Consider the following 57,671-nt stretch of genomic DNA (forward strand, 5'->3'; position numbering starts at 1 on the left):
AAATTAATCTGTCGAGACAGGGTGCGCGGGCCCACGATTAACGCCGCGTTGTCACACAGTCCCCACTCAGGACGCATTTGCGCCCAGTCTTTGGCCCGTGTACCAAAGAAGCGTTTGAGTTTGGATGGCTGGGTAGGCGCCTGATCAAACTGACTGGCGCGGGTAGCACGTGCTTGCTCGCTTGCGTTGACCAGCCAAGTTTGCCATTGCGCATGCTCGGGAGCGTGAAAGACATCCAGTGCGTCGGTGGTAGTGTTGTGCATGGCGGCATAAAAACGGGTGCTGGCGGGAATCGTCACGCCTTGCTGTGCCATGGCATCACGTACGTCGGCATCGTTAAGAAGCTGTGCAAGTACGCGGACATTTACCTCGCCGGTTTGTCCGCCGCAGGCACCACAGTCAAGCCCTGCTGCATGAGGGTTGTTACAGGTTTCACTGCCATGACCTACCAACAGGACGGCATCGGCCAGTTGATCAGCAATGCCCATTGCGCGCAAGATACCAGCGCCTAGCTCGGCCTTTTCTGCTGCGGTTAACGGTGTATTGTCACGGGTGAGCGCCCAATCACTGTCAGTATGGCTGAGTCGATTTAGCGGGTTCTCGGTGCCAGAAATGCGCAATGCGCGTTTTAGCAAGCTCACTAGCTTCAGCATGCCACCGGCTTCGACCATGCCTAAATTGGCGGCGGGCGCATCAAGACTGCGTTGCCAGCCGAGCTTGGTCATTCGCAACCAGCGTTCGGGGGTAGCATGAGTTTGTGAGGCGGTGACCGCTGGCGCCAGTAAGCCGGGCAGTTGTGGGCGATGAATATGGCTATCAGTGGGCTGATAGGCAATCGGCAAGCCAAAAAAGCCAGCAAAGCCAAGGGTTTGAATTCGTTCGGATTGCGCTTCTAATGCACGACGCATTGGCTCAGAGCGCACATCGATACAAAATACAGCCTGAAGCGTGGGGGAGGTATCGAGCGTGTCGACACTGGCCTGCGAGGATAGGGCGTGTGCCCAAGGGCGCTGCTGACTGATTTCCAGCGCTTGTTGCCAAATCCACAGGGGCGCGAGCTGTTGTTGTGCTTGGTGATACCAATGGCGTACATTCACCGCTTGATGGTGCATGGACTGACGAATGCTTGCCCACGCTGCGTCACGATGTTTAGCAAGCCAGCGTGCCAGCACTGTATCCCACGCGAGTAAAATCGCGAATAGGCCCATGCCATGATCTTGTTGTTCGCTGTCACTGAGCTGTTGCTGCCAATCTAACCAAGCCTGCCAGCTTGCCCAACCCGATAAACCGTGCATAAGCGCGTGGCAATAGGCCAAGCTACCGTCTTGGTCGTGAAGAGTCGGTTGCCAAAAGTCGGCCGCTTCAGCGATCAGTGCATCGATTTGAGTGGGTAGTGCGGCGAAATCGGCAAGCAAATCCACTCCTGTGAGGGTTTTAATGCCTTTATCTTGGCTCACTACATCCAACCAGCATCGATAAAGGTGCTCACCGCCTTGGCCTTGAGCATCAAAACGCTGTGGGTATTGGTGATAGAGCGCGAGAAACTGGCTCACTTGCTGCTGGATTTCTTGCTGCCACGATAAGCCTTCTTGCGCTTCTCGAGTGCGGTCACACAACTCAGCTAATGGCTTCCAACGCGGGAGATCACTGCTATGACTACGCAGCGCACGCAGGCAATCACTTACCGTCAATGCGCTGCCAGAGGTTGAAATGGCCTCGGCAAGGTGTGCCTCACTAATCGGCGATTGCCAATGCGACAGATAGTACGCCGACGACATTAACGGACAATGGCCGCTTAACACCGCTTGTTCGGCAAAAACTTGCTCAATGGGGGTAAAGCGTTGCGGCCACCATGGGTTCACCGCAATCATTTGATCCAATGGCCAGCTTGGCGCAATCGCGGCGACTGCTTGCTGTGTGGCATCGCGAAAATCGCTCACATCGAGGGACTCAGGGTATGCAGATACATTGGGCGTTTTCGCAATCATTAACGCGTCTCCTTATGCGGTTGCCAGTGGGTCGTTTGTAGTTGGATTAAAGAAGCACTTGGCCACCATTTGAGTGTTAGGCGCGTCGCCCATTCATCAAGGTAAGCGCCGGCGTTCAGCCAAATAAATAGGCGATTCACCCACGCTTTGTGAGGCCAGTACTGGACCGCCAGTGACAGAGCAAACAGCGCGATAAACAGCACCAGCGTAAAGGCATCGGCAAATAAATAGGTGGCATTACCGCCCGCGACAAACACAATCAAGCTATGTTTAATGGCGGCGTAGAGTCCGAGCAGGCCAAGTGCAAACACGCTACTGAACAGCACGCGTGTCGGGCGGGCAGCGCCTGGGCGCGTAAAGGCTGGTAATAGCAGCATGGTCATCGCCATCCACAGCAACCAGCTGGCGGCCAAGCTATTTAAAATACCGACACTCAGATGCACGGCGACAATCAAACCGGCGGCGGTGGCCATCGCGGCAAGCCAATGGCTACGACGCGGAACTGAGGCGTCAGCCAGTTGGGTGGCGAGCCAATGATTCACGCCATTGCCGCTGTTGAGGAAAGAGAACGCCTTGTAGAAAGAGTGCGCCAGCAAGTGCAGCAGTGCCAACTCGTAAAGACCTAGGGCGATTTCGACCAACATCAGCCCCATTTGGGCGACGGTCGACCACGCCAGTTTTACCTTGATGCTCACGCGTGTCAGGCTCACCAGCCCAGCAACCAGTGTACTGACGCCCGCGATAACCAGCAGTGCCAAGCTGGCACTGGGGCTCGCCGCGAGCACTGGCGCGAACAGCATCAATAAGATCCCGCCAAGGTTCACAATGCCAGCATGCAACAAGGCAGAGACAGGTGTTGGCGCTTCCACCACTTGAATGAGCCAGCCGTGCAAGGGTAGTTGAGCGCACTTGATAATCGCCACGCCCACCAACATAAAGGCGGCAATGCTTACAGTCAGCGTATGAGGTTGCTGGCTGACTTGAAACATCAATTGGTCAATCTGCGCGGTTTGGTAGTGGAAAAACAACAGTAAAAATGCGCCACCGAGTAGCAATTCGCTAAAGCGGGCGAGCAGCATTTTTTTGTGAGCCGCGAGTTGGGCGCGAGGCCGATGCGGATAGAAAAGAATTAAGCGACCCAATGAGAGGCTAACCGCCACCCAGGCGAGCCAAAACAGCAACAGGTGATTGCTGACTAAAACCAACAAGACTGCCGACAAGGTGAGCAGTAAAGAGGAAAGAAAACGGTGTTTGTCGGCTTCACCTGCAAACGCAGTGGCACTGTATCGCCAGATAACACCGCCAAGAAGAGCAACCAGTGCTAGCAGCACCAGTTTGAGCGGGGTGACGAGAAATAGGGATAACATGACTTACCTCACAGCAATAGTTATGAGATACATTGTGAAAACTTACTACATTTAAGTAAAATACATAATAAATCATTTTTCATTCTGTTTTAAAGAACGATGAGCCGACTCAACTACCATCATTTATATTATTTCTGGCAGGTGGCGCGTCACGGGAACCTGACCCAGACCGCCCGTCAGCTGCATATTTCGCAGTCGGCGCTGTCGTCACAAATCAAGCAGCTTGAACAGGCGATGCAGGTGCAATTGTTTGAGCGGCAAGGTCGTACATTGACGTTGACCGAAAGTGGCTATCAAGCGATGAACTATGCCGAAGAGATATTCCGCCAAGGGGAAGAGCTCGAGCAGTTGCTATCCAGCGGCRGGGCCCTGTCCAGTGCCACGATTCGCATTGGCACCTTATCCACCATGTCGCGGAATTTTATCGAGCAGTTTATTCAGCCATTGGTGAATCAACGAGAGTGCCGCTACGTGTTGCAGTCGATGGATCAAACCGGCTTGCTCCATGCGCTGTCTGATCACCAGTTGGATCTGGCGCTAACCAATATTGCGGTGCGGGGCACCAATAAACAGATTTGGCAGTATCAGCAATTGGCACGCCAGCCGGTAGCCGTGATTGGCTGGCCGGGTAAAGCCTTGTCGCCGACCTTAGACGCTAGCTACCAGCACCAAGCGTGGGTGTTACCTTATGGCGATAACCCGATTCGCTCGGGGTTTGATGCCATCTCTGCGCAGTATCAACTCAAGCCTTACATCATGGCAGAAGCCAATGATATGGCGATGCTACGCCTGTTAACCCGAGACAATGACGCGTTGGCGGTAATGCCCGAAGTGGTGGTTCGCGATGAGCTAGATAGCGGCATGCTTACCCGCTATGCTTTACTGCCGAGTGTGTATGAGCCGTTTTATGCGGTATCGATTAAACGTCAGTGGGTGCATCCGCAACTTAGCTCGCTGCTAGAAGCGTTTAGATCTTCGCCGCTCGCGCATGGCGACGACCTTCGCGACGGCAACGATCAGAGCAATACCTAACCTCGTCCCAACAGCGCGCCCACTTTTTACGCCACGTAAACGGGCGTTCGCACGTCAAACATACCTTGCTGGGGAGATGTGGCTTTTTATGCGCCATCTTGGTTGCCTCCAGTCGACTGAGTGGCAGGTGAACGTGATTTTTGAGTGCGCTTGTCCGCGTTCTCAGGGCTGTTTGTTGGTTCAGGGCTATTTGTTGGCTCAGGACTGTTCGGACGCACATGGGTGGCGAGGATCCGTGCTTTCTCGATACGAACGGCGTCTTGTTGACGAAACGACCATAAAATATCTCGCGCGCGCTTGCCGGTTTGTTCGATATCGACAATGGGTTTTGGGTAGTCTTCGTCAAGCACCACACCGTACATCATCGCTTCCATATCGGTCATTTGCCACGGGGTGTGGATCAAACTGTCGGGCAAGGGAGAAAGCTCGGGTAACCATTCACGAATAAATGCCCCCTCGGGATCTTGCTCCTGCGATTGTTTCACTGGGTTATAAATACGCAAGGTATTGGCGCCTGTCACGCCAGCTTGCATTTGAAATTGGGGGTAATGAATACCGGGCTCAAAATCGAGAAATAACTGCGCGAGGTGATGCACACCGCGGCGCCAATCAATAAATGGTGGGTTAAAAAGCTGACCAGCATCGCCCGCATACGAAAGTTGATATAGCCAGTGACGTGTAGGCAACGCATACAAGCATCGACGAGCGGATAACCGGTATTACCTTGTTGCCATGCGCGCAGGTGCGCATCACTCTGCGGACCGTTTGCGTACTCAAAATGTAAGTAGCCTCGATTGACGGGCCGATGCTCCATGTGGTGCTCGCTTTCAAATTTCTGCATAAAGTGACAGTGCCAATGCAAACGCGACACCATAGCTACCAGCGCTCGCCGCCAGCCCTTTTTCTGCCAATGGAGGAGGGTGATTTGATACATCTCGCGCAAGCTGATGTTACCCCATGCAAGATAGGGCGACAGTCGCGTACAGCTTTTGCGGCTGGCGAGCGGTTTAGAGATGTGGCGCTGATAGGTTTGCCCACGCTCGCGGAAAAAAGACTGCAAGGTTTTATACGCCCAACTCGGGCCGCCGGACTGAAAGCGTGGCGCGGGCGAGTCCCAGTTATGGTGACCGAGCGAAGGTAGCGTGAGTGATGCGTTTAGCCAGCGCGCTTGTTGCCAATCAGGATCGGCAAGGGGAGCGCGCATCACTTTTTGCCATTCAGCGTCCCAATCAACCCGATTTTTAGCGCCGCGGATCACTGCGCCAGTGGGGGATTCATGCCACGGGATCTGATGGCTCTCCAGCCATTTCGCCACCGCTTTATCACGAGAAAACGTCGCGTCGACGCCAATTTCTTGATGGCTGTACACCGCACCAATGGCCTGTTGCCGGTGGATAGCGTCGAAAACGGCGAGTGCGTCACCTTGGCAAATGGTGACCTGCCCGCCAAGCGGCGCCAGCTGCTGATTAAGATCGCACAGCGACTGCCAGACAAATCGCCAATGGCGCTTACTATGGTGCGGATCGTTAAGCAGCAGTGGCTCAAACAGGTACAAAATCACCAAGGGGCGCCCAGCGGCAATGGCGGCTTGTAATGGGGCATGATCCCGCAGGCGTAAATCGCGTTTTAGCCATACAAGGCTGATGGGCGCGGACATAGGGCTCTCGTCAGTCGTAACAACAATCTTCTATTCACCCTTGGCGATACGAGGCTGAATGGTGCTTGGATCCCTTATAGTGACTTGGTTGAGGTCTAATTTCTCTCATTAACAAGCGCTAAGCGTACAAAGCGAAATCAAAATGGTTTGCATTTGCCTTTTAAGCATCGGAAAATTACCGCTCTCAGAGATAACGGGCAAGTGCCACGCGCTTGTGTTTGCAGAAGTAGGATCGGGATATGTTAGAGGCAAAGGACGTTGCGTTTGCCGTCAACGGAAAAGTGTTACTCGATAAGGTGAGCTTGTCGTTTACGCCGGGAAAAATTTGTGCGTTAGTCGGACACAATGGGTCGGGCAAGTCAACATTGATAAAGCTGTTAGCGCAGCAACAGGCAAGCAGCAGCGGGCAGATCGCATTAGACCAAAAGCCCTTGTTGAAATGGTCAGAAAAAGCCTTTGCGCGCGAGGTGGCGTATTTGCCACAGCATTTACCGGCAACAGACAACTTGACCGGGTATGAGTTGGTCAGTTTTGGTCGCTATCCTTGGCATGGCTTGCTGGGGCGGTTGACCAAAGCCGATCACCAAGCGATTAACGAGGCAATGGCGCTCACTGGTACCCAAGATTATGCTGAGCGCTTGGTCGATACCTTATCGGGCGGCGAGCGCCAACGGCTGTGGATTGCGATGCTGCTGGCACAGCAAACGCGTTACTTGCTGCTCGATGAGCCGCTATCTGCACTGGATGTGGCCCACCAAGTTGAAGTGATGACCTTGGTGCGCAAACTCAGCCGAGAGCTGGATAAGTCCATTATTATCGTGGTGCACGACATTAATATGGCTGCACGTTTTTGTGATGAAATTGTCGCGCTGCACAGCGGACAAGTCCTGACTCAAGGCGCGGTCAGCGATGTGTTTCAAGAGTCGGCCCTTAAATCGATTTATGGTATTGAGATGCCGATTGCCGACCATACCGCCGGTTATGCGGTTGCTATGCCGGGGGAGTTATCGCCGGTATGATCAAGTCCTCTTTTTTGACGCTTGTGGTCTGGCTGACCGCGGCCATGATGTCAGCGAGCGTCAGCGCGTCGCCTCGTATTCTCTCGCTGGATTGGACTCAAACTGAAACCTTGTTGGCGCTAGGCATTACTCCAGTCGCGGTCGCGCAAAAGGCGGATTACAACTCGTGGGTGAAAGCCCCGTCCATTCCAGACAAAACCGTTGATATTGGTCTCCGTACCCAGCCGAATATGGAGCGTTTGGCCGAGCTTCACCCTGATAAGATTCTAATTTCGCCCATTTTTAAAGCGATGAAGCCCAAGCTAAGCACCATTGCGCCGGTCAGCTCAATTCCTCTGTATGAAAGTGGCTTAAGCTGGACGTCGCTCAAAACCGTGACGCGGCAAATTGCGCGCGAGGCTAACCGTCCGGAGGCTGGTGAAACCTTGATTGCCAATGCGAAACAGCAATTAGCGAGCCTGCGCGATACCATTCCCGGCGAACAACCACCGCTGCTGATGATCCAGTTTCTCGACGCCAACCATGTGCGGGTGTTTGGGACGAACAGCTTGTATCACGCCACCATCAGTGAATTGGGGCTCAACAACGCGTGGCAAAACACCACTAACAGTTGGGGGTTTAGCATGGTCTCCACCCGCGAGCTGCTTGACCTTGATGCGCAGCTGGTGATTGTGCGCCCGCTCCCCGCGGGCGTCGAGCAAACTCTTCAGACCAATATGTTTTGGCAATATTTGGTTAAACGCACGGGGCATACGCCATTGATGATTGATCCGGTATGGAGCTTTGGCGCGATTCCATCAGCGTTACGTTTTGCCCGCCTTGTGACCGCGGCATTGACCGAGCAAGGAGGGCAGGCATGAAACTGAACCTATTATGGGTGCCCTTGGCATTACTGGCAGCATTGTTGAGCCTCGCCTCCACTCAGTTGGGGCAGTGGAATGTGAATGCATCCATGCTCTGGCAGTCTCTGTGGTCGCTAGATGATAGCGCGTCGATTGGCGTTGTGATGCATTTAACCTGGTGGCCGCGCTTGGTCACCGCATTGTTGGCAGGGGCGTGTTTGGGGCTGGCCGGTACCTTGATGCAACAGGTGTTGCGCAACCCCTTGGCCTCGCCTTCAACGTTGGGGGTGGCGAATGGTGCCAGCTTGGCGCTGATGCTTGCGACGCTTTATGCCCCTTGGCTACTGACTTGGTCAAGCGCGATGGTGGCGATGTCTGGCGGGGTGCTGACCATGTTGGTGGTATTTGCGCTAGCGTGGCGACGCGGCCTATCGCCCACCGTAGTGGTGATCGCGGGTTTGATTTTAAACCTTTACTGCGGCGCGCTCAGCACCGTGCTGCTGCTGATGAATCAAGAAGCGCTACATGGCATGATGGTGTGGGGCGCGGGCTCGATGGTGCAAACCGACTGGCACAGTGTGCAAGCCTTACTGCCGCGTATTGGATTGGCGGTCGTGTTGATCCTTGCCTTATTAAAGCCGCTCAACGTCTTGAGTCTTTCGGATGAAGGGGCGAAAAGCTTGGGCGTATCACTGGCGAAAATCCGTGTGATTGCTCTAGGGCTATCGGTGCTGCTGACCGCGTGGGTAGTTAGCTTAATTGGCGTGATTGGCTTTGTCGGTCTCGCCGCGCCCGCGATTGCGCGCTTATGTGGCGCACGCAAGCTCATCACCCGATTGAGCCTAGCGATGATTTTAGGTGCCTTGATGTTGGCAGCTACTGATTTGGCTGTCCAGCTGTTACCCGGCCGCCGGGCTATGATGGTGCCCACGGGAGCGGCGACGGCAGCCTTGGGAGCGCCTCTTCTTTTGTGGTTGTTACCACGGGTGTCACTGGGCAATCGTCAACGCCAACAGATGCAATCGGGATCGCCCGCACCGCGTCAGGATTGGCCACTAGGCCGAACGTTGATGTTACTGGTGTTGGGTGTGGTGATTTTTGCCACTGTATCGCGTCAAAGTGAGGGCTGGCAGTGGCTGGCGCTCAGCGGCGATTGGTCCTTGTTGGAATGGCGCTTGCCACGCTTGCTGGCCGCGGCATTGGCGGGTGGTGTGCTTGCTGTTGCGGGTGCCGTGCTTCAGCGTTTGAGTGCTAACCCGATGGCGAGCCCTGAAGTGATGGGGATCAGTGCCGGTACGGCGCTGGGACTAATTGTCACCATTTTTGCTGGCATGGGCGCATCTATGCTGAGCTTATATGTCGGCGGTCTAGTCGGTGCGGGGGCGACCTTGGCGTTGATTGTGCTGCTTAATCGCAAAACCGGCTTCCAGCCAGAAAAGGTGTTGCTCACAGGGGTGGCCATAGCCGCTCTGATGCAAGCGGTACAAAGCTTTTTGATGGCGGGTGGCGACCCTCGCGCGTATCAAGTGCTCGCGTGGATTTCGGGCTCAACCTACTATGTGACTGACAGTACGGTGACCACATTGGTCCTGGTCGCCGCGGTGCTGGTGGCGCTGGGATTAATGTGCCAGCGTTGGCTCGATATTTTGCCGCTCGGTGGCGAAACTGCTCAATCACTGGGGGTTAAGGTAGGGCGTGCCCGCATGCTGTTGCTGGCCCTCGTCGCGGTCATGACCGTCAGTGCCACCTTGGTGGTGGGGCCGCTCAGCTTTGTCGGCTTGATGGCGCCACATATTGCGCGCAGTTGGGGAGCGAAAAATGCTCGGGCGCATATGATCACCGCCGGATTGATTGGCATGGGATTGATGCTGTTTGCCGATTGGCTCGGACGACAATGGTTATATCCGCAAGAAATGCCAGCTGGGATCATTGCTTCCTTGATTGGCGGGCTCTACCTAATGGTTGTGCTACGTAAGCTATAGTTTTAACACACGGTGATCGACAGGATCGCCTCATCCCTAACTAAAGAGATGCAGTTTGCATCTCTTTTTGTTTGAGGAGCCAAGAGAATGAACAGTGATTCCATGCAGCGAGTGGCGGTTGTCGGCGCAGGTGGCGCGATTGGTGAAGCTTTTTGCCGCGCGTTGCTCGATAAGCCATCCATTCAGCACGTCTTCGCCCTAGGGCGTCACCCCGCGCCACTTGCTGAGATAAGTGAAAAGGTGGTGCCTGTGGCGGTTAACATTCGCGATGAAGCATCAATCCAAGCGGCGGCCGAGCACATCGACGACAACAGCTTAGATGCGGTGATCATTGCCTCGGGAATGTTGCATGATGATGCGCTCAGCCCAGAAAAGCGGCTCGCGGCGTGCAGTAGTGAGGCCATGCATCAGCTCTTTGACGTCAACGCCGTCGCGCCGCTGCTATTGAGCAAGCACCTCGCGCCCAAATTGAAACGCAACGCCGAGGCGAAGCTTGCCATTTTGTCGGCGCGCGTGGGCAGTATCAGTGATAACCGTGCGGGCGGTTGGTACGCCTATCGTGCAAGTAAAGCGGCGGTGAACATGCTGATCAAATGCATGAGCATTGAGCTTGGCCGTCAAGACAAGTCATTAACCGTGGTCGGTCTGCATCCGGGGACGGTCGATAGCCATTTATCCGCGCCATTCCAAGCCAATGTTAAGCTCGGTAAGTTATTCAGCCCAGCCCAATCGGCTGGCTATTTGTTGTCGGTGTTGGATGGCCTCGACAGTCGTCATACGGGTCGATTGTTTGCGTGGGACGGGGAAGAAATTGCCCCGTAGGTTGGGGGCATTGTTGGGTTATTTCCAATGCAATGGCTGCTCTAGAGTCGACAAAGGCTTTTCCGTGCTAAGCCCTATCATTTCATCGTATGCCGTGTCAGTGACTAGCACGTACTGCGCGGCGTTAACCCATTCAAAATCATCTTTCACCGCCAGCAAGCTGCGAGATAAATAGGGTTTATCGCCTTGATAAATCAGCTTTTGCTCTACCGTATCGCCGTGACGCAAAAACGCAATGGCTTGATATAACATGCCATCAATGCCACGGATCTGAATCTTGTCAATGTTGTCGTAATTTATCAGTTCGCTCAGTTGTAAATTCATCACTCGTCCCTGCAGTTAGGCCTTTTCAACCACTACGGACCACGCAAGCGCGCGGATCCCTCAAGGTTGATGCATTGCCCGTAGCGACAGCCTTTTGGATGCGCGATGTAAAATAAATGTTACGCAAAGGTGAAATTAAAACCGTGGTGAGGAGATGATTTTCTCTGCAAAGTCGACGTAACCTGTGAGTAACGGAGACATTGCGTAAGGCTAAGGGCCGCTGTTTACGCGCGATTTTTACGCCAGACAACGACACAAGGCGGTGAACGTGAAACAGAGTAAATACGAATCCAAACCAGTTGATGAGCTGGGTCGTGTAGCCTGGTCGGCACAAGAAAACGATGTATGGCGCCAGCTAGTTACACGGCAGCTTGCATGTATCAAAGATAAAGCGTGTCAGGAATATCTCGACGGGTTGCGAATGCTGGATTTGCCGCATGACACGGTACCACAGATCCCAGATGTGAATGCCGTGTTAATGCGAGAAACGGGCTGGCAAGTGGCCCCTGTGCCTGCATTGATTGATTTCGACCATTTTTTCGCCTTGCTGGCGGATAAGAAATTCCCTGCGGCGACCTTTTTGCGCACCAAAGACGATTTCGATTACTTGCAAGAGCCGGATTACTTTCACGAGATTTTTGGTCACTGTGCGATGCTGACTCACCCAGCGTTTGCGGAGTTTACCCATATGTACGGCCAGCTCGGTAAGCAAGCCACGCCCAAAGAGCGCGTTTATCTTGCACGCTTATATTGGTTTACGGTCGAGTTTGGTTTGCTCAGTGACTCGCAAGGCAATCGCAGTATTTATGGCGGCGGGATCTTGTCTTCGCCGGCGGAGACTGAGTACGCCTTTAATAGCGACAAAGCGGTGCGTAAGCCTTTAGAAGTGATAGATGTCATGCGCACGCCATACCGGATTGACATCATGCAACCCATTTACTTTACCATTGAGTCGATTGACGATTTATTTGCCATCAGTCAACGTGATTTGATTGCTGATGTGCATCAAGCGATGGAACTGGGCCTTCATGCGCCTTTATTCCCGCCCAAACCGAAAAAGACAGAACAGCAAAAGGAAACGCAACATGTCTGAACTAACTGAGTTGAAATGTGAAGCCTGTAATATTGATGCCCCTTTGGTCAGCGCTGAGGAAATGCCAGCGCTGCTTAAAGATATTCCGCAGTGGCGCAAAGTAACACGAGACGGAATTGATCAGCTCGAACGTGAGTTCACCTTCCGCAACTTTAAGTTGGCGTGGGCATTTGCCAACCAAGTGGCTGAACTGGCTGAGCAAGAAGGACACCATCCCGCTATCTTACTGGAGTGGGGTAAAGTGACCGTGACGTGGTGGTCGCATAAGATTAAAGGCCTGCACAAAAATGATTTTATTTGTGCGGCGAAAACCGACGGCATTGCTCCTGAGTAAACCAGAAAAACGCCCCGAGCTTGAGCTCGGGGCGGATCTGTGTCGATAATCTTCTGTCTATCCCAGCCACGCAAGTGTCAACCCTGCGCCGCTAATGCCTTTCATTATCATCTCTCGGCATCTCTACGTAGAATAAGATAGATTTAAAAGGTGACGCGGTCACGTTTTCGTGTTGTTCTTACTCTTCTTCGTCGCTTGTGTCTTTTTGCTTAACGGCAAAATACTGCGCTAGGATTTCGTCAGTGAGCTCACCTTTCTCCTCAAGGGCTTTGAGTTTTGCCACAATCGCTTTTTGTTCGTCGAGTGATGGCAAGGTGTCCGGCTCATGCTCGGGCGCGTCATCGGCAAGTTGATTCAAAACATCCATAAATATACCTCGTGATATGCTTAGCGCAGAGCCTAGCAAAAATCGTGATTTTGCCCAAGCAAAAGACGAGCACGTCCCAAGTAGTTGGACTTAACACACTCAGTTATATCAAAAAAAAGGCGCCATAAGTCATACCTTTGGTCTACGTTTGTAGTAAGGGATTGTTTTAAGGAGAGTGAGTTGTGAGTGAAATTTTTTTTTCGTGCCAGCCCATCTTTGACGAAGCGCAGAACCAATGGGGCAATGAGCTTCTGTTCAGGGAAGGTCAAGAAAACAAGTTTCCTTCAATTGATGAAGATACGGCGACATCGCGCATTCTCAGCGCCAATTTTCTATCAGGGAAAGAACTCGATGATAGCTTGCGATACGTGGTGAGCTTTTCGGAGGCGGCACTGCTTGATGAGATCCCCTTTTCTATTCCAGTAAAATCTTTGGTGATCTGTGTCACTGCAAAGTGCAATGCAACGCCAATGCTAGTGAAGCAACTGGAGTCTTACCGGAAAGCAGGCTTTACCATTTTAGGAGAGAGTGATGTCTTCTCGAGCCGCTGGCAAAGGCATCTGGACTTATTCGATGTGGTGCGGGTCAGTATGGCAACAGAAAGCTTGAACGAGTGGACCGCAGCGATTTCGGACTATGCCCAGACGCGTTTTATGGCAAGTAAAGTGGAGAGCAACGAAGAGTTTGTTTTGGCTAAACAGCTTGGGTTTAGCTTGTTTCAAGGATACTTTTTCGAACAACCTCAAATTAAAAGTCATAGCGATGTGGCACCCTCAGTAATCAGTCTACTGGATGCGTGTATCGTGATTAATCGCAGCCCTCATGATATAGATGAAATCACAGAGGTTATCTCTCGCGATGTCTCGTTGCTCTACAAAGTCGTCACAAGTGCCAATATCTTAGCGAAGTCAAAAAAGAAAGCGATCACTAATCCCAAACAAGCGGTGGTGTACTTGGGGTTAGAGTCATTGCGGCGACTGATTTCTCTGCTGATTATGTCTAACATGAATCATCAAGAATGCTCACACTTGCAGAATGCGGCCATTCTTCGGGCCATTTTTATGCAGCAAGCAGGCCCATTGATGAACGACTTGGACCCTGATGAAGCTTTCTTGGTGGGCGCTTTTTCACTCCTGGACGCGATGTTAGGTGTCCCAATGGAGGATGTCGTAGAGCAACTTGCCTTAAACCAACAGGCAAAACAAGCATTACTATCACGTGCAGGTCCTTATGGTGACCTTTTGGAACTATGTAAACATATTGAGCATGCGAATTGGGATTGGGTTGGGTCACTGTGTGAAAAGATGTCGCTAAGAGAGCGCGCGGTTTTAAAAGCGTTTGATAAAGCCCGATACCAAACCCAAACCCTGGCGGCGWCAATGCAGGTGTGATCATGATGAATAAAGTAGGTATGCGGCTCGCTGTCATTTTAATTGTACTAGCAACCTTACTGTTGGGTGTGTTTGGTTATTACAATTATCATGTTGCTAAAGGTCGGCTTGAGTCTGATATGAACCAAGACATTAATTCTATCACTCAACGCCTAAAGCAACGACTTCCTACTTTGATGTGGAATTATGATTTTAATAATGTTCAAAATGACTTAGACAGTGAAATGGGCTCTCGTTATGTCCACCGCCTTGAGCTGACGGATACCAATGAGCAATTTCGTTATGTGACTGACTATAAAGGCATGCGGTCAAGTGATGAGCTAAAAGAAATCAACGTTCCCTTGGTCTATGATCAGGGAGAGCAATCTGTGGATGTGGGTCGACTGATCATTTATCAAGACAGTCGATATATCGATAAAGAGCTTAACACAGAAATACTTCGCACTGCGACGCAAATCATTCTACTGAACTTGTTGGTTGGTTTTTTTATTTGGAAATACGCCAAGCAAATTAATCGAGCGGAACAAAGCCGTGCGTATTTAAATACGGTAATTCATAGTTATACTGACGCGTTATTAGTGCTCGGTGATAAACACAGTATTATTACCATTAATGATTCGGCTAAGAAACTATTCGAATTAGAATCTGTTCCCGATGAAGCGATCAGCCTATCGACGATTATCTCTCGCGTAAGCCCTAATTCGCGCGGCTATTTTTCACAAGCGCTTTATGGCCTCGGTGGGCAGTTACAGCGGTCGTACGAGATAGATACGGATCAAGGTGTCCGTATTGTGCAGGTCAAATCAACCCCCATTAAAGATGAAGATCCTAGAGCGCTGAACGTAGCGATTATTCGCGATATCACAGAACAACACCTGGATAAACAGAAGGTATCTAAAGGGGCCGAGCTTTTTTCTGCAATGAAAAGCTTACAAGATAAGTTTCTTATCAGGGAAGACTTTGGTAAGAGCTTTCAGGATGTCTTGCAGATACTGCTAAGGATAGGCGAAAGCAATCATGGCATTATTGTTGAGGTAGGCCATAACGACGAAGAAGCAATAAAGAACAACTTGCCTTATAAAGTGCTGGCACAAACGCGATTGGTGAAAAATGAGTTTATTGGTGAAGAGTTTGTGCGAGGACTCATTGAGGAAATTATCGAGACCAAGCAAAGCAAACGTAGTCTGCAAATGGCGAGTGTGGCTGGGAATAATCAGAAAATGATTATTAACGTCTACGGTACGCCCCTATATATGTCTAGCCAGATGGTAGGGGTGGTGTGCTTGTTTGACGAGTCGACCACCTATAATGAAGAGCTTCAGGGGTGGATTGAGCCGATACTATCAAGTTTGAGCTCCATGGTGCACTTTGTGCAGCAGAAGGCGCTTAATGACATGATTTCACGGGAAATGGCACGGGCTAAAGAACAAGCCGAGCGAGCAAATGAATCGAAGACCAATTTCCTGGCGATGATGAGCCATGAGATCCGTACACCGATGAATGGCATTGTTGGCATGTCTAATCTTTTGATGGAGACCTCGCTCAATCAGCAGCAACGCTATTTTGTTGATACCTTACAGCACTCTTCGACTGCACTGTTGAATATCATTAACGATGTACTCGACTTAACCAAGATTGAAGCCGGCAAGATGACGCTCACCAAACAGTCATTAGATCTGGCGGAGCTTGTTCACGAATCCTTAAGTATTTTTACCGCAAAAGCGGCCGAAAAACAGTTGCGCTTACATTGTTATATCGATCCTGATATGCCCTGTGATATTGAATTAGATGCCATGCGCTATAAGCAGGTGATCATAAACTTGGTCGGCAACGCCGTTAAGTTTACAAAGCAGGGGCACATTGCCGTGCGCTTATTCCAACGGCAAGCAGGCGATGGTGGCGATGGTTCGGTCACATTGGTCATGGAAGTAGAAGATACAGGGATTGGGATCCCGGAAGACCGCCACGAAGCTATTTTTGAGAACTTTACGCAAGTCGATAATTCGTATTCACGCTCTTATCAAGGCACAGGGCTGGGCTTGCCAGTCTGTCGTAAGCTTTTACGCCTAATGGATGGTGATATCTCTATCCGCAGTCGAGAAAACCAAGGCACGACTTTCACTGCAGAAGTACCCGTGACGGTGGCGAATACTGACTCGACATTGATGTCAAGCTACGAGCCTGACGAGAGCATGACAGATAGCAAGGTTTACCTCGTGTCTGAAGACGCCATTTTGATAGAAATACTATCGACCTATTTAGAGCGTCTAAAGTTGGATTTAATCAACTATTCGGATGGCAGTGAGATAGCTTTTGATAACTCGAGCCAATCAGTGTTGATGATCGATCAGGACAAAATGCAAAGCTGTCAGCGTTTGATCGGTCAAGCACATAAATCGATTGCTATCAGCCATGATGGCCATCATGACACTGGCATGGCGACGCTGACCTGTCCGATTTATCACGTTGAATTGTATCGTGTATTGAGCGAGGATGAGAATGCATTGACAGAGCCTGGGCCCGTGGCTGGGCAGTATGATGATATTCAATTCAATCTCAACGTTCTAGTGGCCGAAGATCACTTGGTTAACCAAGAATTGATTGACATTATTTTGTCCAAACTGGGCTGTCAGCGCGCGCTTGCCGTCAATGGTAAAGAAGCGTTAGAACTGCACAAGTCTTCGCCATTCGACATCATTTTAATGGATTGTCAGATGCCAGAAATGGATGGTTTTGAGGCAACACGAGAGATCCGAAAATTCGACAAAACCACGCCCATTTTGGCTGTGACAGCTAACGCGCTCTCAGGCGATGCAGAGCGTTGTGTGGAGGCGGGAATGAATGGGCATCTCGCTAAGCCATTCAGTAAAGATCAACTCATTGAATTGTTGCTCCTATATGCGAATCCAGATGCGGTCAGTTATGGTGATAAGAATACTGACGAAGAGGAAACAAGGTTGGATGATTTGGCCAGTAAGCACTTTACAGATGCATCCATAGATACAAACTCCTTACCAGAACCAGAACCAGAACCAGAACCAGAACCAGAACCAGAACCAGAACCAGAACCAGAACCAGAACCAGAGCAGTCATCCGGAGGGAGCACAATGAGCGATACCTCATCCCCAATTGATATCCAGCATGTCAAAGACCAGATCGGTGATAGCATGGACTTGGTAAAAATGCTGCTTGATAAGTATGTAAAAAACCAAACTAATGATTTAGAGGCGTTGAAGGCCGCGTTTGCAGAGCAAGATATCGGCAAGATCAAAAAGCTTGCCCACAAAATGAAGGGGGCAGCGGCAATGATTGGAGCCAAAGAGCTATCACAAACATGTCTTGAGTTGGAGAAATCACCGCATGATGAGTTGGAGGCGCTACACCCCTACCTCCAGCCGATAGAGGATCAGACAACACGCGTGATTCAACAGGCAGAGCATCTATCTGAAACATCTTGATACATTATTCGGCACTGGTTAGCATAGCGGTTAGCGCGGAATAAGATAAAAACAATGACTCATCAAAGACCTAGGGCCTGGCAAACGCTGTCGGATCCTGGGTTTTATTGTAAGGAAAAGCTGATGATAAAGCGTTTTGTATTGAGCGGTTGCCTCGCTCTCGCCCTAGCTGGCTGTGGTGAACCCCAGGTGTCAGCACCGTCTGAAACACCGCCTCGACCCGCCAAGTTACTGACCGTAGTCACCAATGAAGATGGGCTTGCCCGCCAATTTCCAGCTCAAGTTGAAGCGGATGATAAAGCTTTGCTCTCATTCCGAGTGTCAGGGGTGATTGAATCAATGCCGATCAAAGCAGGTATGGATGTCGCGAAAGGGCAAGTGCTGGCGGCGTTAGACAGCCAGCAGTATCAGCTGCAATTAGATAAGGCGCGTGCGCAATATCAGCTTGCTCAGGTACAATTTAATCGTGCCGAACGCCTGCATAACGATAAAGTGATTTCCGAACAAAGGTTTGATGAAGCCCGCTCGGCACTCAGTGAAGCGGCGGCTGGCCTAGAGCAAGCGCAGACTAATGTGAATTATACGCAACTAAAAGCGCCGTATGCGGGAACTGTCTCACTCCGAATGAAAGAGCGTAATGAATTCGCTCAAGCGCAAGCGCCAGTGCTACACATTCAATCTAAAGATATTATTAATGTCAGTTTCCAATTACCAGAGCGCTACTTTCACTATTTTGCTCAGCATGTTGACACACTCGTGCCGAAGGTGTCATTTGATACCCATCCATCGCGACAGTTTCCTGCACAGTTTAAAGAAATCGACACAGAGGCGGATCCCAAAACCGCCTCTTACCATGTCACGGTGAGTTTAAATCGGCCTGATGCCATCAATGTATTGCCAGGCATGGCAGCAAAAGTGCATGCCACCATTCCTACCGAGTCACAAACGCAAATACCGGACTCTGCTTTGCTCGACGCAAAGGGTGAGAAAGCTGTGTGGCGTGTCAGTCGACAAGGAACCGTTAAGTTGACCCCAGTAACCTTGCGTGAAGGAAAGGTTGTTTCAGGCCTTGAAAATGGCGATGTCATTGTCGCAACTGGCGTCAGTGCGCTTAAAGAAGGTGACCGTGTGAAAGCATGGGTGAAGGAGAGAGGACTATGAGAGCGATAAAAGCCATGTTTGGTCTGCTCGCAGTTAATGCGCTGTTTGGATGCGAGCCCGCAACCGATGCTCAACCGGCGCCTTTGCCTGTGGTAACCACATTTACGGTGAGCCAACAGCAACTGAATGAACGAATCTCTTTTCCCGCGGTGGCAGCAGCGGCTGATAAAGCGACACTTGCTTTTCGCGTGCCAGGTGAGATCCAAGCCATTAATGTCAAAGCGGGCGATCGCGTGACGCAGGGACAGGTATTGGCACGTTTGGAGCCTACGGATTACCGCTTAGCGGTAGAGAATGCCAGTGCACGTTTTGACGTGGCCGATGCGCAGTATCGGCGTTCAGCCCCCTTGGTAGAGAAAGGCATGCTTGCCCAGTCGCAATTTGATGAGTTAAAAGCGCAGCGCGAAATAGCGCAAGCGGAATTGGCACTGGCCAAGCTTCGTTTATCTTATGTTGCGCTCAGAGCGCCAGCTGACGGGGTGATATCTAAGCTGAATGTTGAGCCATTTGAAACCATAGCGCCAGGACAAGGGATCATGAACATTCATGACGCCTCGCGTGCTGATATTCGTGTGCAAGTGCCGGATGTGTTATTCACCCAAAATACGGGCGCGAGTGCAGAAGAAGTGCAAGATCGGCTACAACCGAAAGTCTTAACTCAGCAAGGGCAGTCTTACCCAGCCACGATTGATGAATACACGGCAGAGCCGGATCCGAGCAGTGGTGCTTTTGTGGTGACGCTAACCATGCCCATGCCAAAGGAGCAGTTTATTTTAGATGGCATGCCCGTACAGGTCAGTATTGCGAGGGAAGGGTTACAACTGACACGCACCGGACTTTCCGTGCCCATCGAAGCGGTGTTTAACCAAGACGGGGATCCACTGGATCGAGACCACAGTTATGTATGGATTTACGACAGCACCACACAAACCGTGGCGAAACAGCGGGTAACGATGGGGCGCATTCATGGTCAGCGGCTAGAAATAACCCAGGGTGTGTCTAAAGGAGATCGTATCGTGGTGGGAGGAACCAATCACCTGTCTGAGGGGCAAAAAGTGACGCTGGCATCGAAAGAGGAAAATGCATCATGAAGCAGGGTGTAGCGGGATATTTTATTCAAAATAAAGTGATTAGCTGGATGATCACGTTGATTTTCCTGATTGGTGGCACCCTTGCATTTTTGGGGTTAGGGCGGTTGGAAGACCCTGCTTTCACCATCAAAGATGCGATGGTGGTGACCAGTTATCCAGGTGCCACCCCCCAACAGGTGGAAGAAGAAGTCACTTATCCGCTGGAGAAAGCGGTTCAGCAGCTGACCTATGTGGATGAAGTGCGTTCGATCTCCAGTCGTGGCCTGTCCCAAATCACGGTCAAAATGAAACCCAAATACCGCGCCGATGATTTGCCACAAATTTGGGATGAGTTGCGACGAAAAGTCCATGATGCGCGTGGGTCGCTTCCTCCCGGTGTCAATCCGCCACAGGTGAAAGATGATTTTGGTGATGTGTTTGGGATCATGCTAGCCGTCACTGGCGAAGGGTACGGCTACAGCGAACTAAAAGACTATGTTGACTTTTTGCGCCGCGAGCTTGAGCTTGTTGATGGCGTAGGCAAGGTACAAGTCAGTGGCACGCAGCAAGAGCAAGTCTTCATTGAGGTCTCGATTCAACGGTTAAGTAGCCTAGGGATCTCACCGGACACCTTGTTTAATCTATTGGCGACGCAAAACCTCGTGAGCAACGCAGGGGCATTGCGTGTGGGCGATGAATACATTCGCATTCACCCAACTGGGGAGTTTTCCTCCGTGGATGAGTTGGGCAACTTGATCCTGACCGAAGCTGGGTCACAGGGGCTGATTTACTTACGTGACGTTGCCGAGGTAAAACGTGGATATCAAGAGGTACCGCGGCAGATCATTTCGTACAACGGCAAACAAGCGCTACAGGTAGGAATATCGTTTGCTGATGGTGTGAATGTGGTAGAGGTCGGCGACAGTGTGGATAAGCGTCTCGCGGCGTTGAACAGTGATCAGCCCGTGGGAATCAATGTTCATCATGTCTATAACCAACCCAATGAGGTCGATAGCTCAGTCAGCGGATTTGTCTCCAGTTTAGGCCAAGCGGTGGCGATTGTGATTATCGTGCTGCTCTTCTTTATGGGCCTGCGCTCAGGACTACTCATTGGTTTGGTGTTATTGCTGACGGTACTGGGTACGTTTGTATTCATGTACTACTTCGAGATTAACCTGCAACGCGTCTCTCTCGGGGCGTTAGTCATTGCCCTAGGGATGTTGGTGGATAATGCCATCGTGGTCGTCGAAGGGATACTAGTGGGCTTAAAGCGAGGACGAACCCGTCTACAGGCGGCTCACGACATAGTGACGCAAACCAAGTGGCCTTTGCTTGGAGCGACGGTGATCGCGGTAACGGCTTTTGCCCCGATTGGCTTGTCAGAGGATGCAACGGGCGAATACTGCGGCACCTTATTTACAGTGTTATTAATCTCCTTACTGTTAAGTTGGTTTACCGCTATCACGTTAACGCCTTTCTTTGCCAGCGTGTTCTTCAAAGAAACACCGCTTGAAGAAGGGGATGAGGGCAGTGATCCCTACAACGGGATTCTGTTTGTGGTGTATAAACGTTTTCTTACCGCCTGCATGCATCACGCCTATATCACCTTGTTGGTGATGGTAGTGGCACTGGGGGCCAGTATTTATGGCTTTGGTCACCTCAAGCAGTCGTTTTTCCCTGACTCCACCACGCCCATGTTTATGGTCGACGTTTGGTTGCCAGAGGGCACCGATATTCGTGCCACACAAAGTACACTGGATGAGGTGTCGAGCTGGCTGAGTAAACAACAAGGCGTCAACTATGTCTCTACCAGTGCCGGACAAGGTTCGCAACGTTTTATGTTGACCTATTCACCGGAGAAAACATACGCCGCTTATGGCGAGCTGATCGTCCGCGTTGATCAATACGATCATGTTAAACCCACTATGGGCATGGTGCGAGAGCATGTTCGTAGCCAGTACCCAGATGCGCAGCTTAAACTGAAGCCTATTTCCTTAGGCCCTGCTACCGGCTCGAAAATTGAGGCGCGTATTTTTGGTTCAGATCCCACCAAGTTACGCGCGATTGCTAAACAAGTAGAAGCGCGATTGCATCAGGATCCTGATGCGGTAAATATCCGCCATGATTGGCGTAATCGCACCAAAGTCCTTGAGCCGGCGTTTAATGAAAGTCAGGCACGGCGCTATGGCATCACCAAAAAAGATGTCGACGAGTTGCTGACAATGACATTCAGCGGCAAACGGATTGGTGTTTATCGGGATGGGACCAACCTTATGCCGATTGTTGCTCGATTGCCCGATGAGGAGCGCGTGAATATCAATACCCTAGAAGGGATGAAAATATGGAGCCCGGTATTGAAAGACTACATTCCTTTGCAGCAAGTCATTCTCGATTACGACATGCGTTGGGAAGATCCGATTATCATGCGCAAAAACCGCAAAAGAATGCTCACCGTGTTGGCCGACCCCGATCCGTTACGGGAAACCACCGCGGCGACCTTACTAAGCCGCGTGCGCACTGATATTGAGTCAATTCCTCTGCCTGAAGGTTACAGTATTGAATGGGGCGGGGAGTACGAGTCTTCCAAAGAGGCGAAAGAGGGCTTATTTAGCATTATGCCGCTTGGTTATTTGTTTATGTTCTTGGTCACGATATTGCTGTTTAATTCCGTGAAAGAGTCATTGATCATTTGGCTGACAGTTCCCTTGGCGGTGGTTGGGGTCACCACAGGATTGCTGTTGTTGGATACCCCGTTTGGTTTTATGGCGCTCTTGGGCTTTTTAAGCTTGAGTGGGATGCTGCTCAAAAACGGTATTGTATTGATCGATCAGATCAATATCGAAGTGGCCAGTGGTAAGCAGCGCTATCAAGCCGTCGTCGATGCGGCGGTGAGCCGGGTACGCCCAGTGTGCATGACGGCCATTACCACTATTTTAGGGATGCTTCCTTTATTGCCGGATGTTTTCTTCCGGCCGATGGCGGTGACGATTATGTTTGGGCTCGGGTTTGCCACCGTGCTGACGTTGATTGTGGTGCCTGTGCTATATCGTATCTTCTACCAAATTCGCTATCACCCTGAATAATCCCACCTTAAGCACCGTTTTGACGGTGCTTTTTTGTTTCAATCTTAAGACAAAAGCGCCTGTGTATAACTTGAATTTCATCCACAAAAACGGTTGATAACTCGGTGAATTTCACCGCAATCTCGCGATTTTATCGGCGTTGTGTAAAGTCAATAATATAACGGAGAATTCAGAACCAAAGTCACAATGATGCTAGGTATTATGTAACTGGTTGATTATAGTGTAGTGATAACCAAGCCAGTCTATTGACGAGACAGACTGGCTGAAGGCGTGACAAACAATAAAAAGAGACAAGTGCGGTGATGGGGGATTATTCGCCGATTTTTTTGACCGATAGCGTCAATTCAAAGGTCGCCATAGGCTCATCCCCGTGTAAGCTTGGGCATGTGGCCACAATGGTGACAGGCTGATTAACGCGATGACCCGTTTCGATTGATTCACTGATCATCTGGTTAATCTTGTCTCCATCAAGACACGTAAACACCACGTCATCCTCTGGTCGTTTATGAAAATCAGCGTTGACGGATTTAAACGCTAAGCTAATTTTAACCCCGCGTTGCTCGGCCATGGCCATGGCAAGAAAGCCACCTGCGACATCAGCGCCAACTGCCAACGCGCCGAAATACATACTGTTGAGGTGGTTTTTGGTACGTCGCCCCAGCGGGATTCGCATCGTGACATGCTTATCGTCGATGGAGAGGATCTTGGGCCGACACCAACCGATCATGGGTACTTTTAAAAAGCCAAACAACGACAAATGTTGATTAGCGCGTGCTAACGGAGACGAGAACATAGACACTCCTTGTTATCTGGTCGTACCTGTTACGCTACCTTGGTGTTCAATTTGCCGTCAACATCTTGTTAACAAAGTTGTGGCCTAGTGCTTTATTTTTCAGAGGTTAGACGCCCATTGTCGGGATCAACCCATTAAATAGGGCACGGAGAATAATGGCGCAGGTTTTGGTGTCTGTGATTTGTCCATTTGCAACGAGCGCCTGTAACTGGGAAGGGCTCACCCAATAAGGCGCAATAAACTCATCGTCATCTAATTGCGTTTGGGTGGGAGTGAGCGCTTGGGCAATGTAAAAATACTGCACTTCATCGCAAAACCCGGGCACAGGGTGAGCGATGCCGAGAAAATGCCAGCGAGTCGCCACATAACCGGCCTCTTCTTCTAACTCTCTTTTGGCGGCTTCTAGCGGTGGCTCCTTCGCTTCCAGTGTGCCCGCAGGCGCTTCGATAATCCAATGATTGATGGCAGGACGAAATTGTTTGAGCAGCAGTATATTGCCATCTTCTGACAGAGGTAATATCACGGCGGCACCAGGGTGGCGTATGACGTGGTGTACGTGATGCAGACCATCAGGTGTTTGTGTATGGGTTTCCACCAAGCTGAGCTTTTTCCACTGGTAGCGTAGTGTGTCATTCATGTTAGCGTGGCTCTCCATTCGTGGCGTAATCAATATTTTTGGTGCGGTGTTTTTTGCTAAAGTATGATAGCATTCGCCGCCTTAATTGGCGTGTGAACGCCTTTTGCTTTTGATTGACCTTTGGAGTGATACCTTGCAATTTGACGATCTGGGACTCGATAGACGCTTACTATCGCTTATTGCCCACCGTGGATTTGAACAGCCAACAGACATTCAACGTCAAGCCATCCCCGTTGTAATGGCAGGCAAAGACTTACTGGCCTCTTCAAAAACAGGATCGGGGAAAACGCTGGCGTTTTTGTTGCCAGCTATGCAGCGTGTGTTGCGTTCTAAGCCCCTCAGTCGTCGCGATCCGCGTGTCTTGATCTTGGCGCCGACCCGTGAGCTAGCAAAACAGGTGTATGGTCAGCTGCGTATGTTGACCAGCGGCACCAGCCACAAACCGGCCTTGGTACTCGGTGGCGAGAATTTTAACGAGCAAGCGAAGGTGTTTCGCCAGTCGCCAACCTTTGTGGTCGCGACGCCAGGTCGATTAGCTGATCATCTTGAACAACGCCACTTGTCTTTGTCGGGATTGGAAATGCTGATTTTGGACGAAGCGGATCGTATGCTTGACTTGGGCTTTAAAGCGCAGCTCGACGCGGTTAACCAACATGCGGATCACCGTTTAAGGCAGACACTGATGTTTTCTGCCACTTTGGATCATCAGCAAGTGACAGACATCGCCGCGGGGATGCTCAAGTCTCCTAAACGTATTGCCGTAGGGGAAATTGAAGCGCTACATAGCGATATTGAGCAACATTTTGTGCTGAGTGATCACCTCGACCATAAACATGCGCTGCTTGAGGAACTGGTAAAAGCTAATGCGCATAAGCAAGTCATGATTTTTACCGCGACACGCGCTGACACAGAGCGTTTAGCTGAACGTTTTTCTCAGGCTGGCTACCAAGCGATTGCACTCWGTGGTGAATTGAACCAAGCCACACGCAGCCGGATCATGAACGAGTTTGAGCGTGGATTTCATGAGGTTTTGGTGACCACGGACGTGGCATCGCGAGGTTTGGATTTAATGAATGTGTCTTTGGTGATCAACTTTGATATGCCAAAGCATGCGGAAGAATACATTCATCGAGTAGGGCGTACCGGTCGTGCTGGGCAGCAAGGATTAGCTTACTCACTGGTAGGGCCTAAAGATTGGCGTAGTTTTAAAAATATCGAAGGTTTTTTACAGCAAAAACTCGACTTTACTAAGATTGAAGGCTTTGAAGGAAAGTTCAAAGGCTTTAAAGAGAAAAAAGCTGAAAAAGCAAAACCTTCAAGATCAGCTAAACCCAAAAAAGCACCCGTTAAGAACAAGAAAAAGGCGCCAAAAAAGCGAGATAGAAGCTTTTATACCAATGTGCCGGTTGGTGATGCGCCTTTGGTAAAAAAGAAGTCCAAACCTGAGTCTTAATCGAGCTGTAATGGCTGAGCGTGTTGGCGCTGACCATTAAACACTGACGCTTCCGCTATGCCAAATGGTGTAGCGGAACCTCTCGACTACGCAATATAACGATTGCTCTGCCACTTTACTGTTACTTTTAAGACATAGGCCGAGTATCAAACCTCTCTCCACGATTTATCTCTGTCTTTGCCTCAATATCGTGGCAACTTCCCTAGCTAAAGGCGTCATTGGTTAAATGTGATGTATCGCTAACAGTGAAAGCTGCGCTTTGTCGCACCACAAGGTGTTAAGTGATGAAACTTTATGCGTTCAACTGTCTAGTTGGCCAAAAAACTCACTTTTCTTTGCGTGAGATCGATTCTACGGCTGATTTTACAGTGATTTATCCGTAAACTACGTCCATCTGTTGGAAAGCGCTCATCCTTTGAACAACTTGAGCTGCTGGAAACGCGTATCACTCTGTCTATCATTTTTAAACTGGGAAAATTGCTGTGGAAACTGCACTGGTCGTTGCTTTTATCACTGCTGCGGCGTGGATTGTTCGCCGTGAACGTGCTGCACAATAATCTGCTGATTGAGCCCTTTTATACACACTCGTTTTATTCAGCAAAAATGAAAAGCCTTCTCCATGGAGAAGGCTTTTTTATGCTTACGTGTTTCGATGCTCGGCGTCAGTTGTCGTAATAGTCGCCGTCTGACACTTCATGAAAGTCTTCTACTTGGCTGGCGGCTTGGAAGTCAGCAGCAGGCTTGAGTTGACGTCGCCGTAACATCGTTACTTGCTCTTCCAAGCGATGAGCGGTTTCAATGTTGCCTTCTTGATAGGCTTCTTGGATTTTTCTTTCAAATTCATCAATACGTTGAGTCATCACCATCGTTATACCCTCCGACAGTTCCCACGCACAATCATAACGAGCATCGCTGTGGGAGTTCCACCACGCACTAAGACGCCCGCCTTGTAACAGCGATTACGTCCATACCTTAAACTTAGTTTAGATTGACAAGATAACCAGTGAGAGAGGTCACACTGGACGGTAACACAAGGGAGTGAGATGGTTACCGTTTGCTATTAATACAGGTATCTGACAGAAAAAATCAAGCGATTTTGTTCCAAGCCATTGGCACGCCACGTTGCGCCTAACGACAAGGTTTCAGTGGAGTGAAAGCGCCCGCCAATTTCCACTAAGCTGGTGGTGTCGTCTTGATCAAAAATGATAGAACCGACATACAAATTGGCCTCAATCGGTGGGGCTACCCAGCCGCGCAATCCGGCACCAATCACAGTGGCAAAATCACCGGTATCGTGCTTGTCGTCGTCTGGCCGCCGAAACCATGCACCTTCCAGCTCGCCATATACATCGACAAACTGGTTAATTGGGGCATGAAAGCCAACACCGCCCGAGGTATACCAGTCACCTTCGAATTGCGTATCTCCTTTAGCGACGAAGTGTGCGCCTTCCGTAAATGCAAAACGTCCCAACCCGCCAATTCCACTAGGATTTGCAAGGACGTTGACCTGAATATGGTTGTAATCAAAATTGGTCGCATGTGCAGCGGGTACGGACAGGGTCATGGCCAATAGTGCCGCTTTACTGAGGCGTGTGATCACAGCATTTACTCCATTTGCATTTAACATCAGTGTAATAGCTTCAACGCAGTCAGTGCAATAACTTAGCCGATCTTGCGCTCATATTTAAACCACAGCGCACATTGCGTGACTAATTCACGAGGATTGATGTGTCAATGTTTTGTTTGATTTAGGGTTTTACTATTGCGTAAAAAAATATTTGCACAAAAGAATGTGGCAGGTTAGCGTAGGAGTCGAATAACGAAAACGTGGCAATCAGCTACGTGAGTCAGCGACACGCAAACACAGGATTAGCCCATGAGTGTACACCCAACCGATGACGTTAGAATTGACCAAATAAAAGAACTCCTTCCACCTATCGCTGTACTAGAAAAATTTCCAGCGACCGAAGCGGCGGAACACACCGTATTTAATGCACGTCAGGCGATCCATAAGATCTTAAACGACCAAGACGATCGTTTGGTTGTCGTTGTAGGGCCTTGTTCTATTCACGACCCTAATGCTGCGCGCGACTACGCCAAAAAACTTAAACAGCTGCGTGAGACATTAAGTGCCGACTTGGAAGTGGTGATGCGGGTTTATTTTGAAAAGCCGCGCACGACGGTTGGTTGGAAAGGCCTGATTAATGACCCGTATTTAGACAACAGTTTCAAAATTAATGATGGGCTGCGACTAGGGCGTAACTTACTGCTAGATATTGCGGATTCTGGTTTGCCTGCGGCGGGTGAATTTCTTGACATGATCACGCCACAGTATATGGCCGATTTAATTAGTTGGGGCGCGATTGGGGCACGGACTACAGAGTCTCAGGTGCATCGCGAACTTGCCTCTGGGCTATCGTGTCCTGTTGGATTTAAAAATGGCACAGATGGGAATATCAAAATTGCCACGGATGCCATTCGCTCAGCGAGTTCACCGCACCAGTTTTTATCAGTGACCAAGTATGGACACTCTGCRATCGTCGCAACCGCAGGTAATGAGGATTGTCATCTGATTCTACGTGGAGGCAAAACGCCTAATTATTACGCGGGTGATGTCGATCAGATCTGTGGGGCGCTGGCTGATGCTGGGTTACGGCAAAAATTGATGATTGATTTGAGCCATGCCAATAGCAGCAAACAATATCAAAAGCAGAAAGACGTCAGCGAAGATGTGGCGGGGCAAATTGCAGCAGGCAACAAAGCCATCTTTGGTGTGATGATCGAGAGTCATCTCGTCGAAGGTCGCCAAGATTTAACGGACGGTCAGTCGCTTACCTATGGTCAAAGCATTACGGACGGTTGTATTGGTTGGGAAGATACGGAGAGAGTGCTCCATCAATTGGCGGCCTCTGTGCGTGCACGTCGTGAAAAGATGACGCCGCTCAGTGAATCCGCTTAATTGCGTCTGTTTAGTCACAAGAAGCCCCCAACCGGTGGGGGCGAATCATAGGGGTCAGTGCATGGCACTGGCCTTTCTTATTTTTGGAAAATAGCTTGAAACTCGCGTTTTAATCCAGGCTTTAAACGTGCTTGTTTCAGTTGCTTCGATAAACCTTTGACACAAGAGCTGAGCACATCATCAAGAATTTGCGCTTTGTAGTTGTCGCGCCCTTCATCAGACATATCACTTAAGTCAACCTTTTCGAGCTCGCTCAGCGCATCGATACCCGCATAGCTTTGACTTATGGCGACGAGTGCGTGAAATTGATCATAGTTGTCGAGAATGTTTTGCGCACTGGCAGGCAGTTTCTCCCACGCTTCTTTGACACTGGCACTGGACGCATCATGTACCGAGGCGATCATCGTGTACATGGCTTCAGGGGCTTGTTCATAACGAATCACGCATTGTAGCTCAGGAGAAAAGCTATCAAAGCTGACCGGGGATTGATTAGAGTCGGACATTCACAGGCTTCCTTACGACTGTTTCGAGGAGGGTGGATGAGCTTTTTTGTCTTTGCTTGCTTTATCGTCTGATCTTGCTTGTTCCGCTAAGGGTACCACTGTGTCTGTTGATAGAGTGGCACGGTTCTCACCAGCAAGAAGCCCACCTTTTTCAATGGTCAGTTGCTCGGTATTCAGTACGCCTTTCATCTTTCCCTGCGAGAGAATATCGATAGCGTCTGCATCACATTGCCCCTCTACTAAGCCATTGATGGTGATATGCTTAGCGTTGATGGTACCGCGAAAGTGGCCAGATGCTGAGATAACAACGGCGTTAGCCTGGGTTATATTGCCTTCCCCAAATCCATCAATTTGAATATCACCCTCAAGATCAATATCACCGACCACTTTACAGTTTCTGGCGACGATCGATAAGCCATGATTCGGGGTAGACTTTGAACTAAACAGACCCATGTCGTGCACTCCACATACATCATTTTGGTCAAGTATATCATTAGCTGTGCACAGATGGTGGCGCTCTGGTGTACAACCCGATGCGTAAGATGTGATCCTGCTACCAGTATTGGTGATCGTCGCCTCGGGTGGATTATTGCGCGGTTATCGGCGCAGTGATTGCTTGCACGACATTCAGTTGATATAACTCGATGAAATCGACTAAATGGGATCATCGCTATGTCAAGGACACTCTCACCGTATCAGCAACGTGTCATCGGTTGTTTACTTGAGAAAGAAGTCACCACCCCGGATCATTACCCGCTCACACTCAATGCGCTGACCACCGCCGTGAATCAAAAAAGCAACCGTGATCCTGTCTATGAGATGGCCGATTCAGAGGTATTAGATATCGTAGAGACCTTGATTGAGATGCGTCTGGTTAGCCCGCAAGAGGGCAGCGGTGGGCGTGTTGCCAAGTATCAACATCGTTTCTGTAATACACAATTTGGCGACCTAACCCTCAGTGAGCCACAGAAAGCGATCCTTTGTGTCATGTTATTGCGAGGCGCTCAGACGCCCGGGGAGTTGAGAACCCGTACACAGCGCCTCTATGCCTTTAATCGTGTCGAAGATGTCGAGCGCACATTGGCTGACATGATTACGTCAAACTGGGTAAAAAAATTGCCGCGTGAGGCTGGGAAGCGCGAGTCGCGCTATCAACACCTATTTACTGACGGCGTTAATATGCCGGCGAACTCAGCACCGCAAGCGGAACCAGAACCGACCACCGATGCCTCTTTGGTGACGCGAGTGGGTGCGTTGGAGCAAGAAGTGGCGGAACTACGTCAGATGTTAGAGGCTGTTTTGGAGCGATAACACCTATGGATACGCCTTGGTTTGTTTATTTGATTCGAACGCGCCAAGGGCAGCTTTACTGTGGCGTAACAACGGATGTTAGCCGCCGGTTGATACAACATCGCCAAGGTAAAGGTGCACGTGCGCTACGAGGGAAAGGACCGCTGTCACTGGCGTGGCAATCGCAACCGATGGAAAAGCGAACGGCGATGCAGCGCGAATGGCAAATAAAGCAATGGCCGAAGCAGCGTAAGGAAGCGCTATGTGCACGCTTTTGTTGTGTGCGTGACAATGGTGTTGATTAATTAAATAAACGAGTGATGGGTTGTGATTGCGTGAGGAGCGCAGTCAACTGATGGATATTCATTGAGGGGTAATAAAGGTGCCCCTGCGCATAGCGGCACCCCAGGTCAAACAAAAAGTCACGTTGATCTTCACGTTCCACACCTTCTGCGACCACTTTTAATTTCAGCAATTGCGCCATGTTAATGACGGCTTGGCAAATCACGATATCGTCTTTGCAGTGAGGCAGATCGGCGACAAAACTGCGATCGATTTTGACGGTGTCCACCGGGAAATGCTTAAGATAGGCCAGAGATGAGTATCCGGTGCCAAAATCGTCAATCGCCAAAGAAACACCTGCTGCCGCGAGTGTGTGTAAGGTATGTTGGTTTTGGCTAAGGTTCTCAATGAAAACTTGTTCTGTCAGTTCAATTTGCACACGTTCGGGCGGGACTTGATGGCGTTCAATGGCGCGCAGAATGGTATCAGCAAGGAAGCTGTCTTGAAATTCATGCCCAGAGATATTTATCGCGATAAATGGGGGTGCACAGTGCTGCGCCAGCAAGGTTGCATAGGTCTCTAATGCCTCATTGACCACCCAAGTGCCTAACTGCCGCATAAGCCCAGTGTCTTCTGCGGTGCGGACGATGGTATCTGGCGAAATCACCGCGCCCTCTGTATCTTGCCAGCGTACCAGGGCTTCAATCCCCGCAATGCTGTGATCTTTTAGATCGATTTGTGGCTGAAAATGTAAGCTCAACTCGTTACCTTGAATCGCTTTGCGGATGGCGTACTCGGTATCCTTTTTCTGATGCAGGTGGTCTCGCATTGCCATTTGAAACACCACGACTCTGTGATGAGAGAGTTGACGAGCGCGATGCGCCGCGGTGTCTGCGTGACGCAACAGTTCCTGAGCGGGCATGGAGGCATCGTAGCGATAACTAATGCCGACGGCACAGGTCACAATAATCTCCTCTGCGTCGTGGAAGAAGGGCTGCTCAATGGCTTTTCGGATCTGTTTCGCGTAAATCTCCGCTTTTAGCGGTGAAAGCTCGCTGCCGACAATCGCGAATTGGTCGTCGCTGATTTTGGCAATATAGTCATCGGTTTGCCTCACGCGTTGTAGACGTTGTGCCAATTCAACTAAAAGCTGGTCATGCACCGCTTGCCCGTACAAATCATTAATCTCTTTCAAATTATCAATGTCCACACAGATTAACGCCAGATCGTGGGGGTGCGCGTTAGATTCATGTACACGCTGCTGAATATAGCGAGTGAGGGCATGACGGTTGGGCAGGTACGTCAAGGCGTCGTGATTCGCGATAAAATGTAGCTGCTGCTCGACGTCTTTGCGTTGCTCAATTTCATTTTTTAAATAGTCAATCGTGGTCTGCGCCGCCCGGCGAGACATCAAATTCACCTCAGCTAAATACAACGCGACGCCCAATAAAAGAGCCACAAGCATGCCGGCGATATAAATCAGAATGGGTAATGAGATAAATTGACTGGCGCCTGGCTCTTGCCAAAGCGCGAGCTGCATAGCGGGTTGCGTGCCTGCTAAGGTTAAAGGTGCCGACCCAACCGCGGCAAACGGCGAGATGGTGTCACCAAGCAACACGGTGTCGTTTGCCCACCGGGTCATGGTGAGGTGTTGATGTTTATTGAGATAGTCGGACGCAACCTCGCCAACAAGCGCGTCAAGATTAACGACTGCGCCAAGATAGTAACTTGGCGCGGCGCGGCTATGACTGTAAATCGGGTAAGCAATTCGCCAACGGGTGAGATCGGGCTGATCCGTTTCAAGCTGGCCCTCTGGCTCGCCCACTACGTCAAACGAAAAACGCGGTTTATTATGGCTGGTATCTGCGTGTGTTTGCCAACTTATTTCCTTTCGACTGTCCGCCCAAAACAATGATGAAATATAGGCACTGTCTTGTTGGGTTTGTTGCACCAAAGCTTGCCATGTCGAGAAGGTCGAGGGCACATCCAACTCGATGTTACTGGCTAATGAACTAAGCCGTGTGAGTTGGGTATTAATGCTGCGTTCGACGGCGCTGGACAAGGCTTGAACTTCCACATTGAGAAGCTTTTCTGTGCGTTGCGCTTGTTGTGACTGGGCAGCCTGATACAACAAAAACGTCGCGACGAGCACACCAAAACAGACGAGCGCGATGAAAATGATCGCACGGCCACGAGGCTGTGCCGACCGCCTGGCAAGTGTGAGTGGATCCTCGTTGTGATCATTGAATGTTGATAAAGGCATAGGGCCTGCGCGTAAGGCTTATGGTGACAACCAGATAGTTCCAGTGTAGTGCTAAGAATGGGGGATTGCGCGTATCAATACTGAGACAGTGATCGGCCGCTTGCTGCCAACAAAATCTCGGCGTTAACCCAGTAACTGACGTGGATGCGACAGGGCACTTACTTGTACAAATAATTTTTTTTGTACAATTTTGATCTATCTTCTACTCTTAGTTGTACAACATATTATAAATGTACAACTCCGTAGCCGATGCTGCGCGGTCAGTGTAGAGGTGAGACATGTCATTCCCTGTAGGTGTTAGCGCCTGTGTTATTGGCGAAAAAGTACGATTTGACAGTGGTCATAAGCGTAGCCCATTTGTCACCAAAGAGTTGGCACCGTATGTCGACTTCGTGCCAGTGTGCCCTGAAGTCGGGATTGGACTCCCGGTGCCGCGTCCCGCTATTCGGTTAGTCGACAAAGGCGATCTATCAGTGAGGTTGGTGGAAACCAAAGATCAGCAAAAAGACTACACCGAAAAAATGACAGCGTTCAGTGAACAAAAAGCGGAAGAGCTCGCTCACAAAGCACTGCGTGGCTACATTGTCTGTGCCAAGTCACCGACCTGTGGCATGGAGCGGGTGAAAGTCTACCGCGAGAATGGTTACGCCTCAGATATTTCCGGGGTAGGGCTTTACACGCAGGCACTGATGGCGCGCATGCCTTGGTTGCCTGTTGAAGAAGACGGCCGGCTTAACGATCCTATTCTCAAAGAGAACTTTGTTTTTCGGCTATTTGCGCTTGATGATCTTTACAAGAGTGTCGAGCAAGGGGTGACCAAGAAAGCCCTCGTTGATTTCCACTCGCGCTATAAGTTGGTACTGATGGCGCATTCGCCCGAAAAATACCGTGAACTGGGGCGATTTATGGCCAACATCGGCCATTATGACCTTGATCGTTTTTTCGAACAGTACCGCACCGCGTTTATGCAAGCCATTGCCATTCGTGCGACGCGTAAAAAACACACCAACGTGTTAATGCACCTGCAAGGCTATTTTAAAAACAACCTCGATAAACGCCAGAAAGCTGAGTTAGCGAATCTTATCCATGCGTATCGTCAGGGCACCATGCCCTTATTGGCACCGCTGACATTGATTTCGCATCATCTTCATAATCACCCTGATGAGTACTTAGCTAACCAAGCTTATCTCAAGCCTTATCCTGATGCGCTGAGGCTTCGCTATGGCCTATAAGACGCCTCATACTCTAACTATCAGTCAGGTAGCGGATCAAACAGGGGTTAACCCCGTGACATTGCGTGCTTGGCAGCGACGTTATGGATTGCTTGCGCCTGAGCGAACGGCCAAGGGACATCGGCTTTATCGCCAAGAAGATGTAGAGACTATCGCTCATATTCTCCAGTGGTTAGACAAAGGCGTGCCTATTAGCAAGGTCAAACCTCTGCTTGCTCACAGTCCCACGTCGGCCGAGGCGGAAGATGGCAGCGTGGCACAAGAGCTGATTGACTGTATTCATACATTCTCAGTCAAACGGCTTGGGAAAGCCCTGGATATGATTTTAAAAGAGTACCCCTTTTATTGGCTAGTTGAACATGCCTTTACACCGGTCGACCAATGGTTAGGTGACGAAGGTGAAGCGGTTCGTGTATTGCAGCGCGACCTGTGGCAAAGCGCCGTGATTGACCGATGCAGAACGGCGCTGGCGGCGAATGCCAAACGGCATGCCCAGTCTCGATGCTGGCTTGTCTCATTAACGGTAACCAGCGAATACCAACGCGTGCTTATGGCGATGGCACTCAACGAGAAGGGTTACAGTGTCACAATATTATCCAGTCCGCATCAACAATTGAATTTGGTGGTTGAGGTGATGCGCGAGCAGGGGGTGACAACATTGGCCTTAATGGCTAATCGTCGTCTCGATCGCGCCCAAATCAATCAAGTACGCCTTTGTCTTGCTCAAAATGACATTGACGTTGTGAGCCAAGCTTTTATCTGCTCCGTACACGGTGACGAGCTCGAAGAACTTAAGGAGAACAAAACGTTATGCATCTAGTCTGGTTTCGGCGCGATTTACGTGGGCTGGATAACCGTGCGTTGAGCGCAGCCAGCGAAGCGTCCGTTCCCGTGGTCGGGATATTTATTGAGACACCGGAACAGTGGGCATCGCACCATCTTGCCCCCAAACAAGCGGGCCTTATCAAAGCACGGCTAGAGGCGTTACGTGAAGAGCTTCGCGCGCAAAACATTCCGTTGGTGGTTGAACGTGCGGCTGATTTTTCTCAATCGGCGGAAAAAGTGGCTGACTATGCCCACCGCATTGGTGCAGCAGCGGTATTTGCCAACAAGGAGTACGAGCTCAATGAAAGCAAGCGTGATGAACAGGCGCGCGTGGCGTTAGCGGACAAAGGCATCGCATGGTATGCCTATGATGACCGCAATTTGTTTGCACCGGACACCATAAAATCGGGAAAAGGTGAACCGTATAAGGTGTTTACTCCCTTTAAAAAGGCTTGCTTACGTGCCTTAGACGGCATGGATGCCTCACCGCGCCAAAAGCCACCTAAACGCGAGATAAATTCGGCCGTCGACGCGATCTTTTCACAGCTTAAACCGATTCACTTTGATTATCCGACAGAGGATGTCTCCGACTGGGCGTCTGATGAGAAAGGGATCCTCGCGCACATGCGTCGTTACTGCCGCGAGCAAGTGGCTGATTATAAAAGACAGCGTGACTTTCCCGCTGTTGATGCCACCAGTCAACTTTCTCCTTATTTAGCCATTGGCGCGTTATCCCCACGTCAATGCTTGGCACGTTTACAAGAAGAGCATGCCGATTGGCGCGAGCCCGATACAGGGGCAGCCACCTGGCTTTCGGAACTTATTTGGCGTGATTTCTATCAGGAAGTGAGTGCGCAAAATCCGGCAATCAGCAAAAAGTATAGCTTTTTAGCTTGGGGCGAGTCAGTGGTATGGGATAACGACCTTACCTTGTTTGAGGCGTGGAAGGCGGGCAAAACGGGCTTTCCCATTGTTGATGCGGCCATGCACCAGCTTAATCAAACGGGCTGGATGCACAACCGATTGAGAATGATTGTGGCCAGCTTTTTGACCAAAGATCTGCTTATCGATTGGCGCTGGGGAGAAGACTACTTCATGTCCAAGCTGATTGATGGCGATTTTGCCTCCAACAACGGGGGCTGGCAATGGTCTGCGTCGGTAGGGACCGATGCTCAACCTTACTTTCGGATCTTTAATCCCACCACACAGGGAGAGCGTTTTGATAGCGATGGGCGCTTTATTCGTCGCTGGCTACCGGCGCTTAAACAGGTGCCGGGCAAGCATATTCACCAGCCTTGGCAATGGGCAGATCACTACGCCCAGACGCTAGATTATCCGCGTCCGGTGGTGGATCACGCCACTCAGCGCAAAAAGGCGCTGGCTATTTTTGAAGCGGCGAAGAATCAGCCTCAGGAGCAAACACCATGACTCGCTCCCCAACCCATGTCGGTGTGTCGCAATTTGTGACGACCTATCAAGCGCTTAATAAAGATAACTTGTCATCACTGGCGACGATTTATCACCCCAAGATTGTGTTTGTCGACCCAGCGCATGAGATAACCGGCTTAGAAGCGTTTATCCAGTATTTTTCGCTGCTGTACGAAAACGTGACCGATTGTCAATTTCATATACACACGACCGCGGTAGACGGAGACGATGCCTTTGTGACCTGGACCATGATGTTATCGCATCCCAAGTTGGATGGGGGGAAAACGCGACAAGTTCAGGGCTGCTCTCACTTACGTTTTTATGACGGCAAAATCATTCGCCATCGTGATTACTTCGACTTAGGTGAAATGCTGTACGAGGCGCTGCCTGTGATAGGTCGCCTGCTCAAACATATCAAAACGAGGCTAGGACAATGAAACACGTATTGATCACCGGCGCCACGTCGGGAATTGGTGAGCAATTGGCAAGAGACTATGCACGTCAAGGTTGGCAGGTAACGGCCTGTGGCCGAAACCAAGACAAGCTCAACACCATGGCTCGCGATCACGCATCATTAGACGCATTGGCGTTTGATGCCACGGATGGCGAACAAACGCATCAAGCGCTGAGTAACCTAAGCGTCTTTCCCGATTTAATTATTCTAAATGCTGGGACGTGTGAATATATCGACCATGGCAAAGTCGATGTGGCGCTGTTTAAACGCGTTTTTGAGATCAATGTCTTCGGCGTCCTCCACTGTATTGAAGCGCTACAGAGTCGGTTCACCCACAGTACGCATCTTGCCATTGTCGGCTCGTCGGCCAGTTACATGCCGCTGCCACGTGCGGAGGCATACGGCGGATCGAAGGCGGCGATTAGCTACATAGCCAACACCTTATCGGCAGATCTGGCGCAACAAGGAGTGACGGTGTCACTTGTTTCGCCAGGGTTTGTAAAGACACCACTGACAGACCAAAACGACTTTGCGATGCCAATGCGCATCACGGTGGAGCAAGCATCGGCGGCGATTCAACAAGGATTGGCAAAAGGAAAAACGGAAATACATTTTCCGCGAAAATTTACCTTTATTCTCAAGTTTCTCGCGCTATTGCCTATGGCCTGGCAGCGAGCTCTCGCACGACGTATGACAAGGAACTAAATCATGAAAATTGCCATCATCGGCTCAGGCATTGCCGGTTTGACGTGTGCTCATTATCTCAATAAACAGCATGACATCACCTTGTTTGAAGCGAATGATTATTTGGGGGGCCACACGGCCACGGTCGATGTCGACGTCGCCAGTGGACAGTACGCGATTGATACCGGCTTTATCGTTTTTAACGATCGCACATACCCAAATTATGAACGTTTACTCAATGAGATCGGTGTAGGTCGTCAACCTTCTCAGATGAGCTTTAGTGTTCGCAATGATGCGAATGGACTGGAGTATAACGGGCATAGCCTGTCCTCGTTATTTGCGCAGAAGCGTAATGTCATCAATGTACGCTTCTACCGCTTTTTGGCGGAGATCATGCGATTCAATCGCCTCGCGCGCGACGCACATGAAACGGGTGAAGCGGAGCGGCAAGGCGCACTCAATACCCTAGGCGATTTTCTCAATCAACATGGGTTCAGTGATTATTTTTGTCAAAACTATATTCTCCCCATGGGCGCGGCTATCTGGTCATCTACCTTGTCGGATATGCGTGGCTTCCCCTTGGCGTTCTTTTTGCGTTTTTTCCAAAACCACGGCCTGTTGGATATCGCGAATCGACCGCAATGGTATGTGATCCCCGGAGGCTCACGTGAGTACGTTAAAAAGCTCACGCCTGCCTTTGAGGATAAGATCCATCTGAATTCACCCGTGACAAAGGTCCGCCGGACCCCTGATACGGTGTGGGTGACGACAGAAGCCGGTGAGCAGGCGTTTGAGCAGGTGATTTTTGCCTGTCACAGTGACCAAGCCTTGGCCATGCTGGCCGATCCCAGTGAAGCGGAACAACAGGTGCTTGGGGCGATTCCCTATCAAGACAATGAGGTTGTGCTTCACACTGATACGTCGCTGTTGCCTAAGCGTCAAGGCGCGTGGGCGAGTTGGAATTATCATTTACCGTTGTCAGACAAAATAGACACAGAACCAGCGGCTTTGACCTACAATATGAATATATTGCAGTCAATTCAGGCGCCTGAGACATTTTGCGTGACGTTAAATCAAACCGACAGGATCGAGCCGAGTAAAATTCTTAAGCAATTTGTCTATGCTCACCCCGTGTTTAATACCGACAGTGTTGCCGCACAGCAGCAGCGCCATCGGGTTAATGGCCAGCAACGCAGCTGGTTCTGTGGCGCCTATTGGTATAACGGCTTTCACGAGGATGGTGTGCGGAGTGCGCTTGATGTCGTGGAGGGGATCAATTCGTGAGTGAGTCGGTTTCAGCACTAAATAGCGGGTTGTATGTCGGGCAAGTGCGGCATCGGCGTTTTAGCCCGGTAAAACACACGTTCAATTACTCGGTGTTTATGCCTGTGATTGATCTTGATGAGCTTAGTTTGCTGGCATCACAGGTCAAAGGTTTTCGCTTGGGCAAGTGGGGGTTAGCTGCCTTTGATCATCGCGATTATTTGAATGGACAAGCCGACACCAAATCGGCATGCATCGATAAGGTTCAGGAACTGACGGGCGAGCGCATTGAGGGGAAAGTGTATGCGTTGTGCCAGCTACGTTATTTGGGCGTGTATTTCAGTCCAGCCAACTTTTATTACCTCTATGACCAAGCCCATAACTGGCGTTATTTATTAGCCGAAGTGAGTAATACCCCGTGGGGAGAGCGGCATTATTATGCCGTGCCTGCGGGTCAGCGGTATGAGCATGACAAAGCGTTTCATGTCTCACCGTTTAATCCCATTAAGCAACGTTATCACTGGCGTCTTCGCCCTTTAGGTACGCGGGTTCACTTGCACCTCGAGGCTCACCGACAACAGAAAGAATTCGACGCCACACTTGGACTGCAGCGACGTCCATTTACATCAAAAACACTGAGTAAGTTATTGATCCGGACGCCGATGGAAACAGTAAAAGTTGTCATTGGTATTTATTGGCAAGCGCTCAAACTTTGGATAAAGGGCGCACCGTTTTATCCGCACCCGAGTGCGAAGAAGGAGTAATTATGTCTGCAACGGACGTACCTCAGAGTCAACGCACACTGACACGTAAAGAGCACTACGCTAAACAGTTGGTTTATACCCTGCTAGCACATGTTGATGAAGCGTGTATCTCGCTGGTTGATGAGCAGGGCCAAACCTTACAGTGTGGTGATCCTCAGGCACAATTACATGCATCCGTGCTGGTACACGACCCACGTTTTTACACCCGGATTTTAACCGGTGGTAGCATTGCGGCGGCCGAGGCTTACATCGATGGTTGGTGGGAATCACCGAATTTGACCGACGTAATTCGCGTATTTGCTCGCAACCTTCCTGCTATCGACAGAATTGAAAAGCACACTGGCTGGCTGGTGGGACTAGGGAACAAGCTTGCTCACTGGCGCAATCGCAATGAAAAAGAGACTGCGCGCCGCAATATCGCAGCACATTATGACCTCGGCAACGACTTGTACCGTCATTTTCTTGATGAGCAAATGCTGTATTCCAGTGCTATTTACACTGATAAAGAAATGACCCTAGAGCAAGCCCAAGTGGAAAAGATGGACCGGCTGTGCCGACAGCTGGCGCTGACCTCTAACGATCATTTGCTCGAGATTGGCACTGGCTGGGGAGGAATGGCGGTCTACGCGGCTAAGCATTACGGTTGCCGCGTGACCACCACCACGATTTCACAAGAGCAATATGCTTGGGCAAAAGCCTGTGTCGAGCGAGAAGGGCTGGAAGATAAGATCACGCTGCTACAAAAAGACTACCGCGATCTGACCGGTGAATACGATAAACTGGTATCGATTGAAATGATTGAAGCGGTGGGGAAAGAGTATCTAGATACCTTTGTCCGTCAATGTCAGTCATTGCTTAAGCCCAGTGGTTTAATGGCCATCCAAGCGATCACCATTGCTGATCAGCGCTACGAGCATTACAGCCGTAACGTCGACTTTATTCAAAAGCATATTTTCCCCGGAGGGTTTTTACCCTCAGTGAGCGTATTGTTGTCTCACCTCACCGCTCAAACCGATTTTGTGATCAGAGATCTAAAAGACATCGGCTTGGATTACGCACAAACCTTGGCTGATTGGCACACACGCTTCAATCAGCAGACGGAGGTACTGCGCGATTACGGCTATGACGATCGTTTTGCACGTTTGTGGCGCTATTACTTTTGTTATTGTGAGGGCGGCTTTAAGGAACGTACGATCAGTGCGGTCCAGCTACTCCTAAGCCGTCCTGCTTGGCGAGAGGCATAATCTGTGCGCTTTGTCGTTATCTCTTTATTGTTCAATGTTTACTGGTTTTCGGCGGCGCTTGGCCCGCCGAGCTTTCAGTGGTTAATGGTCGCGATGCTACTGGGCGCGATTCTTTATGACCGCAGCGTGATGTGGGCCATTGCCGTGCTTACGCCCGTTGGGTTGGTTGGAGATAGCTTATTACTCCACACACAGTGGTTGGCTGTTGAGGCCGAGTACGTTGTGATGCCGCTGTGGCTACTATTACTCTGGCTAGGGTTTTGCAGCTTTGCGTGGTTAATGCGTGAGCTTATCCTCGCACGCGCATTTTGGTTTATGGCGGCGCTGGGCAGTTTGGGTGGCGCAAGCAGTTACTGGGCAGGAGAGCGTTTAGGGGTTTTAAGCTTCCCAGAGTCCATATGGGTCACTGGCGCGGTGCTGATTGGCACTTGGTTAGTCTACAGCATCATCCTGATTAATCTGATGCAATGGCTGCAACACCAGTTAGATGTCCGTTCTGCCGCGACAAGGAGAGAGCCATGAATAAGTGGGTGAAACACCTTGTATTAATGCTCGCGCTCGCAACGCCTTACGCCACCATGGGGGCGACCTCGTCTTCAATGACATGGCAAAGCTGGCCACAAGTTGGCGAAGCGACGCTAACTTGGGGCTGGTGGACGATATATCAGTCATCACTGCGCTCACCGACCGGGCGTTATCAAGCGCAAGCGCCTCATGCTTTAGTGATTACCTACGCGCGCGATATCAGTGACGAACGACTGATGAAAGCAACAAACGATCAATGGGAGCACTTGGGCTTTTCGGAAGCACAACGAACGCGTTGGCAACAAGCGCTGGACAACGCATGGGGAGAGATAACAGAGGGCGATCGTCTTGCGTTTGTTCGCCACGCGCAAAAGGGCGTTTTTTACGCTCAGCCAAAAGGGAAAGACTGGGAAGAGACCTTGACGGTCAAGGACATCGAGTTGGCAGATGCCTTTCTCGCAATCTGGTTATCAGAAGACACTGACTATCCAGATCATCGTCGAGCATTATTAGGAGAAACGCCATGAGACAAGTGACGCAGACGATAGGCAAAATTCTGACGGTATTGGTGAGTGCTTTGCTATTGGCGGCGTGCTCTGCCGACATTGAAGACTATCAAGGGCGCAAGCCAGACTTTAACTTGTTTGAGTACTTTGAGGGACAAACAAAAGCGTGGGGCATGGTACAAGATTTTACCGGCGAGCAAACCCGACGCTTCGTTGTCGATATCGACGGTGTGGTAGAAGGCGACACACTGACACTGGATGAATCCTTTGTGTATGCTGATGGCGAAACGCAAACCCGGGTTTGGACGATTAAACGTCACTCTGATGGCACTTACACGGGGACGGCGGGCGATATCGTCGGGACAGCAACAGGTGTTGTGGCGGGCAATGCGCTTAATTGGCGTTATGATTTAGTGGTTCCCGTCGGCGATAGCGAATATCAGCTTCACTTTGATGACTGGATGTTTCGGCAAGACCAAGATCGCCTTTTTAACGTTACTTCAATGCGCAAGTGGGGGATTGAAGTAGGCAAAGTCACGCTGTTTTTTGAGCGGGTGGAGCAATAGTTCGCGAATACGACGAGTCAGAGGCGTTAACCAACACCTCTGGCCAAACCGATTGCGCGTTGAATAATCCAGCGCAGCAGCTTGGGAATGGGGGCTTTTAACTCATTCTCGGTATAGGCGATGATCGCCAACGCGGCGTCAGGCTTGGCATAGCGTTTTAAGGCTTTGGCGATAATACGTTTGTCATTCATGTGGGGCTGTTGACTGGTGACGCCGGCCATGTCGCGAAACAAAGGCTCATAGCCGTTGTTGTACAAGTAGTGCTCAATATCTCTATCAGGCAGCACGGTTAAACGCGCGCCCTCTGGTTGATGCTCTATTTGCCCGCGCGCCGTCGCAGCGTACTTCTTACCAGCCATATCACCATCCGCCACCAAATGCCATTCAATACCTAATGCTTTTGCAGCCTTGATAAGCGGGCGTAATCCACTTTGGGCAAACTCGATAAGGTGTACACCCTCTGCAGCTAAGTCATAACCTTGCAATCGCGCTAGCTCGTTAAACAGCCATATCTCCGTTTCTCCTTCCACCAGCAACCAGCAGCGTGCAAATAGCGCACTGGGTCGGTGAAAACGGACATGGAAGGTCACGCGGCGGCGCTCGTCTTTGCTAAGAAGGTGAGGCGGTACTTGGTGGCTATGCGTTTCAGTGGGGTGTCGCACCAGTCGGCGAATATGATCCAGTTGTACGCCCGCGAGCAAGTCACCGCTGTTTGTGGTGAGCAACTTTTGCATCGGCATCAACTGAATCAAGCGCCACGCTTGATTCAGTAAGGTTGGATGAAGTCGCCCTTCTGGATCTTCAAATAACATCACTGGCCGCGCATTACGTTTGAGCTGTTTTGGCCCGCGCGCCCGGACAAATGCACTCAATAAACCCATGAGCACGAGCCGACTTTGATTAGAGGTATTGGCGGCCACCGCTTCGAGCGGGTGCATTTGGTTATGAGTGATGGCTAATGCACCCGGGGCATGAATGGGATAAGGATCGCGGTCATGCTCGTAGGCGGCAAAATAGTGATCGAGCAATTGACGCATGGCATGCAGGCCACTTTTTATCTCGCCTTTATTCACATGGCCGGGCATCATCAACAGGCGGCGATAGGTGTTGTCTAACCGCTGCTCAAGGCGGGTGTTATCTTTTGTCACTGCTTGCCCAGGCACGCGCATGCGTCTGGCATCACGCACACGAACAACTGGGTGAATTTGCATTAGGTGGCTGGCGAGCGCGTCGCTGTCTGCTTGCTCAATAATATCGCCTTGTGAGGATAAAAACTCTCTCCGTACCGCGACTTTACTTTCTTGGATGGTGGCGCTTAAGCAATAATCAAGGGTTCGACACCCCGCGTTGTTCCCATTCCAAACGGGTTTAAAACGACGATAGCGGCGCGCTTTATGCTCACCGGGGAAGCTCTCTTGCCAGCGAAGGATGATTTGAAACTGTTGTTCAGGCAAGACACCTAAGACATGGTCAACGTGAAAGTCCGACCGTTTAAACTGGGGTTTATCGCCACTTGGGTGCAATGCAATTTCTAGCGCATCAAGCAGAGACGATTTTCCCCATGCGTTTTCACCGATTAAAACGGTCAGCTCATCTACTTGCAGTGACAGGCGATTGATACCACGAAAGCCTGCTATTTCAATTCGGTCTAGTCTCATCGTCACCTCTGTTTTACAGTATGACACCTTCACTAAAAAGGAAACCAAACCCGTGATGGTTTTGTGCTATATGCCTGATTTATTGCATTTAAGCGAGCGCATGTTAGCGCCAGATTTGCGATATGGCGGTGAGCCAAACCCTGATATAGTGTTTAACATGAGTTATCTCGCCCCGAATGGGCAACGACTAAGAGACCGTCATGCTATCATTTGAAGCTTTGCAAGTGCTTGATGCCATTGAGAGAAAAGGAAGTTTTGCCGCGGCAGCTGAATCATTGAATCGTGCGCCATCATCGCTGAGCTATCAGGTTCAGAAGTTGGAAGACGAGCTCGGTTTAGTCATCTTTGACCGTTCAGGGCATCGTGCAACCTTCACCGATGCCGGGTATTTATTAGTTGAACGCGGGCGCATGCTGTTGAACGCAGCAGATGAAATGGTGGCCGACGCCGCTTCTCTGGCGCATGGTTGGGAATTAGAAATTTGCTTAGCGTATGACGGGTTATTTAAAAGCCATTTCTTCTTTCCCTTGATTGAGCGCTTGGCGAAAAAAAGTAATACACGCCTTAAGCTGTCGGAACAAATATTGGCAGGATGTTGGGAAGCGCTGGCTCAAGACCGCACCGATGTGTTGGTGGCACCCATTCCCGACACAGTGCCGCAGGGCATCAAAGTTCAGCCTTTGGGCGATATGAGTGCCTACTGGGTGGCAGCGCCCGACCATCCTATTCACAAAGAAGCGCGTCCCGTAGAGCCTGATGTACGAGCCAAATATCGCGGGGTGGCGGTGGCGGATACCGCGCGAGGTATGCAACCTAAAACCTTCAATGTGTTAGAAGACCAACCACGGCTTACTGTCAGCTCAATGCACGATAAGTACGCAGCCATCTTAAACGGACAAGGGATCGGTACCTTACCTTGGTTCTGGATACAAGATGACCTTAATACGGGTCGTTTGAAACGTTTAAAAGGCGGAGAGCCATTCGAGTTAACGCTCGGGCTGGCGTGGAAACGCAACCGAATGGGCAATGCTAAGTCATGGTTAGTACGCCAGCTTCCCAAGCTACTTGAACCCTACTTACAAGCTGGGGATATGCCTATTGCTGACAAGTCGATGAAATAGGGGGACGCTCGCTCGTCTTTAGCCGCGATCAGTGAGTCCGATCGCACGGCGTACGAACACAGTCGAAGACCGCCGAGACGCTCTTAATCGTTAATCGGCGGGTTTGGGTGCAAAGACAGTTGCATATCGACAATGCCATCTTCCATTTGCACATCAATACTAAAACCACATTTTTGTGCCAATGCGATCATCCCACGGTTATTGGGCATGGTCATCCCGGTGATCCGCGACAACCCCGCTTGACGACCATAATCGATGATGGCTTGCATGAGAACGCGACCTAACCCCACTCCTTTTAGGTCGGAGCGCACGAGCACGGCAAACTCAGCGTCGGTGTTTTGTGGGTCAGCCAGCAAGCGTGCTACCCCCCAAATTTCTTCTTCGCCAGACGCAAGATGACAAGTAGCCACGAGTGCCATTTCACGGTCATAATCAATTTGGGTTAAATTAGCGAGCGCTTCATGGTTGAGCTCGCCGACGTCAGAAAAAAATCGACGATACAAATCTTCTTCGGACACTTTTTCTACGAAGGCTTTGTGCGTCGGCTCGTCTTCGGGGAGGATGGGGCGCAGCAGAATGGTCTGCCCGTTTTTGAGCTGGATAGACTGCTCAAGCTCTTTCGGATAGGGGCGTATCGCTAACCGCTTTTGTTGACTACCTGCGTAATCGCGCAATCGTAGGGATGCATCCAAAATAGTCAGCTCATTGCCAGACACCAATAAAGGATGAATATCGAGTTCATCAATTTCGGGACAATCAATGATCATCTGTGACAGGGTCACTAAAAAGCGACACAAACTGGCAATATCAATGGAGATCGGAAAACCACGTTGTTTGATTTTGCCGCTCTTTATCGCGCCAATGACCAGATAACGTGCCAATGCCATGTTTAATGGCGGGATCGCAACGGCGGCATCTTTGGTCACATCCCAATCCGAGCCTCCCTCACCCAGAAGAATAATGGTACCAAATACGGGATCGTTGCTGATGGTGACCCGCAACTCTTGCGCGCCAGCGCGGGAAGCCATGGATTGAACAAGTAAGCCTTGAATTCGAGCCTCTGGGAACGTGACCGCGACGCGATCAACAATTGCTTGGGCGGCATTTGCGACTTCAGCGCCGGTGCGTAGATTGAGCATCACGCCTTGTACATCGGATTTATGGCGAATATCTGGGGAGCGGAGTTTTACCGCCACAGGATAGCCGACTTGCTCGGCAATTTGTGCCGCCTCGACGGAATCGGTGGCGAGCCATGTCGATATCACTTGCATGCCATAGGCTTCGAGCAAGGGACGGACTTCATGGGTGGTTAAGGTCAAATGCTCGATATCTTCTGCTTGATCGATAAAGGCGCGAGCGGCGGGCAAGTCGTAGTCCATACTCCCGGTTGAGGTGGGCGTTTCCATTAATTGCTTTTGATTGCGCCTGTATTCTACAAGGTGCATGTAGGCGGTGACGGCGCTTTCGGGTGTGCGATAGGTCGGGAACCCGGCGTGGGTAAAAGCGAGACGCGCGACCGTGGCATCATCGCCTTCGCCTTGCCAGTTGGTCAGAATATTGAATCGACGCGCGCGCGGGTTTTCTTTGAGTGAATGGATTATGGCCTTAGCGGTCGCTAGTCCTGGTGCCGTGACAGAAGGAGAGTGCATGATGAGCACGGCATCGGCATCGTCACTGTTTAGTACGATATCAATCACCGCTTGATATCTTTGCATGTCGGCGTCACCAACAATGTCAATGGGGTTAGTTTGCGACCAACTTTTGGGAAGGACCTGGTGCAATGCGTCGAGCGTCTGCTCGCTGAGCGTGGCCAGTTTGCCACCGGCATCCATGAGCGTATCGACGGCCATCACCGCCGGCCCACCCCCATTGGTAATAATCGCAAGGCGTTCTCCGCGAAGTGGTACCGAGTGAGAAAGCGTTTCAACAGCGGCAAAAAGCTCGTGGGTATTGTTGACACGTAGCATCCCAGAGCGGCGAATAGCCGCATCATAAGCGGCATCTAAGCCAATGTTGGTATGACTGAGCTGCTCGAGTGCAACAGAGCCACCTCGTGTGCGGCCACTTTTAAGCACGAGAATTCGTCGATTACGGGCTGCGGCACGAGCAGCTGATATAAATCGGCGCGCGTCGCGTATAGAGTCGACATACAGCAAAATGGCGTCGGTTTTGCTGTCGCGACAAAGAAAATCGAGTAACTCTGGGAAGTCGATATCGCTCGCTTCACCGAGCGAGATAAAGGTGGAAAAGCCGATGCGTTTGTTCCGCGCCCAATCTAAGATGGTGGTACAAACGGCGGCTGATTGAGACACAAAGGCAATATTGCCTTTATTGGCGGGTACTGGCGCAAACGACGCATTGAGATTGAGCCAAGGTAAGATCATGCCAAGGCTATTGGGACCGAGCACCCGCATGGTATATTTCGCCGCAATCTGTTGCATAGCGTCATACTGACTTACCCCCTCAGCATTTAATTGCCCCCGCATTCCCGCTGCTAGCACAATCACGAGCTTTACTCCGCGCTCGCCAAGCTGCTCAATAAGAGGAGGCGTGATCTCGCCACGCGTACAGAGGATGGCCAAATCAGGCACCAAGGGGAGATCAGCCACTGTTTTGTAGGCCAAGATACCGGCGACCGCTTGGTATTTGGGTGTCACGGGCATGATAGGGCCTTGGAAACCGCCGGATTGCAAATTGCGTGTAACAACGTAGCCTGCACGACCACTGTGATCAGAGGCGCCCACCACCGCGATGGACTTTGGCTTGAGGAGTTGATCGATACCGGCCATGATGCCCTCCGTTGGTTTGACGAGTGCTTGCTTGTGGTGCGCAATGGCGCAAGCGTGTTCACAAGCCAGTTTATCGGTTCGCGCTTGAATTCAACGGTTTTTTTTAACGCAATGTGATCTCGGCATGGCAGAAAGTGAACCGTGAGATAGACTAAAAAACGACGTTTAACATGACTATCTGTGAGCTGTAGCCGGAAACCTCGTGCAAGAGGATAACTTTTGGTTGAATGGCTACTGGGTCGGGGGCACAATGAAGCAAACTTGGATAACTGACAGAATCACAATGAAAAAATTGGGCTTACTGGCCATCGCGATACTGCTAACTGGGTGCAGTAGCGGTGGCGTTACCACTGAAATCTACAGTCAGACAATTGAATCAACTGACAAGCGCGATACCGCGCAAACGGCAGACGCCGAGCCAATGATGAACACGGCCAAGCCTGAGCCGAAGCCGGCACCGAAAAAGCAAACGGTGAAATCAGCGACGCAAGGCGCTGGGTATACCATCCAAGTCGTTGCCCTTAGCCATGATAGAGGGTTCAGTGATTATGCCAAACGGCTTCCGAGCGACCAGCCATTGTGGAGCAACAAAAAAATGGTAGATGGTTTGCCTTGGTACACCTTGTTGTATGGTGAGTACCCAAGCCGTGATGCGGCCAAGCGTGCGATTAAAGCGCTGCCACAAACGATTCAGCAATATGGTCCTTTTGTACGCGATATTGGTAAAATAAAACGGTCTTCAACACCTGAGATGATCCGCGTAAATTAATTCGCAAATTGGTGTGGTTGAAAAGAGCTGGCGAATGCCAGCTTTTTTGTTGCGTGGCGTTTATCCCTGTATTGTGGAGACGCATTGGCAGCACAGATTGAACAAACCTGCAGCAAATGGGCTCTAATCAACCAATAAAACGTCTCTGATAGATGAAAGCGAAACGGCATTTGTCTACTATGGCGTTAATGTCCGAATAGCGCGTTTCGACGCGTGATGAGAGAAGAAAATGACCAAACTCAACCTGCTTTTGTTATGCGGCGGCGGCGGGGCAGAACATGATATTTCCCTCGTGTCTGCTCAGTATATTGAATCACAATTGGCTAAATTACCGCGCATTAAGGTGCACAAAGTTGAAATGACCCAAGACGGGTGGCGCCTTGATGATGGCATGCGCTGTCACCTCGATACAGATGGCAACCTGTGCAGTAAAGTAGAACACACGCAAATTCACTATGTCGTGCCTTGCCTTCATGGCTTCCCGGGCGAAACAGGCGATATTCAGTCATTACTGACGATCACTGGCCTTCCTTATTTAGGGTGTGACGCGGAAGGCAGCCAGATCTGTTTTAATAAAATAACGTCAAAGCTATGGTTTGATGCACTGGGCATCCCCAATACTCCCTATGTGTTTATCACCGACCAAGGCGAGCAGAGTCAAGCACGTGCCTCCGCGTTTTTAGCCGACCATCAGGCGGTGTTTGTGAAAGCGGCGAGCCAAGGCTCTAGTGTGGGTTGTTACCACGTAACGGATGCAGCGCAGCTACAAGCGCGGATTGCCGATGCATTCACCTTCTCGGACCAAGTATTGATCGAAAAAGCCATCAAGCCGCGTGAATTAGAAGTGGCGGCGTTTCAAGTCGGCGATGAAATAATCGTGACACGGCCTGGGGAAATCCGTTGCCCTGAAGGGAGCTTTTACACTTACGAAGAAAAGTATAGCGAGGGTAGCCACAGTAACACCTATATTGAGGCAGAAGATCTGACCGAAGAGCAGGTCGAGGCAATTCGTTCATACGCACATCAAGCATTCAAGCAACTACGTTTAAAAGATATGTCACGTATCGATTTCTTCTTAACGGAAGACAACGAAATCTTAGTTAACGAGATTAATACATTTCCCGGCATGACACCTATTTCTATGTTCCCCAAACTGGTGGAGCACCATGGCTTGGCATTCCATGAATATTTGGCATCTTGTATTAGCACGGCCACGGGTCGACGGGTTAATTGATTAATCGGTGAGCTTTTTGCGTCGGTAACGCGACTTGGCTTGCTCACTAGCTACCGTGTTACCGACATATTGCGCTGGCATGGCTGGGCTTTTCCAACGTCCCATATACTGAATTTGTTTAATGGACATTCCCTGTTTCGCCAGCGATCGGCTCGCTCCCACACGCGGTGACTGACCAGAGAAAGTGACCGACTCGTCTAAAAGTGTACTGGCTCTGCGGAACACGCGATAGATAGAGGAAGGGTCGAGAGGCGCTTCTCCTAGGTGACCATGTTTGTTGATTCGACGCAGTAGGGGACCTTGGCTGATCCCTGTTTTTTCGAGCCAGTCCATGAGCAGCGTTGCGACTGATTCAGACAGCGGCACGCGTTGCTCTTTCACCAAAATGAATGCTTGGCCTTCAGCGGTGACAAGGTCCTCCACCGACAGGGCGGCTAATTCACTTCGCTTTAATAATCCTTCATAACAAAGCGACCAAACCAAGCGGTCTCGAATATCCTTTAGGCGCTTAGAGCTTGCAAGCTGCTGATTTAAGCTAGCTAAGTGATAGGCTTGAAAAGGTGTGGCTTCGCGGCTTTCCGGTAATTTCTCTTGCAGAAGGCGCGCCATTGCGTACTTCACCTCTCGATGCTTGCTCGGGTCTTTAAATTGGTGAAGCTTGTGCACCAAACCGACGGTGATAACCATCCTACGAACGGCCGAAATCTTGCGCTGGTTCGCCGTTATTTCAGCAAAGCGGCGCAGTGTGGTGACGGCACAAGGAAGGGGCGTCACGTTTTGTTCTTGACAGAAAGCAACGAAAACGCGCCAGTCGTTGCGATAACTCAATAGCGAGTTTTTGCTGTAGGCGTTTTGTGTGATGGACGACCATTCTTCAATGCTTAATGCACCAGTGTTAAAGCGAGTTTGACTTGCTTCAATGTCACTTGGGTCTAATGGTAATAATTTCTTCATAATGCACTATAACTTTTTATTGCTAGCACTAATATATCAGACATCAGTGCAAATTGTTTGAAACATATCTCAATTTGCCTATTACTCGGTCTATCAGCGGCTTAGGCTTGATGAAATTGCTCGAACAACACGTGATAATAGTCTAAAAATGAAGAATGTTCGTAATCCATTGCATACATAGGTATCGGATTATTGTTCGCGAAAGGAGAGAGCCATGACTCGACGCCTTTTTCATCGCGGGTATGCGATTGAGAAAACCGAGGGCAGCGGAGACATTACAGAAGAATACCGCGCTAGGTTAGGTGGAAAGGTGATATCAGGCAGCCTACAAGCGGTGAAGAAATCAATTGAATGGTGGGCGGACACCAGTACTTTGGTTGATCCTGCGGATCTCGAGGAGGAAGATGTAGACGGCACCGGAACGCGCCAAGTCGAGGAATACAAGGGCTTTCGTATCATGAATGATAACCCTGATAAAGACAGCAAAGGCTGGTACATGATTGTGCGTGGTAATTTGATGAAAGGCTCGCTGCCTGCGCTCAAACAATTTATTGATAAAAATGCAGAGCAACTCCGTGCTTAATACGGATAGTCACCGAGTTGCTCATTCTATCACTGGCTGCTAAGTTGATTCAGCTTTGATATAGTGAGGTCAAACGCTTCAACGAGACAGAGTTATGTCTGACAATAATCATTTAGTTTACTCGACCGAAACGGGCAGAATTAAAGCCGAGCCAGAAAAGCCAAGCCGACCTAAAGGTGATGGCATCGTTCGTATTCAGCGACAAACAAAAGGGCGCAAAGGCAAAGGCGTCAGCCTGGTAACCGGGTTGGATCTCGATGATGGCGCGCTGAAACTGCTGGCCGCCGAGCTTAAAAAAGTGTGCGGGTGTGGTGGCGCAGTCAAAGAGGGCGTCATTGAAATCCAAGGGGACAAGCGTGATACCCTCAAGGCGCACCTAGAAAAGAAAGGCTATACGGTGAAACTGGCAGGTGGCTAGGTGTTAAAAACAACATCCTAATAGCAGTAAAAAAGGCAGCCCACGCTGCCTTTTTGTATTCCGCCTGATTTAAACTTGGCCTTCAGCATCAATCAAGGCATCAAAGCGCTCATTACCATGCAATGATTCAAAGTCCGCTTCTTCACGGGCGGCTTCGCGCAGCGACGCACTTTCTGCAACCGCCAGTTCTAAGTCAGACACTGCCTGATCTTCAGCCCCCAATCGCGCATAGGCGCACGCACGCTGGAAGAGGGCGTTGGCATTACGTTCATCCACTTCCAGTACGCGGTTACTGATGCTCAACGCCCAATGGTATTCACCCATTTCCATTGCCGCATCCGCTTTATGGGTGAGCGCCTCGAGGTCACCTGGGCGAATTTTCAGGATTTCATTGTAAATTTCCATTCGCTGCTCAGGCGTCTGCGAGTGTTGAGCGCGTAGCCATAAGTTATGGATCTCGTTGATACGCTCAATCTCTTTATTGTTTTCTGCAATAATGCGTGTTTTACGCTTCAAGTCCCGCTCCAAGGCTTGGAACTTGCGTTCATATTGCTCTGCAATCTCTGACAGTTGTTGATCGGCCAACTCTTTGGTATTGGTTTTTATATCGCGCAAAGACTGCCAACCAACCAATGCAATCAATGAGGCCGCACCGGCTATCAAATAAAAGAAGTAGGTCACCGTCACGTTGGCATAGTTCAATGACTTATCCGCTACGTCCAGCTCACGATCGGTAATTTCCGTCACCATTCGCTTTTCTAGCGCCTGGAAATCTGTTCTTAAGTTTCGGATTTCATCCAAAACGTATCTTTCCATCAACGGCTTATCGTAGATACTTTGCTCAGCATACGACGTCGGCTCTTTCGCCGCTTTGGTATGCTTGACATCGTTTTCATCTTCAGCAATAACACTGAAGCTTGCCAACGCCACGAGCAAACAAGCCCAAATGTGCGCTTTCATGGTTATCCTTATGTAACGAATCAGTTTAGAACTAGCGAGACTTTAGCAAACCTTCTGCAGACTAAAAAGGTTAACAGGTGGAATTCGCCGATAAGATGACTTTTCACAATCCGTCGCCCTACACGTGCCATGATTGATACGCTAAGCACAGCGCATACTCGCCTTGACAATAACCATACTGACAATCATATTGGATGTATATAAGTCAAATATTGCTGACATGGTGAGCGAAATGAACCAATCCATTTTAGATGCAGTCATGAACGCAGAGGGTATCGTCGAACCAAGCAAAATGGCCGCGTTCTTCCATACCAATTTGAAAGAAATCGCGTCTTTGTCTGGATTACCTTATTCCACGTTAAGCCGCACAGAGCGATACTCAACGATCAAGGCACAGCAACAACTGCGTAACTGCACAGAAGTGATCAACCGAATCCTTCCGTGGACGGGAAATGAATTTCATGCCTACGCATGGTATCGGAGCGAAGGGCTACCAGAGTTTGGCGGATTAACCGCRGAGCAACTGGTTAAACACGATCGAATGGACGCGCTGAGAGCCTACCTTAACCATACGAGCGAAGGCGGTTATGCGTAAAGAAAAGCTACAGGAATACCTATTTCGCTTTGAAGGTGCGGTATTTCGTGGCCATAACCCTCGCTGGTCATACGCGCCTAACAGTGGGGAAGGAGCAAGACGCAATGGTGGGCGCTTTAACCCCAAAGGCGTTGCCGCTCTGTACACCTCATTGTCTCAATCGGGTGCATGGGTAGAGGCTCAGCAGGGGTTTCGTTTTAAAGCTCAGCCTTTGACAATATGTCAGTATGATGTCGACTGTGACAATGTACTCGACCTGACCGATGAGACAGTGCTGCTAAACTGTGGCATCAAGCCCTCGACGCTAAGCTGTGCTTGGTTAGATCAAGTGACCCAGAGCCAAACTCCCGATAGTTGGCACTTATCGAAACAGCTTATCAGTGCAAAGGTCAACGCCATTATTGTGCCCAGTTTTGCGCGTGGCGCCACCCGAAGGATGAAAAACATGGTATTTTGGCGATGGAGTGATACGCCACCCAACATGGTTAAAGTGATCGATGACTTTGACGAGCTGACGCTTCAATGCGGTAAAAGTATAAGATAACGCAGATCTTTTTGGCTCATCACCGCGCGCTTGGAGCAGCTTAGGTCAAGCGGAGCATTTGAGCTGAGTTGATTAAAGAAAGTGGTGATTAGCTATTTTATGGTAAATATCGTTTATGGTGAATGATGGGCAAGCATGAATACACGTCGCTAAGTAGGGCGACAGTTGTCGTAATGGCGCATCAGCAGCGCTCTCTATATGATAAACAACAAACCTCGTTTTACTTCTGCACTCCCAAACTATATTTAACATAACATACATAATGCGTACTGAGGGTTTGTTTGTTAACATGCAATCGTGTCGATTACGCCATTGAGTAAATCTTCTCGACCTGACTGATTTCTTTTCCGTTCCAAATCATTTCTGCATGGAAGCATTGTATGACGTCGCTAACGACTTGTGGCGTAGACATCGCCCAACAGCTCCCTTTTTCATTTCGTACTGAGTTGTAGCGGATCCCTGTTAACGTATCATCTTGCCGAACCTGACGACCAAGCGCCTGTGCCGCGGAGTAATCAATAAGGTCGTAGATTGGATCGGTCATTGGCTTATCGCGCACATCAATCACTTTATCGTCATCAAATGTGAAACGAAGCGCCCTAAACACCAAGCGATCATAATGAAGCCCATTAACATCAGTCCAATAATTGCGCTGGTGATACATGACTTCCTTTAAAGCGGTTTGTTCGGTGTCGCCGATATACAGCATTCCAAAGCTGCCATCAGCGAAACGTGAACCATCACGATTAATGTGAGTAAAGGCAGCGACAGCATAGCTACGCCCACGCTCACAGTGGTACGGGATTTCTTCCGGCTTAATCAGGGATACATCGCCCACTTCATCGCGAATACGTGGATTCGTCAATGCTTGCAGTTGATACATCACCTCAAAGTCCTCAGGGTTGAGGACATCATCAAACAAGTCAATCGTCGGGTACTTAGACGGAATAAGCCTATATCCTACCGCTTCATTTTCTAGAGCATTCAGCATTTTATCCCCACTGACCGGAACGTAACGCGTCGACACGACAGAACACTTCGTAGAGGTCAGCAAACTTGCCGCTACTAATAATAGATAAAGGAGTCCGCCCTTCAAAGTAAGCGTTTTTGTTCTCCATAGACATGAACCCCTGAACGTTCTCTTGGTTATCGAAGATGATTCGAAGACTACCGTGGATGTTTGCGATGTAGCTTAAACGCTCAAGCTGATCATCATCCATAGATATCGTGTCTGGGTTAGCCTTGTACTTTTGGAACGTAGACCTTGGTATGCGAAGAATTCGTTGCATGTCTGCTCCGGYACATCCCCATCCTTCCATTATGTTTACAGCAGCCTTGAAGCCGACCTGAGCCATTCTCTTCTTGTCTGCCGCTTTTAGTGCTTGTGCTGCTGCCATATCATTCACCATTTCATGTTTGCATACTCTCATTGTGGACTCAATGTTTAATTTTGTCCACAATGAGACCGATAACCTTACACGGCTCGAGACATTTTTTCGTCTTGGATTGACCAAACCTCGCAAGCGTATCAACAACCTAAAGCATTCTTCTGATGTCGCCCTTTTGTATGCCTTGGCGCATTCAACAGCGACGCGTTATCACACCTCATCTCGCTTGGATTGATTGGCATGTCGATGTCCGATAAAGTGCTGATAATACGTCGTCAATGCGAGTGAGCTTTATGATAAAAACAGCTTTGGTGGGTTTTGGCTTTTCTGCCAATACATTTCATGTTCCTTTTCTGAGCGCAATCTCTGAGTTTGCTATCTCAGCTGTCGTGTCCAGTAAACCCGATCAGGTTGCACAACGGTTACCTAAAGCGGCCTGCTTTGATGATCTCAGCACCTTATTAGCACAACAAACCCCGGATTTGGTGGTGATCACCACACCCAACCATCTCCACTACCAACATGTTAAACAAGCATTAGAAGCCGGTTGTCATGTCTTAGTGGAAAAGCCTTTTGTCACCAATAGTCGTGATGGCCTTGAGCTGGCCGCGCTGGCTAAACAGAAAGGCTTAGTATTGTGCCCCTACCATAACCGCCGCTGGGATGGTGATTTTCTCACTCTGAAAGGCTTACATCTTGCAGGCGAGCTCGGTGACATCAAAGTCATGCACTCTAGCTTTAATCGCTACCGCCCAGAGGTGCGTCAACGGTGGCGAGAGCTACCAGGTGAAGGCGCTGGTATCTTGTATGATTTGGGCTCACATTTAATTGACCAAGCACTGCACTTATTAGGGGATCCGAATGCGGTTTCGGCCAGCTGCCGCGCACTCCGGCCAGGCAGTGAGACGACAGACTACTTTCAAGTCACCCTGCATTACCCAGACAAAGAGGTGGTTCTCTCCTCAAGTCCCTATCGATCTGGGACCACAGAGCGTTTTGTTGTTCATGGTGAAAAAGCGACCTTTAGTACGTTTGGTTTAGATATCCAAGAGGATCAACTACGCGCCGGTTTAATGGTCACCGTCTCCGGCTTCGGAGAACAAGCGTATCAGGGAATGCTTGAGATTGGTGACAGCGTCACACCTGATCCCTTGACCTTAGAAGATGGCCAATACCATCGACTATTCGACGGGTTAGCTCAGGCAATTACAAATGACCAACCCTCGCCTGTTTGCCCTATCTCCGCCAGCAAAGTTATCTATGCCATTGAGCTGGCACAAACAGCCTCTGATACGGGCAGTCGCCAACCCTGGCAGTTCCAAGCCTGATCCTCACCAATTGATGAATAAAGCTTAGCTACATTGACAGATGTGACTGAGCTTTTTTCGAACAACCACTAAAGTTATAGTGCATTATAATGCCAAAATGTAGCCCAGAACATGGCAGGGCTACAAAATTCGGCGCGTATTACGCGAGAGTAAACTGATACACCATCATCAATAGGAGCAACCAAAACACTGAAACACGCCACTTGATAAGTGCCATTAAACCTAGCGCTATCGGCAATAAATCAAGGGGTTGCGTATAGGCAGACACCCATACAGGTTGGTAAAGCGCGGCAGCGAGTAACCCCACGACACTGGCATTAATGAGGCTGATCGCACCGGCTAAACGAGGCTGCGTTTTCACCGCCTCCCAGATAGGTAAAACACCAAACATCAGCAACGCGCCAGGCAAGAAAATCGCGATAGTGGCAATAATACTGCCCCAAAGCGGTGACAAGCCATCAATACTGGCACCAAGGTAGCTCGCCATCGTGAACATAGGGCCAGGCACAAGCTGTGCCGCCGCATACCCTTCAATCAACGCAGAATCTGTGACAACGTCACCAACTATGGGCTCAAGTAAAGGTAGCACGACATGGCCACCACCAAACACAAAGCTCCCTGCCTGATAGAAAAGATTAAACACTTGTACCCAAAGTGTCTGGTTAAACA

The 57,671-nt window shown here is 50.0% G+C and carries 54 protein-coding genes and 1 pseudogene (2 of these 55 cut by a window edge); 35 read left to right on the forward strand and 20 right to left on the reverse strand.

Translation table 11 applies throughout. The features are described from left to right. Together BZG73_RS06990 and BZG73_RS06995 are read right to left on the reverse strand one after the other, a co-directional pair. Positions 1–1,988 carry the 5' portion of a DUF2309 domain-containing protein gene (locus BZG73_RS06990; protein WP_077667945.1) on the reverse strand. 460 nt of this gene lie to the left of the window's left edge, so only the first 1,988 of its 2,448 coding nucleotides appear in the window; it begins with the start codon at positions 1,986–1,988; its stop codon lies off the left edge, out of view. After that, on the reverse strand, positions 1,988–3,355 hold the full coding sequence (locus tag BZG73_RS06995; RefSeq protein ID WP_077667946.1) for an NADH-quinone oxidoreductase subunit L: 1,368 nt from the start codon (positions 3,353–3,355) through the stop codon (positions 1,988–1,990). Before BZG73_RS06995 ends, BZG73_RS06990 begins: the two co-directional genes overlap by 1 nt. A 99-nt stretch (positions 3,356–3,454) precedes the next feature. Here BZG73_RS06995 and BZG73_RS07000 point away from each other — a divergent pair, with 99 nt between their 5' ends. Continuing rightward, entirely contained in the window at positions 3,455–4,387 is a 933-nt protein-coding gene (locus BZG73_RS07000; RefSeq protein ID WP_077667947.1) for a LysR family transcriptional regulator, read from the forward strand. Here the strand turns inward: BZG73_RS07000 and BZG73_RS07005 are convergent. Further along, complete coding sequence (locus BZG73_RS07005) at positions 4,323–4,484, reverse strand: DUF2256 domain-containing protein (RefSeq protein WP_074214700.1); 162 nt, start codon at positions 4,482–4,484, stop codon at positions 4,323–4,325. The genes BZG73_RS07000 and BZG73_RS07005 overlap by 65 nt on opposite strands. A gap of 73 nt (positions 4,485–4,557) precedes the next feature. Further along, positions 4,558–6,044 (reverse strand): annotated as a pseudogene (locus BZG73_RS07010) (FAD-binding domain-containing protein); the annotation flags it as partial. 239 nt (positions 6,045–6,283) lie between these two features. Between BZG73_RS07010 and BZG73_RS07015 the strand changes: the two are divergent. The 4 genes from BZG73_RS07015 to BZG73_RS07030 all read left to right on the forward strand — a co-directional run bounded on the left by BZG73_RS07015 (position 6,284) and on the right by BZG73_RS07030 (position 10,709). Beyond that, complete coding sequence (locus BZG73_RS07015) at positions 6,284–7,063, forward strand: ABC transporter ATP-binding protein (protein WP_077667948.1); 780 nt, start codon at positions 6,284–6,286, stop codon at positions 7,061–7,063. Next, positions 7,060–7,923: an iron-siderophore ABC transporter substrate-binding protein gene (locus BZG73_RS07020; RefSeq protein WP_077667949.1), complete on the forward strand. Its 864-nt coding sequence runs from the start codon at positions 7,060–7,062 to the stop codon at positions 7,921–7,923. The genes BZG73_RS07015 and BZG73_RS07020 overlap by 4 nt, the downstream gene beginning before the upstream one ends. Further along, positions 7,920–9,887 carry a Fe(3+)-hydroxamate ABC transporter permease FhuB gene (fhuB, locus tag BZG73_RS07025; RefSeq protein WP_077667950.1) on the forward strand — a complete coding sequence of 656 codons (1,968 nt, stop codon included), beginning with the start codon at positions 7,920–7,922 and terminating at the stop codon, positions 9,885–9,887. Before BZG73_RS07020 ends, fhuB begins: the two co-directional genes overlap by 4 nt. An 87-nt stretch (positions 9,888–9,974) precedes the next feature. Beyond that, positions 9,975–10,709 carry an SDR family NAD(P)-dependent oxidoreductase gene (locus BZG73_RS07030; protein WP_077667951.1) on the forward strand — a complete coding sequence of 245 codons (735 nt, stop codon included), beginning with the start codon at positions 9,975–9,977 and terminating at the stop codon, positions 10,707–10,709. Between the two features lie 18 nt (positions 10,710–10,727). Here the strand turns inward: BZG73_RS07030 and BZG73_RS07035 are convergent, their stop codons facing one another. Next, positions 10,728–11,033: a DUF6482 family protein gene (locus tag BZG73_RS07035; RefSeq protein ID WP_046075809.1), complete on the reverse strand. Its 306-nt coding sequence runs from the start codon at positions 11,031–11,033 to the stop codon at positions 10,728–10,730. 220 nt (positions 11,034–11,253) lie between these two features. Here BZG73_RS07035 and phhA point away from each other — a divergent pair, with 220 nt between their 5' ends. Next, positions 11,254–12,126 carry a phenylalanine 4-monooxygenase gene (phhA, locus tag BZG73_RS07040; RefSeq protein ID WP_077579115.1) on the forward strand — a complete coding sequence of 291 codons (873 nt, stop codon included), beginning with the start codon at positions 11,254–11,256 and terminating at the stop codon, positions 12,124–12,126. After that, positions 12,119–12,460 (forward strand): 4a-hydroxytetrahydrobiopterin dehydratase, encoded by a 342-nt coding sequence (locus BZG73_RS07045; RefSeq protein WP_069586485.1) that lies wholly within the window; start codon positions 12,119–12,121, stop codon positions 12,458–12,460. Before phhA ends, BZG73_RS07045 begins: the two co-directional genes overlap by 8 nt. Positions 12,461–12,638: 178 nt before the next feature. On the opposite strand, the gene BZG73_RS07050 is transcribed toward BZG73_RS07045, so the two are convergent. After that, positions 12,639–12,827, reverse strand: a complete 189-nt coding sequence (locus BZG73_RS07050; protein WP_046075812.1) for a restriction endonuclease subunit S domain-containing protein — start codon at positions 12,825–12,827, stop codon at positions 12,639–12,641. 182 nt (positions 12,828–13,009) lie between these two features. On the opposite strand from BZG73_RS07050, the gene BZG73_RS07055 reads away from it, so the two are divergent. The 5 genes from BZG73_RS07055 to BZG73_RS07075 all read left to right on the forward strand — a co-directional run bounded on the left by BZG73_RS07055 (position 13,010) and on the right by BZG73_RS07075 (position 22,990). Beyond that, complete coding sequence (locus BZG73_RS07055) at positions 13,010–14,218, forward strand: EAL and HDOD domain-containing protein (protein ID WP_077667952.1); 1,209 nt, start codon at positions 13,010–13,012, stop codon at positions 14,216–14,218. Positions 14,219–14,220: 2 nt separating this feature from the next. Next, positions 14,221–17,676: an ATP-binding protein gene (locus BZG73_RS07060; RefSeq protein ID WP_235606032.1), complete on the forward strand. Its 3,456-nt coding sequence runs from the start codon at positions 14,221–14,223 to the stop codon at positions 17,674–17,676. Between the two features lie 123 nt (positions 17,677–17,799). Continuing rightward, positions 17,800–18,837: an efflux RND transporter periplasmic adaptor subunit gene (locus tag BZG73_RS07065; protein ID WP_101494481.1), complete on the forward strand. Its 1,038-nt coding sequence runs from the start codon at positions 17,800–17,802 to the stop codon at positions 18,835–18,837. Continuing rightward, positions 18,834–19,928, forward strand: a complete 1,095-nt coding sequence (locus BZG73_RS07070) for an efflux RND transporter periplasmic adaptor subunit (RefSeq protein WP_046075815.1) — start codon at positions 18,834–18,836, stop codon at positions 19,926–19,928. The genes BZG73_RS07065 and BZG73_RS07070 overlap by 4 nt, the downstream gene beginning before the upstream one ends. Then, positions 19,925–22,990, forward strand: coding sequence for an efflux RND transporter permease subunit (locus BZG73_RS07075; protein ID WP_077606593.1), 3,066 nt, complete (start codon positions 19,925–19,927; stop codon positions 22,988–22,990). The genes BZG73_RS07070 and BZG73_RS07075 overlap by 4 nt, the downstream gene beginning before the upstream one ends. Before the next feature lie 310 nt (positions 22,991–23,300). Here the strand turns inward: BZG73_RS07075 and BZG73_RS07080 are convergent, their stop codons facing one another. Continuing rightward, positions 23,301–23,783, reverse strand: a complete 483-nt coding sequence (locus BZG73_RS07080; RefSeq protein WP_046075817.1) for a PaaI family thioesterase — start codon at positions 23,781–23,783, stop codon at positions 23,301–23,303. 106 nt (positions 23,784–23,889) lie between these two features. Further along, positions 23,890–24,420, reverse strand: coding sequence for an NUDIX hydrolase (locus BZG73_RS07085; protein WP_158075280.1), 531 nt, complete (start codon positions 24,418–24,420; stop codon positions 23,890–23,892). Positions 24,421–24,553: 133 nt separating this feature from the next. Between BZG73_RS07085 and BZG73_RS07090 the strand changes: the two genes are divergently transcribed. Beyond that, positions 24,554–25,873, forward strand: a complete 1,320-nt coding sequence (locus BZG73_RS07090; RefSeq protein WP_077667985.1) for a DEAD/DEAH box helicase — start codon at positions 24,554–24,556, stop codon at positions 25,871–25,873. A gap of 662 nt (positions 25,874–26,535) precedes the next feature. Here BZG73_RS07090 and BZG73_RS07095 read toward each other — a convergent pair. Then, positions 26,536–26,733 carry a hypothetical protein gene (locus BZG73_RS07095; RefSeq protein WP_131825352.1) on the reverse strand — a complete coding sequence of 66 codons (198 nt, stop codon included), beginning with the start codon at positions 26,731–26,733 and terminating at the stop codon, positions 26,536–26,538. Between the two features lie 200 nt (positions 26,734–26,933). Next, complete coding sequence (locus tag BZG73_RS07100; protein ID WP_231637467.1) at positions 26,934–27,473, reverse strand: hypothetical protein; 540 nt, start codon at positions 27,471–27,473, stop codon at positions 26,934–26,936. Positions 27,474–27,749: 276 nt separating this feature from the next. On the opposite strand from BZG73_RS07100, the gene aroG reads away from it, so the two are divergent. After that, positions 27,750–28,832, forward strand: coding sequence for a 3-deoxy-7-phosphoheptulonate synthase AroG (aroG, locus tag BZG73_RS07105; protein WP_077667954.1), 1,083 nt, complete (start codon positions 27,750–27,752; stop codon positions 28,830–28,832). 77 nt (positions 28,833–28,909) lie between these two features. On the opposite strand, the gene BZG73_RS07110 is transcribed toward aroG, so the two are convergent. Further along, positions 28,910–29,335, reverse strand: coding sequence for a DUF3069 domain-containing protein (locus tag BZG73_RS07110; protein ID WP_077667955.1), 426 nt, complete (start codon positions 29,333–29,335; stop codon positions 28,910–28,912). Positions 29,336–29,347: 12 nt separating this feature from the next. Then, the gene (locus BZG73_RS07115; RefSeq protein WP_046075823.1) at positions 29,348–29,788 is read right to left on the reverse strand and encodes a bactofilin family protein; all 441 of its coding nucleotides are present in this window, start codon (positions 29,786–29,788) and stop codon (positions 29,348–29,350) included. A gap of 219 nt (positions 29,789–30,007) precedes the next feature. On the opposite strand from BZG73_RS07115, the gene BZG73_RS07120 reads away from it, so the two are divergent. Together BZG73_RS07120 and BZG73_RS07125 are read left to right on the forward strand one after the other, a co-directional pair. Next, complete coding sequence (locus BZG73_RS07120; protein WP_046075824.1) at positions 30,008–30,646, forward strand: YceH family protein; 639 nt, start codon at positions 30,008–30,010, stop codon at positions 30,644–30,646. 5 nt (positions 30,647–30,651) lie between these two features. Then, positions 30,652–30,930 (forward strand): GIY-YIG nuclease family protein, encoded by a 279-nt coding sequence (locus BZG73_RS07125; protein ID WP_077579121.1) that lies wholly within the window; start codon positions 30,652–30,654, stop codon positions 30,928–30,930. Here the strand turns inward: BZG73_RS07125 and BZG73_RS07130 are convergent. Further along, the gene (locus BZG73_RS07130) at positions 30,927–33,170 is read right to left on the reverse strand and encodes a putative bifunctional diguanylate cyclase/phosphodiesterase (RefSeq protein WP_077667956.1); all 2,244 of its coding nucleotides are present in this window, start codon (positions 33,168–33,170) and stop codon (positions 30,927–30,929) included. The genes BZG73_RS07125 and BZG73_RS07130 overlap by 4 nt on opposite strands. A 278-nt stretch (positions 33,171–33,448) precedes the next feature. On the opposite strand from BZG73_RS07130, the gene BZG73_RS07135 reads away from it, so the two are divergent. From BZG73_RS07135 to BZG73_RS07185, 11 genes are read left to right on the forward strand one after another with little or no spacing between them, the layout of a single operon-like run. Beyond that, complete coding sequence (locus BZG73_RS07135; protein ID WP_077667957.1) at positions 33,449–34,402, forward strand: YbgA family protein; 954 nt, start codon at positions 33,449–33,451, stop codon at positions 34,400–34,402. After that, complete coding sequence (locus BZG73_RS07140) at positions 34,392–35,222, forward strand: MerR family transcriptional regulator (RefSeq protein WP_077667958.1); 831 nt, start codon at positions 34,392–34,394, stop codon at positions 35,220–35,222. The genes BZG73_RS07135 and BZG73_RS07140 overlap by 11 nt, the downstream gene beginning before the upstream one ends. Continuing rightward, entirely contained in the window at positions 35,213–36,655 is a 1,443-nt protein-coding gene (gene phrB / locus BZG73_RS07145; RefSeq protein ID WP_077667959.1) for a deoxyribodipyrimidine photo-lyase, read from the forward strand. Before BZG73_RS07140 ends, phrB begins: the two co-directional genes overlap by 10 nt. After that, positions 36,652–37,092 carry a nuclear transport factor 2 family protein gene (locus BZG73_RS07150; RefSeq protein ID WP_074214723.1) on the forward strand — a complete coding sequence of 147 codons (441 nt, stop codon included), beginning with the start codon at positions 36,652–36,654 and terminating at the stop codon, positions 37,090–37,092. Before phrB ends, BZG73_RS07150 begins: the two co-directional genes overlap by 4 nt. After that, positions 37,089–37,814 (forward strand): SDR family NAD(P)-dependent oxidoreductase, encoded by a 726-nt coding sequence (locus tag BZG73_RS07155; RefSeq protein WP_077667960.1) that lies wholly within the window; start codon positions 37,089–37,091, stop codon positions 37,812–37,814. Before BZG73_RS07150 ends, BZG73_RS07155 begins: the two co-directional genes overlap by 4 nt. A 3-nt stretch (positions 37,815–37,817) precedes the next feature. Continuing rightward, the gene (locus BZG73_RS07160) at positions 37,818–39,077 is read left to right on the forward strand and encodes an NAD(P)/FAD-dependent oxidoreductase (protein WP_077667961.1); all 1,260 of its coding nucleotides are present in this window, start codon (positions 37,818–37,820) and stop codon (positions 39,075–39,077) included. Beyond that, complete coding sequence (locus tag BZG73_RS07165) at positions 39,074–39,820, forward strand: DUF1365 domain-containing protein (protein WP_077667962.1); 747 nt, start codon at positions 39,074–39,076, stop codon at positions 39,818–39,820. The genes BZG73_RS07160 and BZG73_RS07165 overlap by 4 nt, the downstream gene beginning before the upstream one ends. A 2-nt stretch (positions 39,821–39,822) precedes the next feature. Then, entirely contained in the window at positions 39,823–41,064 is a 1,242-nt protein-coding gene (locus BZG73_RS07170; RefSeq protein ID WP_077606600.1) for an SAM-dependent methyltransferase, read from the forward strand. A 3-nt stretch (positions 41,065–41,067) separates the two neighbouring features. After that, positions 41,068–41,586: a DUF2878 family protein gene (locus BZG73_RS07175; protein WP_077667963.1), complete on the forward strand. Its 519-nt coding sequence runs from the start codon at positions 41,068–41,070 to the stop codon at positions 41,584–41,586. Continuing rightward, on the forward strand, positions 41,583–42,116 hold the full coding sequence (locus tag BZG73_RS07180) for a chalcone isomerase family protein (RefSeq protein ID WP_077667964.1): 534 nt from the start codon (positions 41,583–41,585) through the stop codon (positions 42,114–42,116). The genes BZG73_RS07175 and BZG73_RS07180 overlap by 4 nt, the downstream gene beginning before the upstream one ends. Continuing rightward, complete coding sequence (locus tag BZG73_RS07185; RefSeq protein WP_101494482.1) at positions 42,113–42,661, forward strand: DUF3833 domain-containing protein; 549 nt, start codon at positions 42,113–42,115, stop codon at positions 42,659–42,661. The genes BZG73_RS07180 and BZG73_RS07185 overlap by 4 nt, the downstream gene beginning before the upstream one ends. 26 nt (positions 42,662–42,687) lie before the next feature. Here the strand turns inward: BZG73_RS07185 and BZG73_RS07190 are convergent, their stop codons facing one another. Further along, on the reverse strand, positions 42,688–44,319 hold the full coding sequence (locus tag BZG73_RS07190; protein WP_077667965.1) for a DUF2813 domain-containing protein: 1,632 nt from the start codon (positions 44,317–44,319) through the stop codon (positions 42,688–42,690). Between the two features lie 200 nt (positions 44,320–44,519). On the opposite strand from BZG73_RS07190, the gene BZG73_RS07195 reads away from it, so the two are divergent. Continuing rightward, positions 44,520–45,440: a LysR family transcriptional regulator gene (locus BZG73_RS07195; protein WP_046075835.1), complete on the forward strand. Its 921-nt coding sequence runs from the start codon at positions 44,520–44,522 to the stop codon at positions 45,438–45,440. 83 nt (positions 45,441–45,523) lie between these two features. On the opposite strand, the gene BZG73_RS07200 is transcribed toward BZG73_RS07195, so the two are convergent. Beyond that, on the reverse strand, positions 45,524–48,229 hold the full coding sequence (locus BZG73_RS07200) for a bifunctional acetate--CoA ligase family protein/GNAT family N-acetyltransferase (protein WP_077666674.1): 2,706 nt from the start codon (positions 48,227–48,229) through the stop codon (positions 45,524–45,526). A 283-nt stretch (positions 48,230–48,512) separates the two neighbouring features. Here BZG73_RS07200 and BZG73_RS07205 point away from each other — a divergent pair, with 283 nt between their 5' ends. Next, on the forward strand, positions 48,513–48,998 hold the full coding sequence (locus BZG73_RS07205) for an SPOR domain-containing protein (RefSeq protein ID WP_167369751.1): 486 nt from the start codon (positions 48,513–48,515) through the stop codon (positions 48,996–48,998). A gap of 229 nt (positions 48,999–49,227) precedes the next feature. Next, complete coding sequence (locus tag BZG73_RS07210) at positions 49,228–50,232, forward strand: D-alanine--D-alanine ligase (RefSeq protein ID WP_077667966.1); 1,005 nt, start codon at positions 49,228–49,230, stop codon at positions 50,230–50,232. On the opposite strand, the gene BZG73_RS07215 is transcribed toward BZG73_RS07210, so the two are convergent. Then, the gene (locus tag BZG73_RS07215) at positions 50,233–51,186 is read right to left on the reverse strand and encodes a tyrosine-type recombinase/integrase (RefSeq protein WP_077667967.1); all 954 of its coding nucleotides are present in this window, start codon (positions 51,184–51,186) and stop codon (positions 50,233–50,235) included. It abuts the gene before it with no gap. A 214-nt stretch (positions 51,187–51,400) separates the two neighbouring features. Here BZG73_RS07215 and BZG73_RS07220 point away from each other — a divergent pair, with 214 nt between their 5' ends. Together BZG73_RS07220 and yciH are read left to right on the forward strand one after the other, a co-directional pair. After that, complete coding sequence (locus BZG73_RS07220) at positions 51,401–51,769, forward strand: DUF3319 domain-containing protein (protein ID WP_046075839.1); 369 nt, start codon at positions 51,401–51,403, stop codon at positions 51,767–51,769. A gap of 94 nt (positions 51,770–51,863) precedes the next feature. Continuing rightward, complete coding sequence (gene yciH, locus BZG73_RS07225; protein WP_077667968.1) at positions 51,864–52,187, forward strand: stress response translation initiation inhibitor YciH; 324 nt, start codon at positions 51,864–51,866, stop codon at positions 52,185–52,187. Positions 52,188–52,256: 69 nt separating this feature from the next. Here yciH and BZG73_RS07230 read toward each other — a convergent pair whose 3' ends face one another. Further along, complete coding sequence (locus BZG73_RS07230; RefSeq protein WP_077579138.1) at positions 52,257–53,147, reverse strand: TPR end-of-group domain-containing protein; 891 nt, start codon at positions 53,145–53,147, stop codon at positions 52,257–52,259. A 232-nt stretch (positions 53,148–53,379) separates the two neighbouring features. Here BZG73_RS07230 and BZG73_RS07235 point away from each other — a divergent pair, with 232 nt between their 5' ends. After that, complete coding sequence (locus tag BZG73_RS07235; protein WP_046075841.1) at positions 53,380–53,742, forward strand: hypothetical protein; 363 nt, start codon at positions 53,380–53,382, stop codon at positions 53,740–53,742. Further along, on the forward strand, positions 53,735–54,286 hold the full coding sequence (locus BZG73_RS07240; protein WP_077667969.1) for an RES family NAD+ phosphorylase: 552 nt from the start codon (positions 53,735–53,737) through the stop codon (positions 54,284–54,286). Before BZG73_RS07235 ends, BZG73_RS07240 begins: the two co-directional genes overlap by 8 nt. Before the next feature lie 304 nt (positions 54,287–54,590). On the opposite strand, the gene BZG73_RS07245 is transcribed toward BZG73_RS07240, so the two are convergent. Both BZG73_RS07245 and BZG73_RS07250 read right to left on the reverse strand, forming a co-directional pair. After that, on the reverse strand, positions 54,591–55,313 hold the full coding sequence (locus BZG73_RS07245) for an RES family NAD+ phosphorylase (protein ID WP_235606033.1): 723 nt from the start codon (positions 55,311–55,313) through the stop codon (positions 54,591–54,593). Next, on the reverse strand, positions 55,279–55,683 hold the full coding sequence (locus tag BZG73_RS07250; protein WP_077667987.1) for an antitoxin Xre-like helix-turn-helix domain-containing protein: 405 nt from the start codon (positions 55,681–55,683) through the stop codon (positions 55,279–55,281). The genes BZG73_RS07245 and BZG73_RS07250 overlap by 35 nt, the downstream gene beginning before the upstream one ends. 284 nt (positions 55,684–55,967) lie before the next feature. On the opposite strand from BZG73_RS07250, the gene BZG73_RS07260 reads away from it, so the two are divergent. Beyond that, on the forward strand, positions 55,968–57,002 hold the full coding sequence (locus tag BZG73_RS07260; RefSeq protein WP_077667972.1) for a Gfo/Idh/MocA family oxidoreductase: 1,035 nt from the start codon (positions 55,968–55,970) through the stop codon (positions 57,000–57,002). A gap of 139 nt (positions 57,003–57,141) precedes the next feature. Here BZG73_RS07260 and chrA read toward each other — a convergent pair whose 3' ends face one another. Further along, positions 57,142–57,671: the final stretch of a chromate efflux transporter gene (chrA, locus tag BZG73_RS07265; RefSeq protein ID WP_077667973.1), read on the reverse strand. The gene runs 616 nt beyond the window's last position; the window shows 530 of its 1,146 coding nt (coding positions 617–1,146); the start codon falls outside the window, past its right edge; the stop codon is at positions 57,142–57,144.

Origin of the sequence: Salinivibrio siamensis, assembly GCF_001996005.1 — a bacterium.
In the GTDB taxonomy this organism is placed as follows: Bacteria; Pseudomonadota; Gammaproteobacteria; order Enterobacterales; family Vibrionaceae; genus Salinivibrio; species Salinivibrio siamensis.

Excerpts from the sequence above, each read along its gene's own strand:
- BZG73_RS06995 (WP_077667946.1), bottom strand. The coding sequence starts at position 3,355 with ATGTTATCCCTATTTCTCGTCACCCCGCTCAAACTGGTGCTGCTAGCA.
- BZG73_RS07005 (WP_074214700.1), bottom strand. The coding sequence starts at position 4,484 with ATGGCGCATAAAAAGCCACATCTCCCCAGCAAGGTATGTTTGACGTGC.
- BZG73_RS07015 (WP_077667948.1), top strand. The coding sequence starts at position 6,284 with ATGTTAGAGGCAAAGGACGTTGCGTTTGCCGTCAACGGAAAAGTGTTA.
- BZG73_RS07020 (WP_077667949.1), top strand. The coding sequence starts at position 7,060 with ATGATCAAGTCCTCTTTTTTGACGCTTGTGGTCTGGCTGACCGCGGCC.
- fhuB (WP_077667950.1), top strand. The coding sequence starts at position 7,920 with ATGAAACTGAACCTATTATGGGTGCCCTTGGCATTACTGGCAGCATTG.
- BZG73_RS07030 (WP_077667951.1), top strand. The coding sequence starts at position 9,975 with ATGAACAGTGATTCCATGCAGCGAGTGGCGGTTGTCGGCGCAGGTGGC.
- BZG73_RS07035 (WP_046075809.1), bottom strand. The coding sequence starts at position 11,033 with ATGAATTTACAACTGAGCGAACTGATAAATTACGACAACATTGACAAG.
- BZG73_RS07045 (WP_069586485.1), top strand. The coding sequence starts at position 12,119 with ATGTCTGAACTAACTGAGTTGAAATGTGAAGCCTGTAATATTGATGCC.
- BZG73_RS07050 (WP_046075812.1), bottom strand. The coding sequence starts at position 12,827 with ATGGATGTTTTGAATCAACTTGCCGATGACGCGCCCGAGCATGAGCCG.
- BZG73_RS07060 (WP_235606032.1), top strand. The coding sequence starts at position 14,221 with ATGATGAATAAAGTAGGTATGCGGCTCGCTGTCATTTTAATTGTACTA.
- BZG73_RS07065 (WP_101494481.1), top strand. The coding sequence starts at position 17,800 with ATGATAAAGCGTTTTGTATTGAGCGGTTGCCTCGCTCTCGCCCTAGCT.
- BZG73_RS07070 (WP_046075815.1), top strand. The coding sequence starts at position 18,834 with ATGAGAGCGATAAAAGCCATGTTTGGTCTGCTCGCAGTTAATGCGCTG.
- BZG73_RS07075 (WP_077606593.1), top strand. The coding sequence starts at position 19,925 with ATGAAGCAGGGTGTAGCGGGATATTTTATTCAAAATAAAGTGATTAGC.
- BZG73_RS07080 (WP_046075817.1), bottom strand. The coding sequence starts at position 23,783 with ATGTTCTCGTCTCCGTTAGCACGCGCTAATCAACATTTGTCGTTGTTT.
- BZG73_RS07085 (WP_158075280.1), bottom strand. The coding sequence starts at position 24,420 with ATGAATGACACACTACGCTACCAGTGGAAAAAGCTCAGCTTGGTGGAA.
- BZG73_RS07095 (WP_131825352.1), bottom strand. The coding sequence starts at position 26,733 with ATGACTCAACGTATTGATGAATTTGAAAGAAAAATCCAAGAAGCCTAT.
- BZG73_RS07110 (WP_077667955.1), bottom strand. The coding sequence starts at position 29,335 with ATGTCCGACTCTAATCAATCCCCGGTCAGCTTTGATAGCTTTTCTCCT.
- BZG73_RS07115 (WP_046075823.1), bottom strand. The coding sequence starts at position 29,788 with ATGGGTCTGTTTAGTTCAAAGTCTACCCCGAATCATGGCTTATCGATC.
- BZG73_RS07120 (WP_046075824.1), top strand. The coding sequence starts at position 30,008 with ATGTCAAGGACACTCTCACCGTATCAGCAACGTGTCATCGGTTGTTTA.
- BZG73_RS07125 (WP_077579121.1), top strand. The coding sequence starts at position 30,652 with ATGGATACGCCTTGGTTTGTTTATTTGATTCGAACGCGCCAAGGGCAG.
- BZG73_RS07130 (WP_077667956.1), bottom strand. The coding sequence starts at position 33,170 with ATGCCTTTATCAACATTCAATGATCACAACGAGGATCCACTCACACTT.
- BZG73_RS07135 (WP_077667957.1), top strand. The coding sequence starts at position 33,449 with ATGTCATTCCCTGTAGGTGTTAGCGCCTGTGTTATTGGCGAAAAAGTA.
- BZG73_RS07140 (WP_077667958.1), top strand. The coding sequence starts at position 34,392 with ATGGCCTATAAGACGCCTCATACTCTAACTATCAGTCAGGTAGCGGAT.
- phrB (WP_077667959.1), top strand. The coding sequence starts at position 35,213 with ATGCATCTAGTCTGGTTTCGGCGCGATTTACGTGGGCTGGATAACCGT.
- BZG73_RS07150 (WP_074214723.1), top strand. The coding sequence starts at position 36,652 with ATGACTCGCTCCCCAACCCATGTCGGTGTGTCGCAATTTGTGACGACC.
- BZG73_RS07155 (WP_077667960.1), top strand. The coding sequence starts at position 37,089 with ATGAAACACGTATTGATCACCGGCGCCACGTCGGGAATTGGTGAGCAA.
- BZG73_RS07160 (WP_077667961.1), top strand. The coding sequence starts at position 37,818 with ATGAAAATTGCCATCATCGGCTCAGGCATTGCCGGTTTGACGTGTGCT.
- BZG73_RS07170 (WP_077606600.1), top strand. The coding sequence starts at position 39,823 with ATGTCTGCAACGGACGTACCTCAGAGTCAACGCACACTGACACGTAAA.
- BZG73_RS07180 (WP_077667964.1), top strand. The coding sequence starts at position 41,583 with ATGAATAAGTGGGTGAAACACCTTGTATTAATGCTCGCGCTCGCAACG.
- BZG73_RS07185 (WP_101494482.1), top strand. The coding sequence starts at position 42,113 with ATGAGACAAGTGACGCAGACGATAGGCAAAATTCTGACGGTATTGGTG.
- BZG73_RS07190 (WP_077667965.1), bottom strand. The coding sequence starts at position 44,319 with ATGAGACTAGACCGAATTGAAATAGCAGGCTTTCGTGGTATCAATCGC.
- BZG73_RS07195 (WP_046075835.1), top strand. The coding sequence starts at position 44,520 with ATGCTATCATTTGAAGCTTTGCAAGTGCTTGATGCCATTGAGAGAAAA.
- BZG73_RS07200 (WP_077666674.1), bottom strand. The coding sequence starts at position 48,229 with ATGGCCGGTATCGATCAACTCCTCAAGCCAAAGTCCATCGCGGTGGTG.
- BZG73_RS07205 (WP_167369751.1), top strand. The coding sequence starts at position 48,513 with ATGAAAAAATTGGGCTTACTGGCCATCGCGATACTGCTAACTGGGTGC.
- BZG73_RS07210 (WP_077667966.1), top strand. The coding sequence starts at position 49,228 with ATGACCAAACTCAACCTGCTTTTGTTATGCGGCGGCGGCGGGGCAGAA.
- BZG73_RS07215 (WP_077667967.1), bottom strand. The coding sequence starts at position 51,186 with ATGAAGAAATTATTACCATTAGACCCAAGTGACATTGAAGCAAGTCAA.
- BZG73_RS07220 (WP_046075839.1), top strand. The coding sequence starts at position 51,401 with ATGACTCGACGCCTTTTTCATCGCGGGTATGCGATTGAGAAAACCGAG.
- yciH (WP_077667968.1), top strand. The coding sequence starts at position 51,864 with ATGTCTGACAATAATCATTTAGTTTACTCGACCGAAACGGGCAGAATT.
- BZG73_RS07230 (WP_077579138.1), bottom strand. The coding sequence starts at position 53,147 with ATGAAAGCGCACATTTGGGCTTGTTTGCTCGTGGCGTTGGCAAGCTTC.
- BZG73_RS07240 (WP_077667969.1), top strand. The coding sequence starts at position 53,735 with ATGCGTAAAGAAAAGCTACAGGAATACCTATTTCGCTTTGAAGGTGCG.
- BZG73_RS07260 (WP_077667972.1), top strand. The coding sequence starts at position 55,968 with ATGATAAAAACAGCTTTGGTGGGTTTTGGCTTTTCTGCCAATACATTT.